This is a genomic window from Pedobacter sp. GW460-11-11-14-TSB4 (assembly GCF_059423705.1).
Genome location: NZ_JBWKYI010000004.1, coordinates 231,266 through 288,936, shown reverse-complemented (window position 1 = coordinate 288,936; position 57,671 = coordinate 231,266). Strand labels below are relative to the sequence as shown.

Genomic DNA, 57,671 nt, shown 5'->3' with positions numbered 1-57,671 from the left:
GCGCTCTCTGGAAATTATACCTCTTCCTCGTATTAGAATATTAATCTTTTGCCTGTGTAGGCACCTCCCTATGATTTCTAATCAAAATTCATCCCAAATTTATGCGCTTTTATAGCAGATGTGTGTTTGTTTACGCAATAATTAAATAAGAATTAAAATGCTAAAACATCTAACATGAAAAAAATCTATTACATTTTTGCCCTACTCATCATTTTTACGAGTGCGTGTAAAAAAGAAGGCTCAATTAAAGGAGAGCAGCCACAAGCTCCTGGAAAAACCATAACCTATCATTTAAAAAATGGTGGACAAGTAACCGTTGCAATTAACAATAAAGGGGAATATGTTGTTGGTGGTGATGTTATTTTATCAAAAGATCAGATTGCTTATTTGGAATATAATAAGATTGGGAATGGTAAAGAAACTACACCAAGAAGCACTTTTACAGCAGAATATCAAAAGTTATGGCCTGGTGGAATTATTTATTATGTGATTAATGATGCCACTCATAGCTCAGACATTTTAAGTGCGATTAACGCTTGGGAATCTAGCACACCAATTCGTTTTGTACAACGGACTAATCAAGCTAATTATATCAATTTTGCAGGGCTGCCAGAAAATGGAGCTGGAGATTCTAAATTAGGTATGATTGGGGGTGAGCAAGCTATTAGGTTAGCCGCCAGTGCCGATGAGTCTACCGTCATCCACGAAATAGGACATGCTGTGGGGCTGATGCACGAACAAACCAGGGCCGATCGTGATCAATATATTAATATTGATTTTTCAAATATCAATGCTGATTGGACAGATCAATATAAAACTTACGATGTGTTAGGAAGATCTGGTTTTCAAATCGGAACTTTTGATTTTAATTCGATAATGTTATATCGTTCTAATGTTGCCGAAGCCAGGGTAGGTTCAAATACATCACCACAAATGACTAGAAAAGACGGTACTACATGGGGAGACAGCGATCATCTTTCACAAGGTGATATTGATGGGGTGAATTATTTATATAGACCAATCTATGTTAAATTGGTTTCTGTTTATAACGAAGATGGCTCGTATTATAATAGTAGCATTACAAATGAAGATGCTAGGTTTGAATACTTTATATCCTTAGAGTTCTTTAGCGACGCAAATTTTAATACTCCAATTGATTTAGTTAACCCTGTTAGGATAAGGTATATTAATAGTTTCGGTAGTCTTCAAGGTAGTGGCGCAGATATAGGTGAACTAACGGCTCCAGTAGGAAGTCATTCTGTATATTTAGGGACGGCTTTAACCGAATATAGCTCAGAATATGGAAATTATAGATATTATAGTTCATCTTCATTTGCCCTTACATCTGGGATAGGTTATAGATATTAAATCCAACTTTGAAGTAGAGAAAAGTTATAATAAATATATAACTTGAGGATATGAAGCTAGTTTCATATTTGTATCAAATTTGCGATGAAGTATTTTCTAAATAGAGAACTAATTTGAAATTTTTAAATAGCTATAAATTTTATTCTGTGACGAGCGAATTGATGATTTAAGCCAAGAAGAATAAAAAAATCAGAAAATGAAACTCCGAACAAAACCAAAAGGCTGCTGAGATTTAATTCACTAGCCTTTTTGGTTTTGTATCTTATTCCTTATTGATAAACAAAAGTTCCTTTTTCGCTTTCGATGGTTACCTGTTTCTGTTCGCCTTTTTCTACGCGACCAATAATCTGCGCATCGATATTGAAACTTTTTGAAATTTCAATGATATCTTCAGCAATCTCCTGAGGCACATAAAGCTCCATGCGGTGCCCCATGTTAAATACTTTATACATTTCTTTCCAATCGGTACCCGATTGCTCCTGAATCAGTTTAAATAGGGTAGGGATTGGGAATAAGTTATTTTTGATGACATGGATATCATCGTTGATGAAATGCAATACCTTGGTTTGCGCACCACCACTGCAATGTACAATGCCATTAATCTGACTGCGGTAGTTTTCTAAAATCTTTTTAATTACAGGTGCATAAGTGCGGGTTGGCGATAACACCAGTTTTCCTACCGTCGTTTTGCAAAATCCTTCAATATCGATCTCTTCTGTTAATTGTTTCCTTCCAGAGAAAACCAGATCGAATGGAACAGCCGGATCGAAACTTTCAGGGTAATTGTTGGCTACTGCTTTATCAAAAACATCATGACGCGCAGAGGTTAATCCGTTCGAACCCATACCGCCATTGTATTCTGTTTCGTAAGTAGCTTGTCCGGAAGAGGCTAGCGCCACAATTACGTCGCCAGGTTTAATATTATCGTTGCTGATGATGTCTTCGCGCTTTAAGCGGCAAGTTACCGTAGAATCAACGATAATCGTTCTTACCAGGTCGCCAACATCGGCAGTTTCGCCACCGGTTGAATAGATCGAGATACCCTGTTCGCGTAAATCGGCTAAAATTTCTTCTGTTCCGTTAATTACAGCAGCAATTACTTCACCCGGGATGAGGTTTTTATTTCTGCCAATGGTTGATGATAAGAGAATATTATCGGTAGCACCCACGCAGATTAAATCGTCGATATTCATGATGATGGCATCTTGTGCAATCCCTTTCCAAACCGAGATATCTCCGGTTTCTTTCCAGTATACGTAAGCTAAAGAAGATTTGGTACCCGCGCCATCTGCATGCATGATATTACAGTATTCCTCATCGCCACCTAAAATATCGGGGATGATTTTGCAGAATGCTTTTGGGAAAATTCCTTTATCGATGTTTTTGATGGCATTGTGCACATCTTCTTTTGAGGCGGAAACGCCGCGTTGATTGTACCTGTTATCACTCATGTTGGCGCAAAGATAGCGATTAGAGGTAAAAGGTGGAAGGTAAAAGGTAAAAGGTTTTAAATTGTTGTGCTAAAGATAAGTTTGGCGTGTGGCGTTTGGCGTTTTGCGGTGGGCCACCAGCTTTTATCAAATACCGATAATCAATGATTAATAAGGGCTGTTTTAAAGTTTATCTTTCTCCGTGAGTTGTCATTCTGTTAGCAATGAAGTATCTTTTTAAATAGAAATATATGAAATAGATCTCTCCGTTCCGCTACGCTCCAGTCGAGATGACGCCCTGGCTAAGGTGGGAAATATTGGAAATGGATTTCTCCATTGCGTTACACCTCAATCGAAAGGACGACGGTGGTGAGGATGACGGTCTAGGGAGGTGCAAAGGAGGATCTTTTTAGCAGGGAAGACCCTGAAATAAATCCGATAGCTATCGGATAGGTTGACGACACGCTGGAATTACAGTTAACCAATGAACCGGTTAACCATTTGGCGGTACCAATAAACCAAATTAGCAGTTACTAATGAACGAATGGCAAATGAACTACTGAACTAAATAAAAAAAAGGGCGTAAAGTTAAACCTTACGCCCTATACTTAAACCTTACGGCTTAAAATCTATTTCATGAATAATAATTCTCTGAATTTTGGTAAAGGCCAAACGCTATCGTCAACAATTTGCTCTAATTTATCAGCGTGGTAACGGATGGTATCGAAGTAAGATTTAACTTTCTCATCGTAAGCAATCGCTTTCTCGCGGGTATCTTCGATTTTGTTGGTTAATTTACGTTCTTCTAACATCGCATCGATATTGGTTTTCACAATATCTAAGTGCTCTGATAATTTTTTAACGATATCTAATGATGATTTGCTGTCAACACCAAGTTCTTTTAATCCTTTAACATTTTCAATTAAAGAATTTTGGTAAGCAATTGCTGCAGGGATAATAGCCGTGTTTGCTACTTCGCCCATTACACGTGCTTCGATCTGTAGTTTTTTATAGAAGTTTTCTAACATGATTTCATGACGGGCATGAATCTCACGTGCACTATAAATACCAGTTGAAGCAAATAACTCAGCAGATTTTTCAGTTAAATAAGCATCTAGAGCTTTTGGTGTAGTTTTGATGTTTGATAAACCGCGTGTTGCAGCTTCATCTTCCCACTCCTGGCTATAACCATTTCCTTCGAAACGGATATTTTTAGATTCTTTGATGTATTTTTTGATCACAGTTAATAAAGCGATGTCTTTTTTATCACCTTTTTTGATCAGTTTATCAACCTCAACTTTAAATTTAACCAATTGCTCTGCCATAATTGCGTTTAAGATCGTCATTGGAGCAGAAGAGTTTGCTGATGATCCAACAGCTCTCAACTCAAATTTGTTACCTGTAAATGCGAAAGGAGAAGTACGGTTACGGTCGGTATTGTCTAATAAAATCTGAGGGATTTTAGGGATACCTAACCAAAGTGCGTTATCTTCTTTGATTTTTTTGCTGATACGTGAGTGCTCAATCTCGTCTAATACATCGTTCAGTTGAGAACCTAAGAAGATCGAGATAATTGCAGGTGGCGCTTCGTTAGCACCTAAACGGTGATCGTTGCTTACTGATGCAATACTTGCACGTAATAAATCGGCATGCTCGCTAACGGCTTTAATTGTGTTTACAAAGAAAGCAAGGAACATTAAGTTATTTTTAGGTGTTTTACCTGGTGCCAATAAGTTTTTACCAGTATCGGTAATTAACGACCAGTTGTTGTGTTTACCTGATCCGTTGATACCTGCATATGGTTTTTCGTGTAATAATACACGGAAGTGGTGACGACGGGCAACTTTCTCCATCAAATCCATCAATAACTGATTGTGATCGATCGCTAAGTTGATTTCTTCATAAATTGGCGCACACTCAAATTGAGAAGGTGCCACCTCATTGTGACGGGTTTTTAAAGGAATACCTAATTTTAAAGCTTCGTTTTCGAAATCTACCATGTAGCTGAATACGCGCTCAGGGATAGAACCGAAATAGTGATCTTCTAATTGCTGGCCTTTAGCAGACATGTGTCCGAATAAAGCACGGCCGGTTAATAATAAATCTGGACGGGCATTAAACAACGACTCGTCAACTAAGAAATATTCTTGCTCGATACCTAAAGATGCATTTACTTTAGTAATGCTTTTATCGAAATATTGACAAACATCAACAGCCGCTTTATCAAGCGAAGCTAATGCTTTTAATAATGGTGCTTTATAATCCAGGGCCTCACCGGTATAGGATACAAATACGGTAGGGATACAAAGTGTTTTACCTGCTTTGCTTTCCATAATAAATGCTGGAGAAGAAGGATCCCATGCTGTATAACCACGAGCCTCGAATGTGTTACGGATACCGCCGTTAGGGAAACTAGATGCATCTGGTTCTTGTTGAACTAAAGCGCTGCCGGCAAATTTTTCAATTGCACCTTCGCCGCTTGGCTCAAAAAATGAATCATGTTTTTCGGCAGTTGTGCCAGTTAATGGTTGGAACCAGTGTGTGTAGTGTGTTGCACCAGCTGCCATAGCCCAAGATTTCATTGCCGTCGCAATCTGATTAGCGTCTTCTGCGTTGATTAACTCACCCTGGTTGATGGATGATATTAATTTTTCATATACGTCCTTAGATAAGAAATCTCTCATTTTTCTCTTATCAAATACATTAGCGCCAAAAAAGTCAGAAATTTTTGCTGATGGTGATTTAACTTCTGGTGAAATTCTGTTTTGAGCCTCTTTTAATGCGATGGTTCTTAAGCTTTTCATTAATTTGTTATGTTTTTTGTCAAAAATAGTATATTTTATTAATTTTCGTAAAAGAATCGTATTATTTTTATGAATTTTATTGAAAATGAAATAAAAAAATGTTTTTCAGATGAAAAATTTCATTTTTTGTAAAGAAAATAGATTTTTCGAATGTTTTATGGAATTGAAGATTTAGCTGCATCATGCTATAAAAATAAAAGCTATGTTCAACTCTTCAATTAACGTATACAAAACCGAGTGGCTCGATCTTGTATTTGCAAACCGCAACAAAAATTATGGCGCTTATGATTTAAGATCTAAATCTTCGTCGATTATGACGAGGGCGCTTTTTGTATCCGGAAGCTTATTTATCCTCCTGTGTTTCTCTCCTTTAATTTATGCAAAGTTGTTTCCGAAGGAAGAGGTAACTGTAGAAATTGCAAGGCCTGTCGATTTAACAGATGTGATCCATCAGATGAAACCTAAAACCCCTGAACCAGAGAAAAAGATAGAACCTGCAAAAGCAGATCCGGTAAAGGTTAAAACGATAGCGCTTCCATCGCAGGTCGTAGTGGTTAATAAAGTAGATCTGCCTGATCCACCAACGATTAAAGAAATACAGGATGCAGTGATTAGTGATAAAACCCAGGATGGAGTAGTTGCGCCTAATGCAGTTTTAACCGATAATAAGGGGAATGGGGATGGTTCAGGTGTAGCAAAGGATGGTGCAGGAACCGGCGATCCGAATGCAGTTATAGATCTGGGTGGAGTTGATGAGTACCCTGAATTTAATGGTGGCGCCAAGGCCTGGTCTAAATATATGGAACGTAATTTAAGATATCCATATCAGGCCCAGGAAGAAAATGTTCAAGGGAAAGTATTTGTGAGTTTCGTGGTAGAGAAAGATGGTTCTGTTACCGATGTTAAGGTGTTAAGGGGGCTTGGTTTCGGCTGCGATGAAGAAGCCATTAAAGTGATTAAAAAATCGCCGCTATGGAAACCCGGTAAAAATAGAGGTGTACCAGTGCGGGTAAAGTATAATATGGCGATTAACTTTACCATTTCTAATTAAAATCTTCAAAAATGAAAAAGTCCTTTTTAATATTACTGTTTCTTTGCTTTGCAACGCTTCATTTAAATGCTAAAGTGATAAATCATGTAGATACTGCTAAAATATACAGCATTAAACTGGCCAATACCGATTTAAAGAACGGAAAAATTAAATTTCTAATCCGTGGAGGTATTGTATCTACATATGTTAAAGGACAGGAAATATTTGAAAAGAAGTATGGTGTAGATTATTATGATTTTGGGTGTGTAATGCCTTCAGGCCTTTCCATTGAAGATTATAATAAAGTAGTAGCTTCTTTTATGGATCGTAAATATGGAAGGGGGTGGCGCAAAGAGGTGAGGAAAGATGTGCAGGGGATTTGAAATGGAAGAGGGAGGTAAACCCGTCGCCCTGAAATTGTTTCAGTGGCTAACCCGAAGGAAGATGCTGAAACAAGTTCAGCATGACGACTAAATAACTTTTCTATTAATGCTCTTTTAGAAAAAAATGTGAGGTTGGGTAAATTGAAACGGTTTGGGCGAAAGCTCAGGCCGTTTTTGTTGTGTTAGCGGAATGTTACTCTTTCCCCACTTTTAATCAATAGCGGTACGGAAATCTATTTATAAAGCTGCTGCTACGGGTAAATATTTATTTTTTAATTTTGGAAAGCAAAAACAGCACCTTTTTGTCATTACCGTCCCGCGCTTTGTTTCAAATCCTCGCCCTCGTACCTCAGGCTGTGGGTTTTCCACTTCGGTCGGGTTTAGGTAGCAAGACTGGTGGTACGATGAAAGGTTTATTGCAAGCGCAGAAACAGGCCGTATGCTGAAGAGCAGGCTTTTGTTCAACAAACCCGACAGAGCGGTTAGCCCGCAGTGAAGCGCAGCGGAACGAGGACTATAAGCGATGGCGGGTGTACAGCAGCTATGGAAGGCGGAACGCTCATTTCATCATAAAAATTATTTAGAAGAATAGAATTAAACCGTCATTTCGACTGAAGCTTGCAGGTTTCACCGGTAGCGAAATGCCTGCCCGTACAGGCGGGGAGAAATTTATCTCGACAGATCTCTCGACTGCGTTGCATTTCGCTCGAGATGACGGCACGGTGTAGACATTTCGTTTGAGATAGAGGTCTGTAAACTAAAAATGGACGATGGTTTTAATTCCATCATCCATTTTACATCTTCCATCAGTTCCTTATCCTTTATTTTCAATCCACTTGCGTGCATTTACAAAGGCTTCCATCCAGGGCGAAACTTCATCTTTACGGCCTTGCGGGTAATTTGCCCAGTGCCATTGGAACAATGAACGTTCGATGTGCGGCATCATTACCAGGTGGCGACCACTTTCATCGCATAACATTGCGGTGTTGTAATCTGATCCATTCGGACTGGCCGGGTAAGTTTCGTAAGCATATTTCGCTACGATTTTATATTTATCTTCTGCATATGGTAATGAGAATCTGCCTTCACCGTGTGATACCCAAACGCCTAAAGTGCTTCCGGCCAGGGTAGATAACATCACCGAATTATTTTCCTGTAAGGTTAAGGAAGTGAAAATACTTTCGTGTTTACCGCTTTTGTTGTGCAGCATTTTTGGTTTTTCTTCGTGGTCTTTATTAATTAAGCCCAGCTCTACAAACAACTGGCAACCATTACAAACACCAACCGATAAAGTATCAGGACGGGCAAAGAATTTCTCTAAAGCTACCCTTGCTTTTTCGTTGTATAAAAATGCACCTGCCCAACCTTTGGCTGATCCTAAAACATCAGAGTTAGAGAAACCACCTACTGCACCGATAAACTGAATATCTTCTAAAGTTTCTCTTCCGGTAATTAAATCGGTCATGTGAACATCTTTCACATCAAAACCTGCCAGGTACATGGCATTGGCCAGTTCGCGTTCAGAGTTACTTCCTTTTTCGCGGATAATGGCTGCCTTTGGACGCGGTTTAGTTGCGTCAATTACAGGTTTCTTTCCATCAAATTGTAATGGGAAAGTGTAATTTAAAACATGGTTTTTATAATTATCGTAACGTTCTTTTGCCAGGCCATTACCGGTTTGTTTGTTATCTAACAGGTACGAAGTTTTAAACCAAACATCACGTAAGTGATCAATGTCGAAACTATAGTGATCTGCGGCGTTTTTAACGTCCAGTTTAGCTGAAGCATTTACTTCTCCAATTTTGTGGAAAGCAATGCCAGCCTGTGCAAAAGTATCTTCAACCGAAGCATCAGCCTGGAAAACGATACCAATGTTCTCTGCAAAGAATACTTTAATGCTATCAGCCTCTGCTAATGAAGACAAATCGATCGAAGCGCCTAAATCGCGGTCAGCAAAACACATTTCCAGTAAGGTGGTAATTAAACCACCACTGCCAATATCGTGACCGGCCTGGATTTTATCCGCTTTAATTAATTGTTGTAGTGTATTGAAAGCTGTTTTAAATTGATCAGCTTCTTTTACATCAGGGGTTTCCGTACCGATTTTGTTTAAAATCTGCGCGAAAGATGAACCGCCTAATTTATAAGTATCGTTTGATAGGTTAATGTAATAAATCGAACCGCCATTTTTTTGAAGGACAGGCTCAACTACTTTGGTAATATCATCGCAATTTGCTCCTGCAGAAATAATCACCGTTCCAGGTGCAATCACATCACCATCTTTGTATTTCTGTTTCATCGATAACGAATCCTTTCCGGTTGGGATATTGATTCCTAAATCGATGGCAAAATCAGAACAGGCTTTTACTGCTGCATATAAACGGGCATCTTCACCTTCGTTTTTACAAGCCCACATCCAGTTGGCAGAAAGTGAAACACTTTTTAAACCATCTTTTAAAGGAGCCCAAACAATATTCGATAGCGATTCGGCAATGGCATTGCGGCTACCAGCAGCAGGATCAATCAGCGCCGAAAGTGGTGCATGGCCAACTGAAGTGGCAATACCTTCTTTACCCTGAAAATCTAAAGCCATTACACCACAGTTATTTAATGGCAATTGTAACGGACCTGCACATTGCTGTTTGGCTACACGGCCACCCACACAACGATCTACTTTATTGGTTAACCAATCTTTCGATGCCACTGCTTCTAATTGAAGCACTTGCTCTAAATAGGTATTTAATTCAGCTTTATTATATTCAATAGCTTCGTATTTGCGATCGATGGTTTGATCGTCCATTACAATTTTTGGTGAGCTGCCAAACATGGCGGCCAACTCAAAATCCATTGGTTTTACACCTGTTGTTGCAGATTTAAAGGTAAAACGGTGATCGCCGGTTACTTTACCTACGGTATACATTGGTGAACGTTCGCGGTCGGCTATTTTTTGTAAGGTTTCGATATGATCGTTTCCGATTACCAATCCCATTCTTTCCTGCGATTCGTTACCGATAATTTCTTTGGCCGAAAGGGTAGGGTCGCCAACTGGCAGTTTATCTAAGTCGATTAAACCACCGGTTTCTTCAACCAGTTCTGATAAACAGTTTAAGTGTCCGCCTGCACCATGATCGTGGATCGAGATAATCGAATTGTGATCGCTTTCTACCATACCACGTACTGCATTGGCTGCACGTTTTTGCATTTCGGGATTTGATCGCTGAATCGCGTTTAATTCAATTCCGCTTCCGTGCTGACCGGTATCTGCAGACGAAACTGCTGCACCGCCCATCCCGATTCTATAATTTTCGCCACCGAGGATAACGATATTATCGCCTTCTTTTGGTTTAAGTTTTTGTGCCTGGCTGGCTTTACCGTAACCGATACCACCTGCAAGCATAATTACCTTATCGAAACCTAATTTTCTGCTGTCTTCTTCATGTTCGAATGTTAAAACCGAACCGGTAATCAGTGGTTGCCCGAATTTATTTCCAAAATCTGTAGCGCCATTTGATGCTTTGATCAGGATATCCATTGGGGTTTGGTATAACCATTGTCTTTCTTCTACACCTTTTTCCCATGGGCGGTTATCTTCCAAACGCGAAAGCGCAGTCATATAAACGGCAGTTCCGGCTAAAGGCAATGAACCTTGTCCGCCTGCTAAACGGTCTCTGATTTCACCTCCCGAACCTGTTGCTGCACCGTTAAAAGGTTCAACTGTGGTAGGGAAATTATGGGTTTCGGCTTTTAAGGAGATGACTGATTCGAAATCGCTTGTCGTGTAATAATCAGGTTCATCCGCACGTTTAGGTGCAAATTGCTGCACTTTAGGGCCTTTAATAAAAGCTACGTTATCTTTATAGGCCGAAACAATATCGTTAGGGTTTTCTTCTGATGTCTTGCGGATCAGCTTAAATAAAGAAGTAGGCTGTTCTACGCCATCGATTACAAATTTGCCATTAAAAATTTTATGACGGCAGTGTTCCGAATTTACCTGAGAGAAACCAAAAACTTCAGAGTCGGTTAAAGGTCTTTCTAATTTTTGCGCTAAAGTATTTAAATACTCCACTTCTTCATCACTTAAAGAAAGCCCTTCCTGTTTATTGTAAGCTGCAATATCGGTGATTTCTAAAATCGGCTCAGGCTTGATATTGATGGTATATACCTCTTGATCAAGCTTGTTGTATTTTTGAGAAAGCATCGGGTCAAAATCAGCAAAGTTTTCGTCAACCTGCTTAAATTCTTCAATCCTGATGATCCCCTGCATGTCCATGTTCTGGGTAATCTCTACGGCATTGGTACTCCATGGAGTAATCATTGCTGCTCTTGGTCCAACGAAAAAGCCTGTTAAAGCTGTTTCTTGCGAGATTTTGGCACCGCCAAATAACCATTCAAGTTTAGTAATATCAGTGGTAGAAAGCGCTTTGTCTGTTTGTAAAACAAAAATCGCCTGCGATTGACTAAGGAAGAAATGAATCATGCTTTTTTTTTGAAGTTGCAAAAATAGCGTTTAAAATTTAAAAAGCTTATTGAAGCGCACAATATAATTGCGCTTTTATTACTTTTGACGTTAATGTTGCTCGCCGATCGTCATTTCGGGCGGATTGCAAGGCAGTCGAGAAATCTGTCAAGGTAGATCTCTCCACTTCGCGATGCTTCGGTCGAGATGACGACTTTATTTAGATGAAATCTTATGGAATTGAAGCTGCAAATGTATTTCTTATTAAAATCAAATTTATGTTCAATAAAATTCATCATATCGCTATTATCTGTTCAGATTACGAAAAATCAAAAGATTTTTATGTGAATAAATTAGGTTTTACCGTTTTGGCAGAAGTTTACCGGGCTGAAAGAAAGTCGTATAAATTGGATCTTGCAGTAAATGGTGTATATCAGATCGAGCTTTTTTCTTTTGAAAATCCTCCTGCACGCCCCTCACGTCCGGAGGCGCAGGGTTTGCGTCATTTAGCTTTCGAAGTTGAGGATATAGAAAAAGAGATTTTGCGTTTAAATAATCAGGGCATCATTACCGAACCTATTCGTATTGATGAGTTTACCGATAAACGTTTTACCTTTTTTGCCGATCCTGATGGCCTACCTCTAGAACTCTACGAAAATTAGAATTTACATAATTAAAATTAACACTCAAAATGAAAAGAACGCTGTTGTGCTGTACATTAATTTATGTCTCGCTAAATCTTCATGCCCAATCTCAAATTAAGTACACAGGTAAAATCGAAACAGGGTATCACCTTTTTCTTGCAAGGCCGTTAAAGATAGATATTGGTGAAGGCTGGATGGGTTATCAGCTTGGGGGGACACCTAATGGTGTAGATTTAAGTTTGATCAACGGTGTAAGCTATAAAGAAAACCTTCGGTTAGGTTTAGGTATTTCCTATGTCAATTACAGAGGAATTAATGGTTATTCGGTTTTTGGTGACCTGGAGTATGTAACGGTAAAGGCAAGGATTGCTCCGGTATTTAATCTGAAGATAGGAAGTAGTCATATAAATAATCAATATGCTAATGGTTCTACCGGAACAGTTGTTGATTTTAGTGGGGGAGTTGAGCATAAGGTAGGAAAAAAGCTAAGTTTGCAATACAAAGCTGGATTCAGGTTTGTTCATCAATCAATTTTTTTACCAATAAGGATAGGGGTAAGGTTTTAACATTTATATGAGTATTTTCAAATTCAAACAATTTGAAGTCGACCAAAAGGGTTGTGCCATGAGGATTAATACCGATGGTGTTTTAATTGCCGCGATGGCCAATCAGGAAGAACCTAAAAACATCCTGGATATTGGAACAGGTACTGGTGTAATTGCATTGATGCTGGCTCAGCGTTTTCCAGACGCAAATATACATGCTGTAGAAATTGATGAACAGGCTGCAGGAACTGCTAAACGGAATTTCCAGTCGTCAGTTTTCAGTGACCGGTTAAGTATTAGCAACGTAGCTATCGAACAGTTTAGCCATTCAGCGAAATTTGATCTGATCGTTTCTAATCCGCCCTTTTTTGTGAATGATTTAAAAAGTGAAGAATCCAGGAAGGGGATAGCAAGGCATGCTGATGAAGATTTTTTTAGGTTATTAATTGAAAAATCAAACTCCCTTTTAGCTGACGGAGGATTGATCTGGCTTATTCTCCCAATAAAACAGGCAAATGAGGTTATTAGTAGCGCTGCTGACTATGGTTTGTTCCTTGCAGAGCGGATCCATATTCATTCTGATCAAAGCAAACCAACCTTTAGACAGGTAATTTGTTTGAAAAGGGGTGAAATTGTTTCAAAAGAAAGAGACTTTAATATTTATGAATCTTTAAAACAGCATACCATAGTTTATAAAGAATTGCTTAAAGATTTTTTCCTGGCATTCTAACCAGTTTCTAAAAGAAATTTGCTTGTTGAAGCTTGCGTGATGATGGTAATATTGTACAATCATAATTGTATCTTTTTTAGCATTCAGCCGCCGTTTCTTAAGTTTTTTTTAGGCCTTGAAGGATTTATTTTAGTGAAAAGCGATCTAAAGATTTTGCTAATCCTGTAAATTACGGGGCACAATTAAGTATACATAATGAAAAAAATAGGATTAATTTCTGATACCCATGGTTTTTTAGATGATGCGGTTTTTAAACACTTTGATGGTGTAGATGAAATTTGGCATGCCGGGGATTTTGGACCTCATGTGGCCGAGCCCCTGGCGGCGTTTAAGCCACTGCGTGGTGTGTTTGGAAATATTGATGATGCTGCAATTAGAGCGGAATTCCCAGAGCAAAATCGATTTAGCTGTGAGGGGGTTGATGTTTGGATGACCCATATTGGTGGATACCCGGGGAGGTACTCGTCTTCAATTAAGGCAGAAATATACACTAACCCTCCTAAATTATTTATTACCGGGCACTCGCATATTTTAAAAGTAATGTTCGACGAAAAAATAAAATGTTTGCATATAAACCCCGGAGCAGCTGGAAAACACGGTTGGCACAAAGTGAGAACCCTTATTAGATTTTGTATAACTGATGAAAATATTCATACCTTAGAGGTTATAGAGTTATCGGGTAGATAATGTAAAATATACACTAAGTATGGTTTGTGGCGTTAAAACATTAGGACAATTTATTATAGAAAAACAAGCAGATTTCCCATATGCTAAAGGAGAACTTTCGAGGTTGTTAAGGGATATTGGTATTGCCGCTAAAATTGTAAACCGCGAAATTAATAAAGCGGGTTTAGTTGATATTTTGGGCGATATGGGAACCACCAATATTCAGGGTGAGGAACAAAAAAAGTTAGATGTTTATGCAGATGAACAATTTATTGCTGCATTAACCAGTGGTGGCGAATGCTGTATTGTTGCTACCGAAGAAGAAGACGAAATCATCCACATCGAATCGCCGGTTTCGCAAAATGCTAAATATATTGTGTGTATTGATCCTTTAGATGGCTCTTCGAATACAGATGTAAACGTAGCTGTAGGGACTATTTTCTCTATTTATCGCAGAAAATCCGTTGATGGTAGGGCGAGCATAACTGATGTATTGCAAAAAGGCACTGAACAGGTGGCTGCCGGTTACATTATATATGGCTCATCTACCATGTTGGTTTATACCACAGGGAAGGGGGTTAACGGTTTTACATTAGATCCGTCAATTGGTGAGTTCTGTTTATCGCACCCCCAGATGAAAATACCCGAAACAGGTTATCTATACTCGGTAAACGAAGGTAATTATGTTCACTTCCCTGATGGCGTTAAAAAGTACATCAAATACTGCCAGGTAGAGGATGAAGCGACTAAACGCCCATACACTTCGCGTTATATTGGTTCGATGGTTGGCGATATCCACCGGAATTTAATTAAAGGCGGTATTTATATTTACCCAACTACTTCGCGCTCGCCTAACGGCAAGTTAAGGTTGTTATACGAATGTAATCCAATGGCTTTTATTATTGAGCAGGCTGGGGGCAAAGCCAGTACAGGTTTTGACCGTATACTCGAAATTGAGCCAACAGAACTGCATCAAAGGGTTCCGATTTTTATCGGATCAAAACATATGGTAGAAAAGGCCGAAGAAATGATGTTATTGTATACTGCAAAATCAATTTCAATTGAGCCAACAGTAGAAGCCAAACTGGAAAATTTAAATGTAATCGGTGGAATTGATTAACATTAACTAAATTTTGCTTCTTTCTACTTCAAAAAAAGTATCTACAGCCAGGTTTTGCTTGTCTTGCGAGGCAAAAACAGCTAAACGGTCGCAACGTTCATTTTCCGGGTGATCGTTGTGGCCTTTAATCCAGATAAATTTCACTTTGTGAAGTTTATACAGTTCCAGAAACCTTAACCATAGGTCTTTGTTTTTCTTATCCTTGAAATTTTTGGTTACCCAGCCGAAGACCCATTTCTTCTCCACCGCATCTACTACATATTTCGAATCAGAATAAACTGTTACCTGCTGATTTAAGCTTTTTAATGCTTCTAATCCTTTTATTACAGCCAATAGTTCCATGCGGTTATTTGTGGTCATCCTAAAGCCACCACTTAATTCTTTATAGTGTTGTCCTGCCCTTAAAATTGTTCCCCAACCACCTGGTCCCGGGTTTCCGCTAGCTGCTCCGTCTGTGTAAATTTCGATCATAAACGCCGTAAAGTTATGTTTTTAGGTTCAAAATAGCTTGTTTTATCTGCTTTTGAATTTTTTTTTCGATTTCAAATAATTGAATGTTAAGGAATTAAAAATTTGTTGTAAAAACTTTGAAAAAAATATTTGCATGGAATATTAAAAGTCGTACTTTTGTGACATCAAAAAACACGGTGGCTGTAGCTCAGTTGGTTAGAGTATTGGTTTGTGGTGCCGAGGGTCGTGGGTTCGAGCCCCATCAGCCACCCTTCACAGGGCAAAGGATTTTTAAAGATCTTTTGCCCTCTTTTTTTGCCTTCTAATCCCTTGTTTATCAGGTAAATACGATTAAACGTTTCCGTCATTTCAGCGGTTTGATGTTGTACATCCTGAAAAATGAATAATTGGTAGTGTTGAGAAATAAATAAGCCATTAGCAGAAATATAGCTAAGCAACTTGCAGAAATTTTATGCATGCCATTTTAATGTTAGTTTAGAGCTGTGTGTAGTGCTGCGAAATATTGAAGTGAAATTTATCTTCTGCATTGCTAATGCGTATCGCACCTGTCTTCAGATTTTAAATCCCGATTCTTTTTCGTGATATTGAGTGCCAGATATACCTTTCAGATGTGATACGCGGGAAGGTTTTTGCATTTGCCTAAACCTGCCATTGTTTTTGCTTCACAACTCTGTATTCCTAAGATGGTTTACCATTAGCTGAAATTAAAAAATGTACATATTTATGCTTTTAATATTTCCGGATCATTTTAGAACCCTCAAAAAATAACGTTCGAAAGGTTCTCAACCTGTTAAGCCGTTGAGCAATCATTTATCAATCAGTTTCTCAATCTCATCCAGCAACACATTAAGATCGAAAGGTTTGGGGACATAGGCGTCGGCTCCGCAGCTTTCAGCAATATTTTTGCCATCAGTGCTCGCAGAGTACATTAATACCGGAATTAAGGCAATTTTGCTGTTCTGTCTTAATGACCTCAGGATCTGGTCACCTGATATCTTAGGCATCCAAATGTCAAGAAGAATAAGATGCGGCGACTCCCGTTCGATTGTTTTAAGCGCATTAATACTGTTAGGCTCAATTAGCACCTGGTAGCCTTCATCTTCCAAAAACAGTTCCAGCATTTCCAGTATGCCTAAATCATCATCACAAATCAGAATCTTTTTATCTTTCATATTTTGATCGGACTGCTAATACATCGGTAAGGTAAAGTTGAAGGTAGATCCAACGTTTTTCTGGCTTTCGGCCCATATGGTGCCGCCATGGTTGGTAATAATCTGCTGGCAAAGATAAAGTCCAATTCCCATTCCCGGATAATGTTTGTGTACCTCTCCGACGCGGTAGAAGCGGTCAAAAACCTTAGCTAGTTCATCCTCATTAATGCCCATGCCTTCATCAATTACAGATACCTTGATAAAATCGCTAATGGATGAAACCTGGACCTGGATTTCCGTGTGATCAGCAGAATATTTGATCGCATTGCTCAACAAATTTGAAACAACCTGAATGAGATGGGATTCATCCCCGTTAAAATTTCTGCCAATTTTTCCCGTAAGGGAAATTTTTCTTGATGGCGTTGCTGCTCTCATACTCTCAACAGTATCAGCCACCATTTTATCAAAGTCGAAATCCTCACGGTGAAGGGTGATGTTGCCGGTCTGGATCCTGGATACATCCAGAAGTTCGGACAATAGTTGATTTAGGCGCTGGATATACTTTCCTGTTTTTTCTACCACAGCTTTAAACTTATCACTCGCATTATCAGGCATCAGCTTGTTCATAAGCTGCATATATCCAACAATGGTAGTTAGCGGTGTTTTAAGCTCGTGGCTGGCAATGGAAAGAAAATCATCCTTACGCTGCTGTAGTGCCCGCTGATCTGTAATATCCTCAATTGCAAGCAATATCCAATCCTTATATCTGCCTTCAAGCTCAATGCGGTGGGCATTAAGAAGCATCAGTTTTTTGCCGATATGCGGAAATTCATGTTCAACTTCATAGTCCAGTACCGGATTGTTGGTAGGAAGGATTTCTTCCATCATCTTTTTTAGCTCCGGAATATTCCATTGACCATTACCAAGATCGTAAAGCAACTTTCCCTTTGTTTCATTTATAGAAACCTTGAAAGTATTGAGGAAATGCTTGTTGGCGCTTAGCACCCTATAGTGTTTGTCCATCACAACAAGGCTCTCCCGAATGGTTTCAACGATGCTGCTTAAATATTCCTGGCTCTCCCGGTACATTCTGGTTCGTTCTTCAACTTTCCGTTCTGTCTCTTGTTGCACCAGTTCGAGTTCCTGTTGGGACCTCCGCCTGGAAGACACGTCATTCTGTATGCCAATAAAATGTGTGATGTTACCATTTTCTTCTTTAACTGGCGATATATACAGTTCATTATAGAACAATTTGCCCTTTTTGGTGTAATTTCTAATCTCAACCCTGCAACTCTCTCCGCTGGCAAGTGCAGTCGAAATTGCCTGGCGCTCAGGCTGCTGGCGATCCCTGCCCTGGAGGAACCTACAGTTATGGCCAATGATCTCGTTTCTTTTATATCCCGTAATTTCTTCGAAAGCAGGGTTGCAGTAGATTATCGGATTGTCTGGCAACAGATTATCGGTGATAACAATTCCGGTTACTGACGCATCCAAAACCTTGTAAAGAACTTCAAGATCTAAGGGTGCATTTATTTTTTTTGTATTGATGTGATTTTCCTTGCCCAAACTGATAAAATTTATTTTTGATAAACGGCAGAAGGCCCGATTTGGTTTTTAAAGATTTAAAGTTTTTGATAACTAAAGTGGCAGCTAGTTAGGGGGGCAGTTGTTTGATTTTTTTTTAAAAAAACTGCTTTGCCAATAATCTGGTTGAAATTAGCTTCATGACTGATGAATTATTTTTGTCATCGTATCAAGCTTCTAGCCATGTCACTTACTTCATTAACCATATGAAAAACCAGTCTTAATTGTAATACAAATTCATATTAATTTAATAAATGCTATTTTTTTAATACACCCAGAATGAATTATCAAACGTTTGTGCGATATAGATATCCGTTTGCAATTAACTAAACAATAAGGTATAAGGAATCTCTGTCTTTTGGAATCAAAATAGATTAAATAACCGTTCAATATATAATTTTAAAACAAACGTTTGCGCTCATTTAATTTTATAAGCTATAATTACTTGTTTGTAACTTAAGGTAGTTCGCATTTCAGTTAAATAGTGAGCTGAACTTTGGATAGTACAGAAGCAGGAAAAGGGGAGTGTTGAGGATTGTTTTGCAATCGGGTAATTGCCTGCGAACATCAGGTTAAATAGGGCACTAAAATTAATGGCAATATTTTTCAAACCTAAACTCAAAACATCTAATGCAAAAACAACCTACTTTTTGTATGTCTTGTTTCCGCCTGGCAGTGCAGCCATATTAAGTAAACCAGTATTTACCAATTCTCATAGATTATAATATCATGATTTTAACCAAATATTAATATAGCAATTATGAAAACCAATTTTCTTACTATCCTCCTTTGCTGCTTCATCTTAATGAGCTGCAAAAAGGACAACACACCCACCACTGCAAATAGTACTATTGCATTACCTTCCACAATGCTAAAGGCCAGCACCTCCGCGAGCTCAACGCTTAGTTTAAAAGTATTGCAGCTGAATGTGTGGCAGGAGGGGACAAAGGTATCAGGAGGTTTTAATGGTATCATTGATGCCATTGTACAATCCGGCGCAGATTTAATCACCTTAAGTGAAGTGCGCAATTATAATAATACGAATTTCAGCGCCAGGGTTCTAGCGGCATTAAGTGCGAAAAACTTAACCTTTTATTCTTTTAAAGACAATAATGTAGGAATCATATCCAGATATCCTATCGTATCATTTAAAACAGGGATATATGGAAATGCATTTGATAAGGCGGTTATCAATCTTGATCTCAATACCCAGGTTGCTATCTATTCAGCACATTTAGACTATTTAAATTATGCCTGTTACCTACCCAGGGGCTACGATGGCAATAGTTTTCAAAAAATGAGTCAGCCAGTTACCGACGTAAATGCTATTTTGGCCTCAAATCTGCAATCCAGTAGAGATGAAGAAATCGCAGCTTTTGTGAATGATGCAAAACTGGAAAGGGATAGTGGTAGGATTGTAATATTGGGTGGAGATTTTAACGAACCATCTCATCTGGATTGGGTGAACGAACAAAAGAATCTTTTTGACCACCGCGGAACTATTGTTCCCTGGCAGAACAGTGTTACTTTATATGCTAGAGGATTTAAGGACTCTTATAGGGTAAGGAATTCCAACCCGGTCACCGCACCCGGCTTTACCTGGGCCGCATTTAATACCAGTGCCAGCCTCTCCTCACTTGTCTGGGCGCCCGATGCAGATGAAAGGGACCGGATTGATTACATTTATTATGCCGATAATAGTAACAGGGTCAATGTAAGTGAATCTATTGTATTTGGGCCTTCAGGATCAATTGTGCGGGGACAAGGATATGAAGATCCAACCTATACCAATCCTTTCCTGATTCCAACAGGAACATGGCCATCCGATCATAAAGGATTAATTACCACTTTTTCGATTACAAGCATAAAGCCGACAATAAGTTTGAATAAAACAAATTACGCCAATGGCGAAACGATTACAGTAAATTTTGCAAATGGCTCAACTAATGCGAAAGCCTGGGTAGGGATTTATCAAAGTAACAAAGTACCCGGTACCAATTATGCTAATAGCTGGAAGTATACCAATGGAATGTCAAGTGGAAGTGTCGCACTGAGCCTGCCAGCCAATAGTCCTGCAGGAAGCTACTATGTTGCTTATTTTAAAGATGATGGCTATACAGAAATTGCAACAAGGGTTTCTTTTAATTATACTGGTGGCTAGGTAAGTGCCAAAAGTAACTGCATCAATTTATTATTTTCAGAACATATCGATAGAGCCTGATCATTTTTTATTAAATAATCAGGCTCTTTTTTAGCTTTTCCAACCAGTATCCACTCATTACCTTGCCAAAACAAGATTTTATCTTTAATATACCTCTAAAAACTGAAATTAACTTTGTAATTTATTCGGCATGATTTTCAATGGGTTGCAATTTATCGATTGTGATTGTTTTCATCTGCTATTATATTTGCCGGCATAACTTTTAATCGGGATGTAGCGTAGCCAGGTATCGCGCCAGCATGGGGTGCTGGAGGTCGGAAGTTCGAATCTTCTCATCCCGACAAAAAACAAATGTAATTACTCTCCCGGCTAATCTTATTTCACTTAGGATAAGATAATAGCTGTAATTTTTGCATTAGGGTGTAGCATCATAACCCGTTCACTTTTTGTCTGCCAGCCATTTTAATCCCTCTTCAGCATAAGTAAAAAAAACAATCTCAGCCTGTTTATCGTCGTTTTCGACGCTCTTTTTTGCAGAAAGCTGGCTAAAAGCACTTTCTGACAGTATCCATGCGAAAAATTTTAAGCCGGCCAGTTCCATTAGGGGCAACCAGATATTTGCAGCCCAATCTGAGGCTTCTGACCAGGTTCCGGGAACAAGCCTGTTGTCGTTAAACACTTTGCTCCGCTGATTTGCCCTTAAGTATTCGATCATTAAAGTGCCGCCGTGTTTGACAGAATGCATATCCTGGTGTCCTGTCCATTCTACGTGCATCGTATCACTGTCAGCTGGGCAGGATATGGTAATATGTTTATCCTTATAATGGCTCTTAGTGTGTATTTCCGGGCTTACCAGGTAGTTTGAGATCAATGGCAGCTTGAAAGAAAAAACAGATCCTTTACCCAAAGTACTTTCTATCCAGAAACTTCCGCCATGGCGTTTGATAATATCTGCAGAGATATACAGCCCCAGGCCAAGCCCATCAAATCGGGTTGAGGAATTATCTACGCGGTAATACCGTTCAAATAGCTGCTCTAAATCACTCGACTTGATACCAATTCCATAATCAGTTACTGAAACGATAATGTTCCCGTCAGCTATTTTTGCATTGATTTCTACTGTTTTTGAATCCGGGGAGTATTTGACGGCATTGGAAACAAAGTTATGGATTACCTGTTCGAGCCTGAATCGATCTCCATTGAAGGCAGTTTCATCCTGAATCGCTAATTTCAGTTCATGTTTAGGGTACATCTGCCGCATTTCTACTACCACTTCTTTGAGCATGCTGGAAAAATCAAACAGTTCTGAATTCAGAAGCATTTTGCCTGCATTTATTTTGCTCACATCCAGCAGATCGCCTATGAGTTTTTCCAATCTGTTGAGTTGTCCTGATGAACGCTCGAGATAACTTTTTACCTTGCCCTCTTCAGCTATTCTCAAAAGGAGCTGATGAAACCCTTTAATGGTGGTTAATGGGGTTTTGAGTTCATGGCTCGCGATAGAAATAAATTCATCCTTTCTGGCCTCATTCATTTTTTGGGTGTGGATATTGGTATTGGTTCCCACCCAGATATCGGGTTTCCCTTTCTGTTTCACCAGTCTTGCGATAACAAGGTGCCAGTAGTAAAGGCCGTCGGAGAAAAGTAACCTAAATTCGTTTGTATATTCTTTTCCGCTCTCTAGTGATGCCTTCCAGCGCTGAATACTTGAAAGCAGGTCATCCTGATGTACAAAGGAGGTCCAGCCCTGCGCTAAGATTGTTTTTGGACTATGGCCAAAATCCCTGCAAATAACATCGTTTACATAATTGATTTCTCCAGCGCTATTCGCTGTCCATACCTGCTGGGGAATGGCGTTGAGCAGTAATGCAGATGATGGCTCTTCCAGGTCAATATCTTTTTCCTCATTAAGGTCTTTCTCAAAATCATCATTAATACCAAGGCTGCTTTCTGAAATCATGTTCAAATCTATAAAATTGATAAAGAAACTTCGCTCTTAATTTATGCTCAAGTTGTAAACTGATTATATCTTAGCTTTATGCGAATATCAAGTTTCTAAAAACGCTTTTTTTTAAAATATTAAGTATTCAGTTTTAGCCTGCAGTATTAAGAGGAGAAAACCTTCAATAGGTAATGAACAGGAGATGGCCTGAAAGGTTTTCTTGTTTTAAATTTATAGCGTATTGAATTCAACCCTCGAACCAATTGATTTTCAAGTTGAGGATTTCAGCAATCCTCATTCCTACAAAACCAATATTGGATTTTATCCCTTTAAAAGAATTTTTGAAAATCGGCCTAGTTCGATTAATTCATCCACAAATTGATTTTTATTAAGAACTGCGATTGGACCCTTCACAGAGCAAAGGATTTTTAAAGATCTTTTGCCCTTTTTTTTACTCCCTATTTTTTTTGTTTATCAGGTAAATACGATTAAACGTTTCCGTCATTTCAGCGGTTCGATGAAAACTGAATTTTTCCTTGAACAACCATAAATATCCTTTGGCACCGCAATCTGTTGGTTCAGATATTAAAGACAAGTTGCCCAAACTGCTTAAAAACCGTTCAAAGATCGGAAGGTTTGGCGGAGCGGTTATAAATGCGCTGATAAAGGATGCTTCTTTGACACATGAGCAGATAGCTGAGCAATTGATGCTGCCGGTTAATACAGTAATACGGACGCGTGAAAACCTAGGGATATAATACTTTAAAATATCATCATGGTTATATAAATCAACATTAGAGGCTAGAGCTCCGTTAGTTTTCGGTAATTACAAGGCCCAAAATTTCCAGAAAATTAACTGCTCGAGTTTTTTGTGCAACGGCATTTTGTAAATCATCAAGTTTTTGGCTGGTATTTAAGCAACCCAAAAATACATGCGCGGTTCCAACATCAGCTTAAGGAACGTTTATGATAAAGAATTTTAGGACGAAGCCAATGACAGCTTTGCGTTACTTGGAATATACCTATCTCTTAATTTAAGAATCGGGTATTCTATTAACTTACTAATTACAATTCCTCCAATAAATATGCCTGCAAATCGAATGATAACGAACATAAGGCCATAGTTATGGATAAAAGGATACTTTACGCTTAAGAAAAATATATGAAACAAGTAGATGGAGTAGGAGTATTTTCCAATATATGCCATAGGTTTTAACAAACTAAGTATCCAGCTATTTTTCATGGTGATTAGATTGACCAGAATGAAAGCAAAGCAGATAGGATTTGTTGTAAAACATAATGTAGAAACTATTATATCCTCATCTAAGTTCCAAATGAAATTAATAAGCAGAAAAGCTACAGATAACAACAGTAATGCTGAATTTAAAATTCTATTATCAATTACTGCAGCAATTGCATTGGGTTTATAAATATTAAAATATGCTAAAGCTGCACCTGCAAAAAGCCCATGTATTCGCAAATGAGTTGGTATGTAATCCCTATAAAAATCATAGTTTTGAAATTCAATGTAATTAAACATCCGGATGCAGAATCCCAGGAGCAATGTGAAAACATAAATCTTCAGGATAATTTTAGGATGAAAAGCTTTATGCGTTTGGAAGAAATAGGCAAACATGCAAATGATCAGATAAAAATGTTCCTCAACACATATCGACCAAAGAAATAGATTATTTAATGCTGTATAATTAGCGATGAAAGTTGCTTCATAAAGAAGATTTATGGAAGACTGAGGCTTTCCAAGGTAAGCGCTGTAACAAAATTGGAAGACCAGAAAAAAGTAGAATAAAGGATATATTTTTATGCCTCTCCGGATCAAAAATTTTTTAACGTCAAATTTGCCAGATGCTTTATATTCGTTCAGGACCAGTGAGGTAATTAAAAATCCACTTAAAACGAAAAACAAATCTACTCCAATCCATCCTCCACGCGCTATAGTATTGTAAATCTGGTTTATTATATTGGAATTTGTAAAACCACCTGAATGAAGCATGATAACGAGTGTTATGGCCAAAAACCTTAGGAAATCAATTTGAATATTTCGAAGCATCAACATAAAATAAATGTAATGTTAATAAAAAAGCCTCATTTACATAATGCTCATTCGTGATTTATTTAAAAAAGCTCTAAAATATCTAGGGCGAAAATGATTCTCTTAATATGCTAATCCAGCTGATTAATTGGCCTATGGTGCAGAATAATGAAATGAAATAAGGCGCTAAATTTAGTTATTACTAACCAAAATAATAACCTTATGAGAACTTTTAAACCAGTAATTCTGGCGCTTGCCTGCGCCACCGTATTGCAGTATGGCTGCAAAAAACAATCAACAGCCGAAACGCCGGGAGAAAAAATTGGCAAAGCTGAACAGCAGCAAAACACTACATCAGGAGGGGTACAGATCATGTCTGTGCTCTTTAATGGTGATGCCTCCAACGGATCGGCTAACGTATGGAAAGACATTAATATTGAAGGTACAGGAACGGTAACTACCGTAAATGATGAAACGGGTACCCTAACCTGGAAATTTCTGAAGCCAGCATCAAGCCACAGGACAGAGGGCCATGGTGCCAAAAATTACGAAGCCCAGGATGGAGATGAAATATATATAGGATGGACCAGTAAGATTTACATGCCAACTACATTAAAAACAGAGGCCATATTCCAATGGAAATCCTATCCAACTGCCGGGTCACTACAAAATCATCCCCTGATGCTCAGAACCAAATCGGGGAACCTTGAATTACAGCATTTCGACGACAACCATGTAGCCACGGTTCCATGGTCTACCACACTGGCGGTAAACACCTGGCTTAAATTCGTTATCCGGATGAAAGTATCCAGAGATCCTGCAGTGGGCTATATTGAATTCTGGTATAATGGCGTTAAACAGACACTGGCAAATGGTAGTCAGCGCTTGTATTGCAGAACTTTAGATGTCGATTACTGTGATCCGAAGTGGGGCGTATATGGAGGTGATTCTTCACAGGCAACCCATTTTGTTAAAAAAATAAGAATTGGTACATCTTATGCCGATGTAGCACAATAAAATCAACATCAGAAAAGACAAACCGAACAGTTTGTCTTTTCATATTTATTTTATCTCATTCAATCCTGTCAGTTTTTCGGTAATGATTTCTCCTGTAGGTATCTGGCCCGATAGGATTGAAGTATTTCGGATAATCCCTGTCCGTTCATCCTCTAGGGTTAGGAAATAAGTTTTACTTATTGTGTGGCTAAGCCCTGGACTGATGGATATTCCTTCCTTTTGTGGCTCTTCACCTTCTTTATTGATACAGATATTAGTAATGATGGAATCACTAATATTTTCGATTCGGAAATCATATCTTAGCTGATCTCCCTTTTTGAGCTTTCGGCCACTTGGCATGGTAGTAAAACTAGTAACACGGATTAAATTCAGCATTTTAGTCATTATTGATAATCTATTAATGAATAGTGGTTTGGCTTGCGTGGGCTTCTATGAGAAGGTTTAAAAAAAGCAATCGGTTTATAAATGGTTCATACAAATTAATCTTAAATAGAATTCCATTTGTCAATCATATTTGCAGAATACTAAACATAATTGGCCTGCTTTAAGCGTAAGCTTGCTGATTGATGTCAATTTTGTTGACTAAATGGATAATTCGGAAGAGTAAAACCTAATGTATTATTACGTAGTTGCAGATTAAATATAAAAGCGGTTTATTTTAAATTTATAATCAGGATTAACAGACCAGGGTATTCTGTTTAAAATCATGGTTTAGCAGATGCCAGCTTTTGTTAAGCTTCGGCAAAATAAACCTACTATAACCAAATATTTATGATATCTCATATGAAGACTCTTAGTCAGAAAAGAATTGTTTTAATCTTTCAGTTAATCATATGTTTTATAGGTCTTGATACTGCAAAGGTTAATGCTCAAAAAACAACTGCCAGGCCCCTAAAGTTGTGGTACGTTCAGCCTGCCAGGGTTTGGGAGGAGGCACTGCCCTTAGGTAATGGGAAAATGGGTGCCATGGTATTCGGCAACGTGCATCGGGAAAGGTTACAGTTAAATGAAAGCACCTTATGGTCTGGTTATCCAGCCCCGGGGAACAATCCGGAAGGACCAAACCTGCTTCCACAAGTTAGGAAAGCATTGTTTGAAGGAGATTACCTGAAAGGAACAGCGCTCTGGAGTAAAATGCAGGGGCCATATTCGGCAAGGTACCTTCCAATGGGCGATTTATTTCTGGAATTTGACCATAAAAATGCCACTTTTACGAACTACCATCGCGAACTTAATCTTGCTAATGCAGTCTCTCTGCTAAGGTATACCGTAGATGGAATAAAATATACCAGACAAAGCTATATGAGCTACCCCGATCAGGTTTTGGTATTGAAACTAACGGCTAGCAAAGCAAATTCGATCAGTTTCAAGCTTGATTTAACAAGCAAATTAAAATATGTGGTGGCAAGCTCAGGTCAGCAACAACTGATTTTGAATGGTAAAGCACCAAAGTATGTGGCCGCAAGGGAGTATGATCCTCAACAGGTGGTCTACGATGAAAAAGAGGGAATGAATTTTCAGATCAGGGTGAAAGTGGCCAATGTTGGCGGAACCGTAAAAAATACCTCTTCAAATTTAACGGTAAGCAAGGCAACAGAAGTTGTCATCTACTTAACAGCTGCAACAAGTTTCAATGGTTTTAATAAGTCGGCAGGTTTAGCAGGTAAAAATCCTTCGGTACAGACCATGACTTACATGAAAAAGGTCATTAGAAAAGGCAATTCGCAGATCTTTAAGGATCATTTGAGCGATTACCAAAAGCTTTTTAATCGGGTAAATTTTGAACTTGGGGATCAGGATTTTAAATTGGATCAACTGCCAACCAATGAACGGTTGTTGCGTTTTAAGAACAATGAGGTTCCTGATCAAAATCTGATGGCACTCTATTATCAGTATGGAAGATACCTGCTGATATCAAGTTCCAGAAAAGGAGGTCAGGCTACAAATCTTCAAGGACTTTGGAATGATCTGGTGCAGCCACCCTGGGGCAGTAACTATACGACCAATATAAATACACAGATGAATTACTGGCTGGCAGAAAATACCAATCTTACCGAGTGTAATGCGCCATTATTTAACCTGATCAAAAACCTTTCAGTTAACGGGGCAGTAACAGCCAGGGTGAATTATAATATCAATAAAGGATGGGTTGCCCATCACAATTCGGATATCTGGGCCAAAACCTCACCGGTAGGTGCTTTTGATAAGGATGAGCGGGAAATGCCCAGAAAAACCGCCTGGCCAATGGCTGGAGCCTGGCTGAGTACACACCTTTTTGAACATTACCTGTATACCAATGATACCTTGTTTTTGAAGAAAACGGGATACCCCTTAATGAAAGGTGCGGCTGAATTTATGTTGGAATGGCTAATAGAGGATCCTAAAAGCGGTTACCTGGTTACCAATCCCTCCACCTCTCCCGAAAATACAGTCAAAATAAAAGGCAAAGAATATCAATTGAGCATTGCCTCTACGATGGATATGTCAATTATCAGAGAACTTTTCGAACAGTGCATACTGGCGTCGAAAGTTTTGAAGACCGACAGCACATTTACAAAAAGACTCGAACAGGCCAAAGCCAGGCTATATCCTTATCAGATCGGGCAATATGGACAGCTACAGGAATGGTTTCAGGATTGGGATGACCCTAAAGATCAGCATAGGCACATTTCTCAACTCTATGGACTTTACCCTGCAAATCAGATCAATGTTTACGGGAACCCCGAACTTTCATCGGCAGCCAGACAGTCTTTATTTCACCGTGGTGATGTTAGTACAGGTTGGTCTATGGCCTGGAAAACGAACTGGTGGGCGAGGTTGCAGGATGGAAATCATGCGTATCAGGTGTTGCGCTCGGCATTAAATTATATTGACCCACTTTCACCAAAAGGACAGATGAGCGGTGGTGGAGCATATCCAAATCTTTTTGATGCACATCCTCCGTTTCAGATCGATGGTAATTTCGGGGCTACCGCCGGGATGACAGAGATGTTGCTGCAGAGCCATTATGATGAACTGGTTTTGCTCCCTGCACTGCCGGATGCATGGCCGTCGGGTAAAATCGAAGGGATTAAAGCAAGGGGAGGTTATAACATCGGGATACAATGGGCGAATGGGGAGCTTAAATCGGCATCCCTTAAAGCAAATAGAACCGGAAAATGCAGCATCAGGACGTTTACCAAAATTAAGATCAAGCATTTGAATGCAGGCTTACGGATGGGTGATCTTAAACATATGGAGGAAACAAAATACCTTAACCATAGCCAAACAGCGCTGCAGCCGCTTAACTTAAAGCAAACTTATCTTTATGAACTTGGCGTTCGGAAAGGTGAGACTTATCTGATTACGTCTGATGATCATTAAAATTCTTGATTAGGATATTGAATCGGGCTATAGTTTTTTTGTTTTTTAATTTTTAAGCTGATTGCTTATGCTAAGAAATAACATCTGCGCAGAGACCTTATGCCTATAACTGCTGAATTGTATTCTGTCAAATGGTTGATTATTATGCTATTAAATTGCGTAGCATGCTATTATTGATACCGGGTCCGTTTAAAAGCTATTTTGACATCATTATCGTAAACAGATTTTAAATTTTTATTCCCATTCCCAGCTCTATTGCTTTTCTAAACATAGGTGTCGGGTAATAATTATAGGCATTTCGATCAGAAAGCTATTTTCAAAATGTAGAGGAGCTATTGCCAAAATAGTTGATTAGTTCGCCAATTCTTGCATCAACTATTTCTTGTTTTATCCTTTAATTGCATTAACCAAATATAAAACTAAATCGTATGAGTAACAGAAATTACCCAGGGTTTGAGAACCATTGGCGTTACATCAATAACTTGTTGTGCGCCACCCATCGGGCCAATCAGCCCGTCTATCCAGTCGACTTTCTACTAACTTTTAATTCAGGGATATGAAAGGAAGATTTACACGATTTTTTCCCGCTGATCTGACTTTGCTGAAGGTAGCGGTATTTGCATGTATGCTAACTTTGACGAGTATTTTTAATGTTTCTGCTCAGGGGCAAACAAAAGTATCTGGAACTGTTAAAGACCGTAGCGGGGCAGGCCTCCCGGGCGTAACGGTAAGGGTGAAAGACCAGACTGGCGGAGTATCTACTGATAACGACGGTAAATTTACCATTTCAGTAGCCCCAAATGCCATTCTGCAATTTAACATGATCGGTTATAACACTGTTGAAAGGAAAGTTGGCGGCGGAGCAATCAATATTGTACTGGAAGATGCTTCAAATGCGCTAGATGAGGTGGTTGTAATCGGTTTTGGCGGCAAGGTTAAAAGAAGCGACCTTAGTTCAGCAGTTTCTTCTGTTTCCGCCAAAGATATACAGGAGCGCCAACCTGTAGACTTATTGAATGCCTTACAGGGGAAAGCCTCAGGCGTAACTGTAACCACCGATGGTGGTCCTGGAGGCGAAGGAACCGTTCAGATTAGAGGGGTAACTACCTTAAACGGTGGCGCAGGTCCGCTTTATGTGGTTGATGGCGTAATTACAGACAATGGTAGAAACATCAATCCATTGGATATTGCAGGCATTGAAATCCTGAAGGATGCAGCTTCTGCGTCTATTTATGGTGCACAAGCCGCTAATGGTGTGATTTTGATTACGACAAAAAAAGGGATTGAGGGCAAGCCCAGGGTAGATGTACAGTATACACACCTGTTTGGCAAACTGGCACATAAACTCCCGCAGAGTAATTCTGAGGAGGTTAGGGCTTTTAGAAGGTTACAGAACGGAGGATTGATCACGGCAGGCTCGAATACAGATTCATTGAACGTTTCTTTTAATTCAGATAATGATCTTCAGGATTTGTTGCTGGGTAATACCGGTCAGCGAAACCAGGTCAATGCAAGTTTGGCAGGAGCCTCAAAAACTTTTAACTATTATTCGAGCGTAAATTATATCGACGATAAATCTATTGTGATCAACAGTTTTGCGAAATCACTTCAAACCAGATTGAACATCTCTTACCAGGCATTGCCTAAGCTTAAATACACCTCGAATTTTTCGCTTTACTATCAGACCAAAAATGAAATACCCATTGCAAGAACGGTAAATGTTATTTTCGACAGGCCTGCAAACTCGCTGATCTATTATCCGGATGGGGCATTAACGAGTTATATCGCTTCGAAGCGGAATCCTGTGGCCAATGCGATGTATGAGATCAATAAAACCGAAACCTATTCGGCACAGATCAATAACCAATTGGATTTTGATCTCACCAAGCATATCAAATGGACCACACTTTTTAACCTGGCCTATGAGAATCCACAGTATACTTTTTTTGCACCACGGTATGTGAGTCCAAACCGGAATACAAACAATGGTATAAATGAACTGACCAAAAATTTCAGGTATGAAGCGCAGACCTATTTTAACTATAACCAAAAATTTAAAGACCATACCTTAAGCGCAACATTGGGGGCAAATGCCATCCGGAGAACGCAGAGTGTATTTCATTTGGAGTACCTGAATTCAGCAAGTGAGGAAATTATAGTTACCCTTCCTGCTTACCTGACGGGCTCCAAAACTTATACCACTGGTACAGCCAACACCAATCAGGCTATTTTTGCCAGGGTAAACTATGATTATAAAAGCCGGTATTTTGCCAGTGCAGTATACCGCAATGATGGTTCGTCGCGTTTTGGCCCCGAGAACAAACGCGGATCCTTTTATTCGGGATCAATGGCCTGGCGTTTTTCTGCAGAAAAGTTTATGGATTGGTCCAAGTCATTTCTTGATGATGCCAAAATCCGCGCAAGTTATGGAAGGGTTGGTAACGATCAGATCGAGGATTATGGTGCCATTACCAAAGTACAGTTTGAGGGAAATTACAATGGGATAGGTGGGGCAGCCTATAATACCACGATAGGCAACAGCCTGATTAAATGGGAAACCGGCATCCAGAAAAACCTGGGATTGGATCTTACCTTTTTGAAAGGAAGATTGAACTTCACCGGCGAACTTTATGAGAAGGAATCAAAGGACTTGTTATATCAGCGCCAGCTGGTTAAAGAAACAGGTTTTTCAACAGTTATTGTTAACCTTGGTTCTATTGTTAATAAAGGTATTGAATTCACCGTTTCCGGTACGCCAATATCCAAAAAGAATTTTTCATGGAACATAGATGCGAACATTTATTTCGAAAGGGGTACCATTAAGGAACTTGCAGGCGGCGTTCCGTTTATTGCAGGCAACAAATGGTATGTTCAGGAAGGTGGAAAAATTGGAGACTTTTATGGATGGAAAAACTTAGGGGTTTACCAATGGAACGAATCTAATGCCTATAACGATAGCTGGGATAAACTGACGGTGGTATTGGGCGCTGATAACAAACCTTTGTATGTGAACGGAAAACCACAGTACACTTTCAACGGACAGCCTTATAACGGAACCGTTCATAACCTATACGATCCTTCCGGTAAACTTGTTGGAGGAGATACCGAATGGGCAAATATCAAAAGGGATAGCCTGATTGATGATGGTGACCGTCATGTGATCGGCAATGCCCAACCCAAGTTCAATATTGGTTTTGGCAACACATTTAACTATAAGAGATTTTCACTGAATGTATTGTTCAATGCATCTATAGGTGGAGACATTTATAATACCTTGTTGTATAATGCAAACAATCCATCTAATACAGGTCCTGGTAACCCGGATGTGCTGTACAATTCCTGGCAAAAACCTGGAGATATCGCAAAGTACCCTTATTATCCAAACAGACCTTCCAGGGGGAATTTAAAAGCTAATGGCAATAGTGCCTACCTGGAAAGCCGTTCTTTTATCAGGCTTGCCAGTATGAGGTTTGCCTATAGTATGGATCCGGCCCTTGCAAAACGGTTGTATCTCAAAGGAGTAACAGCATTTATATATGGCACGAATTTATTAACGTGGACCAACTATAAGGGTTATGATCCTGAATTTAGCACTTCTAACCCCTTAACCCCCGGCGATGATACAGGGAAATATCCCAAAAGAAGAGAACTTGGATTTGGTTTAAACATCAGTTTATAATAAGCAACATGAAAACAATAAAATATACCTGTATTTTTATGCTATTGCTCACTATGGGCAGTTGCAAAAAGTTTCTTACAGAAGCTCCTGTTTCGCAGGTGTCGAGCGATAAATTCTACAAATCAAAATATGATATTGATGCCGCAATGGCGGGCATGTATTCTGCTTTTCAGCTCACTATGGTGGGCGAATCGCAGTTTAACGACCGCTACCACTATTGGGGCGAATTCAGGTCAGATAATTTCGACCGTTTTCTTTCTTATACCACTACCTACACAACAGAGATTGCACTTAATGCCCTTACCACAGATAATCCCTATGCCGATTGGTCAAGGCTTTATACCGTGATTGCCAGGGCAAACAGCAACATTAAATATATACCAGGGGTGCCAGCTTTAGATAATAATGTTACCCAGGCAATTGTTAATGCAAACCTGGCGCAGTCTTATGCCATTAGGGCAATTTCTTATTTTTACCTGGTGAGGGTTTGGGGCGATGCGCCAGTTTGGTTAGAACCCTACGAGGATAGTCAGGTTGCAGCCGAGCGGGAACGGACTAAGGCAGCGCAGATTTTAGACGAAGTGATCATCAAGGATTTAAAAACAGCATACGATCTCACCGTTAAAAATCAGAATGCATCGGTCTACTATATGAATGAAGGTGCTATTTGTGCAGCCCTGGCAGATGCGTATATGTGGAAAAAAGATTATACCAATGCTATCCTCTGGATCAATAACCTGTTTAAAGCCAGAAACCCTAAAGGCGCACTTTACACGGGTACATCTGATGCCAACCTGGAGCCAACAGCCAGCTGGAAAAGTATATTTACGGCCCCTGCAGCGAGCGTAGAAACCATATGGTCTATCCACTGGGATTTTGCCACAAACAGTTGTGCCTGCATGCAGATATCTTTTTCTCCTAATAACAGACAGATGCAACTTGATCCGCTTTTATACGCAAGTTACTTTTTGCCTCAAACCCAGCCTGTTCATACCAACGATATCAGGCCTAAACAAACATTAGATGTGTATGCAGTTGCAAATCCTAGCCTTAACAACCGTGATCGTTTCCTGAAATTCTATCCAAGTCCTTCAAACCCGGTTGGTGCAATACCCACTACAGAATTAAACCTGTATTACAATCAGAATACAGCTGTTTACCTGCCAATGTACAGGTTATCTGATATTTATCTGCTCTACGCAGAAGCACTTAACGGAAACAATGATCTGCCAAATGCACTTAAATATTTAAATTTTGTGCGGAAAAGGGCCAATGTAGATCAGTATCTGGCAACCGATGTTAAGGTAAATGCTAAAGCTGCAATGGAAAATACAATTTTGGAGGAGCGTCAATATGAGCTCATCGGCGAAGGCAAACGCTGGTTTGATCTGGTAAGAACAAACAAAGTGAAAGAAATTATGGATCCCGTGTTAAAAGACCGTCAGCTTCGAAATGGTAATACTGACATAGTCGGTTTTACAGATGTGCGACGTTCTTACTGGCCATTAAGCAGGGCTGTAATGAATTCCAATAAAAAACTGGTGCAGAACCCTGGTTACGGTGAGTAATGATTAATTTTTTAAAATTACGCCTGACTAACGTTGCAGGCTTTTAATGATATGAAAATGAAAGTTTTTAAAAATAGAATATTGCCATCAATCTTATTGATTTTGATGGCGATTAGCCAAAGCGGCTGCGGAAAAATGTTTGGTTTGGACCGTCAGAAGGATTATGATTACGTGAAGAAAACGCTTGATCCCAACATCGGGGTATCGGCCCGTAAGTTTTTGGAAGACAGGGCAACTGGTACTGGTATGGCAACCGATGCAAATGATACCGTTTTTAAGTATATGAAACTCGGCCTGGAATATGCAGGCATAGACCTTGCAGAATATGAAAAAAGTGATCGTACCTTCCTTTTCTTGCATAACCTTGGGGTAAGGGTATTACCTACAAAAGTAACCAATGGCGTAACAGTAACAACCAGTAACATACCAACAGCAGGTTTATGGTTCGATTTTCCTATTGTTACCGGCATTAATCCTACTACAGGCCTGCCAATAACGAAACCAGCTACCAAATGGAGTGATTACCCCAAAGAAGATGTCAAAAATTATTTCTTATACCTGATTGGACAGGGCAAGTATAATTTCGATAATCTCAATGCCAATAATGTGCCTGTAAAATCAATTCTGCCGGCAAATGCGGTATTATCCAAATCATCCATGTTGGGTTATGCCAACAACGGTAAGGGCTTTGACGAAAACGGGATCTTTTATCTAAAAATATTGAATAACAGCGACCAGGCGCCAATTGTGCATAACAACAGGACTAATGATCGAAGTGCAGGTTATGTAACCACCAATGGTATTGTCCACGTTTTTGGCGCATCGCTGGCCCCCTCATTGTAATTTTATCTAACAAACCGGGTATATATCAACTATGCCGGTTTGTTGTATTTTTACCTTAATCTTTAAAAGAATGTAGCCCCAGTTGAGTTCTAATTATTTGTATTTGCCCACAAAATCCTTATGAAATTATTCAGATTGCCATTTTTTGCCTTGCTTCTTCTTCACCTGCATTTTGGTTTGAAAGCCCAGGAAATAGCTTGGACGCAAATAGAGCCCGGAGTGTGGAAAGGCGTATTTGGTGCTCCGGAAGCTTATGATCTTTTAAAAGTTTCGGGCGCTAAACCCAATCACGAATCATTAAGCAAATTAGGTCAGGCAACATTTCCTTTCTCTGAGCAGGCAATCAAAGCCCAGCTTAATGATGGCAAAACCTATTTAAGAATCCCGCTTGATAAAACTGAGCAGTTATATGGTTTTGGATTGAATTTTCAAACCATACATCAGCGGGGGAAGATTTTGGAACTGCACGTAGATCATTACGGTGGAAAGGATAATGGCAGAACACATGCCCCGGTTCCTTTTTATGTTTCATCTAAGGGGTATGGTGTCTTTATCAATTCGGCAAGGTACCTTAAAGTATGGGCCGGAACAGGTATGAGGAAAGACAGTAAAGATTTTCCGGTACCAAAAGATAGAAATGCTGACAAAAGCTGGTCATCCCGCAACAATGGAGATGAAGTGGAGATTTTAGTTCCAGCGGCAGGCGTAGAAATTTACGTCTTTGCAGGGCCTAAACCGTTGGATGCCGTTAAAAGATACAATTTATTTAACGGCGGTGGTTATTTGCCGCCACGGTGGGGCCTTGGTTTTACACAAAGGGTAATGACACGTTCAACTGCTGCGGATGTAGAAAAAGAAGTCAATAGCTTTGAAGAAAAGGGATATCCATTAGATTTTGTAGGCCTTGAACCTGGCTGGCAAAGTAAAGCTTACCCAGGAACTTTTTCGTGGGATAAAAATAGGTTCGCCGAACCTGCTGGTTTTGTAAAAAACATGCTGGACAAAGGGATCAGGTTAAATCTTTGGATTAACCCTTACGTTTCGCCAGATGCACCGTTTTATAAAGAAATCAGGCCCTTAACCGCTTCACATACCGTTTGGTTGGGTGCTGTGCCAGATTTTAACTTGCCAAAAGCACGACAGCTTTTCTTTGGTCAATTGCAAAAAGACCAGGTAGCGATTGGAGTAAGTGGATATAAAATTGATGAGGTCGACGGATATGATTATTATTTATGGCCAGATGTTGCCACTTTTCCTTCGGGTATCAGTGCTGAGCAAATGCGCCAAACTTACGGGCTGCTAATGCAGCGCTACTCTGCTGATATCTTCAAAAACAGTAACAAACGCACCTATGGTTTGGTTAGGGCATCTAACGGCGGTGGAACTTCTTTTCCTTATGTAATTTATAACGATTATTATAACCATGAAGACTTTGTTACCGCCATTATTAATAGTGGTTATGCCGGCGTACTGTGGACACCGGAGGTGAGGGCTTCTAAAACAGGAGAGGAGTGGTTGAGGAGGTTTCAATCCAATGTTTTCTCGCCTATGGCTATGATCAACGCCTGGGCAAGTGGTACCAAACCCTGGACTTATCCTGATGTAGAAAAACAGGTGAAGGAGTATGCTTTATTAAGGATGAGGATGATGCCTTATTGGTATAGCGAATCTGCAAAATACCATTTTGAAGGTATACCGCCTTTTAGGGGAATGAATTTAGAAGAAGGTTTTACACAGGAAGCAAAAATGGAAAAAAAAGCGAATGTTGATTTAGAAGAAAACCCCTATGCAGAAGCTACTTCCAGGGAGATTAAGGATCAGTACATGGCAGGTGAATATTTACTTGTTGCACCAATGTTTACAGGTCAGACTGAGCGAAAAGTAATTTTACCAAAAGGCAGGTGGTATGATTTTTATACTGGTGTTTTTGTCGGCGATGGACAGGTTATCACCGTAACCCCAGGTTTAGATAAAATACCTGTTTATGTCAAAGATGGTGGAATAATCCCATTGATGCCGGCCTTACTCCACTCACCCAAATTAGGCGCGAAAGTAGATCTCGAAATTCGCCACTACGGCCAAAAAGCCAGTGAATATCATTTATATGATGATGATGGAGAAACTTTTGAATTTGAAAGAGGCGCGTTTACCTGGAGGAAAATTAAGGTAGAGCGACTTAAAAACGGCCAGTTAAAAGGAAGTATCTCTATGGCAGAGAAAGGAAAGCCAAATACCATTGGTAAAGTAAGTTTCACCTTTATGACCAGGTAATATGAAATTGATAATCGAAATTTTCATTGCTTCCGGATCATATTTTAAAAGCGGGTTGATGAAACTCCCGGAAGTTCAATTAATCCCTATAAACCCATGATGATGATCAAAATTAGATACCTTATTCCAGCAATTATTTTATTGTTCCTGCAAACCGCTGCTTTTGCGCAGGATATAAATGTTAAAAAAGCCTTTCAACAGGCTGCTGTCCAAACCCAATTGATGTTGCTGGAAATAAAAAAATCGAACGACCCAACTAAACCGGAACTAATTTCTCCACGAACATTAGATCATGGGGTACTTAAACTCGTTGCCAGCAGAGATTGGACAAGCGGGTTTTTTCCGGGTGTATTATGGTATCTGGATGAATATTATAAAACCGATCAATGGAAAACCCAAGCAAGAGCGTTTACTACACCTATAGAAAACGAAAAGAATAACGCTACTACCCACGATATGGGTTTTAAAGTTTTTTGTAGCGTAGGCAATGCATTCCGTTTAACGGGAAATGCACACGATAAAGAGGTTATTATTGCAGCGGCAAAGACCTTGTCAACCCGATTTAACAATAAAACAGGGGTGATCCTATCCTGGGACCATAGCCGGGATAAATGGGTAAACCCGGTAATTATCGATAACATGATGAACCTGGAACTGTTATTCGAAGCCACTAAATTAACAGGCGATTCATCCTTCCATAAAATTGCAGTAAGCCATGCCAATACTACCATGAAAAATCATTTTCGTGAAGATTTTAGCTCCTATCACGTGGTCGATTATGATCCTAAAACTGGCGGCGTAATTAAGAAAACTACTCATCAGGGCTATCGTAATTCATCTGCCTGGGCCCGCGGGCAGGCATGGGGCTTGTACGGTTATACCTTATGTTACCGGTACACTAAAAATCCCGCTTATCTAAAACAGGCAGAAAATATTGCAAAGTTTATCTTCACTCATCCGAATATGCCAAAAGATCTGGTGCCTTATTGGGATTTTGACGCGCCCCACATTCCAAATGAACCAAGAGACGCATCAGCTGCAGCTGTTATTGCTTCCGGTTTGTATGAATTAAGCAGGTACAGCAAGAACAAAACGGATTATTATCAAAAGGCAAACCAGATTTTGAAAAGTTTAAGTACAACTTATGCTGCGCCAGCAGGAACTGCTAAAGGCTTTATTTTATTGCATAGTACAGGTTCAAAACCATCAGATAGTGAGGTTGATGTACCACTGAGTTATGCCGATTATTATTATTTAGAGGCGCTGCTGCGGTATAAAAACTATAAAAAGCAGTAGGACGCTGATTTACAGCATATAAATAACCAAATATATGAGACTGAATTTTTATTTAACAGGAATCCTGATAGTTTGTTCGATCTATGGATCTGCAAAAGATTATAAAATAAGCGCTGCAGCTGAGTTGACTGCTTTAAACCTGTTGCCAGGAGATAACGTCATTCTTAAAAATGGCGAATGGAAAAATCAACAACTGGTATTTAAAGGTAATGGTACACGCTCAAAGCCCATCACTTTTGTAGCAGAGACGGGCGGAAACGTGGTCTTTACAGGGACAGCTTCACTAAGAATTGAGGGAACCTGGTTAATTGCAGATGGAATGTCGTTTAAGGATGGTTTTACAAAAGGTGAAGATGTGATCACATTTTCCGAAAAATCTGCTAATTGCCGTTTAACAAATTCGTCGGTTATAGGTTATAATCCGCCTGATCAGGCTACGGAATATACATTTACCTCACTCTATGGCGATCACAACAGGGTAGATCATTGTTATTTTGAAGGTAAAACCAATCAGGCGCCCACCTTAGTCGTATGGCTTTCAGACCAGCCTAACTACCATCAGATAGACCATAATTATTTTGGTCCACGACCAGATATCGGCGGAAATGGGGGCGAAACCATCCGGATTGGCACAAGCACCTGGTCTATGTATGATTCATTCACAAAAGTTGATGCGAACATTTTCGCGCACTGCAATGGTGAGACTGAGATTGTTTCTGTTAAATCATGCAGGAATACCATATCTAATAATTTATTTTTCGAAAGCGTGGGTACTTTGACCTTGCGCCATGGCAATTACAATGAAGTGTCCGGGAATATTTTCATCGGAAACAAAATTGAAAATACTGGTGGTATCCGCGTAATCGGCGAACATCACAAAGTATACAATAATTATCTGCAAGGTTTAACCGGTACCGGTTTGCGAGCTGCAATATCGGTAATGGATGGACTGCCGAATCCGATTTTGGTAAGCCATTGGCAGGTGAAATATGCAGATATTACGTCCAATACAATTGTAGACTGCAAAGAGGCTTTTTCACTTGGTGCAGGCAAAAATGCTGACCGGATATTGCCTCCACAGAAAGTGGTGGTTACCAATAATCTGGTAAAAGCAGATACTCATCCGGTAAGCTGGGTTGATAAAAATGCTGATGTGATTTTTAACGGAAATGTGTTGGTTGCCACTTCAACTCCACTAAATCTTGATAAAGGTTTTAGTGTTAGCGATGCAAAATTCGAAAAACAGGAAGGTGTCTGGAACATAAAACAGCAAAAAGCCGGAGCAAGGGTAAATCATGACCAGCTTTCAATACTAAAGGCAAAAAATATTGGCCCTAATTGGTTTAAACCAATACAAACAATGGTAGTTAAATAAACTAAATAATAATCAATTTTGGTGATCGTATGCTTAAAAAACAAAGGGTTATAATTTCAATTTCTTAATAAAATAATATGATGAAGAAACTTAGTTGTCTGCTTTTGATATTTACTTTTTCAGTTGCTATTGTAAAATCTCAACAGCAGGTATCGCAAAACGACAAAATGGAATGGTGGCGGGAAGCCCGTTTTGGTATGTTCATCCATTTTGGGGTATATGCCCAGCTGGCAGGCGAATATAACGGACACCAACAGGCCAGAGGTGGTGCAGAATGGATTATGAACAGGATGAAAGTACCGGTAGCAGAATATAAAGCAATAGCAGAAAAATTTAATCCTGTAAAATTCGATGCCGATTTATGGGTTAAAATGGCCAAAGATGCTGGAATGAAGTATCTGATCATTACGGCCAAACACCACGATGGCTTTGCGCTGTTTGATTCGAAAGCAAGCGATTGGGACATTGTTGATGCCACACCCTACAAAAAGGATTTGTTAAAACCTCTTGCCGCTGCCTGTAAAAAATATGGCATCAGATTAGGTTTTTATTACTCTCAGGCACAAGACTGGGGTAATGCTGGCGGTTCGGTAGCCAGAAAGTTAATGGCCGAAGGCTGGCCGAATCCCGATAGCACTAAAATTAACCGTTATACCCAGGAACATAAAGGACACTGGGATCCGGCGCAGGAAACATCGTCTTTTGCGCAATATATCGATCGGGTTGCTGTGCCTCAGGTAAAAGAGCTGATGACCAATTATGGTGATATTGCGGTATTGTGGTGGGATACCCCAACCAACATGACAGATGAGGCTGCCTTAAAGTTACAGGAGCAGTTAAAATTACAGCCCAACATCATTACAAACGATAGGTTAAAACGACCAAACTTCCCGGGAGATACCAAAACACCTGAACAGAAAATCCCAAATTTAAGCGAGCTGGACGGTAAAGACTGGGAAACCTGTATGACCATGAACGGTACATGGGGATTCAGGAATTCGGATACCAACTGGAAATCATCGGCTACTTTGATTCGTAATTTGGTAGATATTGCTTCAAAAGGCGGGAACTATCTATTAAATGTCGGGCCAAAACCAGATGGGTCTTTCCCAGAGGCAAGTGTAGAACGGTTAAAAGACCTGGGCGCCTGGATGAAGATATACAGTGAGGCAATATATGCTACACAAGCCAGTCCTATCCAGTCGCAAACCTGGGGTAGGGTAACCAGAAAGGATCTGGCTAACGGAAATACCACCTTGTATTTTTCTGTTTTCGAGTGGCCGGCAAACGGAGAACTGATGGTGAAAGGTATATCACGCGAGTTGATATCAGCCCGGTTACTGAACAATGGAGGTAAAGTAACCTGGAAAAAAGAAGCAGATCAGGTAACGCTAAAATTACCACCCGGTGCACCCAATCAGGTAGCCAGTGTGATCAAAGTAGAAGTAAAAGGCAAAATGCAGACCTGGCTTGAAGGATCTGGCAAGGAGAAAATGAAAACAGGAGCCATAGATTAGGCAGGCTTTATAAGTCGTTTAGATTGGTTTACTAATCAAATTGAACATGCATATGAAAAAAAATATTATCGTAATCCTGGGATTATTATTTGCTTTTCCCACCATCAGTTTACCGCAGTCAGCAGATTTAAAAAAATGGCCTAAAGGTGTTTCACCAGAAGAAGTAGGTAGTAGAGTTGCGGTCAGGTTTGTAGCTACTCCGCATACCAATTTTAATAAACCAACCCCACCCAGGGTAATTACTTACGCAGAAAGCTGTGCCTGGTACGGTGCACTAAAATTTGCCAAAGCATCGGCAAACAGTAGCCTGAAAAATGAGCTGATCAAAAGATTTGAACCCATGTTCGCTCAGGAAGCCAGTATGATTCCCCCGGTAACAAATGTAGATTATGCCGTTTTTGGAGCTGTGCCCCTTCAGCTCTTTATACAAACAGGTGATAAAAAATATCAGGAAATGGGGCAAGCTATTGCCGATAAACAATGGGCAGCACCAGATTCAGGTGTGAAGGTTAACCCGGACCAGCTGGCCGCTTTTAAAAGTGGCTATACATGGCATACACGGATGTGGATAGACGATATGTTTATGATAACCGCTTTACAGGCCCAGGCCTATAGGGTGACCAAAGATGACAAATATATCAATAGGGCAGCAAAGGAAATGGTATTGTACCTGGATTCACTTCAGCGGCCAAACGGCCTGTTTTATCATGCACCAGATGTTCCTTTCTTTTGGGCAAGAGGCAATGGATGGATGGCAGCCGGCATGGCCGAAATATTAACCTCCCTGCCCGCTAACAACCCCGATCGATCACGGATTTTGAAAGGTTATCAAATAATGATGGCTTCTTTGTTAAAATACCAGGCACCTTCTGGTTTGTGGCGGCAATTGATAGATGAACCCCTATCCTGGGAGGAAAGTTCATCAACAGGTATGTTTGCCTATGCCATGGTGGTAGGAGTGAAAAAAGGTTGGTTGGCTAAAGAAAAATATGCTCCGGCGGCAAGAAAAGCCTGGATAGGGCTGGTATCTTATCTCGATGAAAATGCCAATGTGAAAGAAGTATGTGAGGGTACTAATAAGAAAAACGATAAACAATATTACCTGGACAGAAAAAGGGTAACCGGTGATCTGCATGGACAGGCACCCATTTTATGGACAGCTGCAGCATTAATAGAACCATAGTTTTTAATTTTAACCATTCAGTTATCGCCAGTGCAAATTGGTCAATTTGTACCTTGTGAAATAAATTCTCGCTGATAGCTTAGTGGGCTTTTTCCTGTAGTAATTTTGAAATATTTATGGAAACTGGCCATGTTGTTAAATCCGCTTTCATAACACAATTGTTTGATATTGAGTTTGTTCTCTATCAATAGCCGGCAGGCATGGCCAACCTTTATTTCGGTTAAAAACCGTGAATATGTTTTGCCCGTTTTAGATTTAAAGTACCTGCAAAATGAATTTGGACTGATGACGGCTACACTTGCAATTTCTTCCAGATGTATTTTCCGCCTGAAATTTTCTAGCGTGAAATTGTATATCGCATTAATTTTTATATTGGAGGTTTCATCATAATCCTGCTTAAAACCGATGGAAGAAAGTTTAACAGTTTGATTGCAGTTGGCAATCAGGTTGAGCGCTTCCATTAATAATATGATGCGGGAAGCCCCGTCTGATTCCAGCATCCTTTCAAGCAGGCCGGCTACTTTTACCTTGATTTTACCATTCACTTGCAAGCCCCTTCTGCTGTTTTCCAATAAAGACTTAATGGCCTTGTTTTCGGGCAGGTTCAGGAATTGATCTCCCCAAAAGTTTTCGCTAAAATGTGCCACCCTAACATCAGCCTGTACGTTAGATTGATCTTTGAAATAACAATCATCAAATCTCCAGTAATGGGCAAGATGAGGGCCAACCAGTACAATATCCCCTGATCTAAAGCTTTTGATATTGTCGCCAATAAATTGTGTACCTACGCCTTTTTTTAGATGGATGAGTTCAATCTCCGGATGATAATGCCATTTGTTGTTCATGTAAGGAACCAGGTCTCTCCTCACGCTAAAAGACTGCGTAGGTGTAGTTGAAACTTTTAGTAATTGCGGTTTCATATCTGATTAGGTCTATATTCGGTCTATTAATATACCACAGAATTAGATATCGTTTTGTGGTTATGCCAATATTGTTGAGTCATTGGGTAATATTTTCCTGTTAGAAGATCTTATTCTTTTCGTTGTAAGAATAAAGGACTCAATCTCATCAGGAAATCACATTTATCCATTATGGCCCATTAAATAATTTTTCGGCCAGATAGGGGCTGAAATCCTTAATTCTGCTCGTTTCCATATCCTGTCGCGGCCATACTTTTATGCCGCTAACCGTTCCCTTTTGTGCCCAAACCAATAGCGGGCAGGCTGCAGATAGTATGTAAAATAATAAACCAATTAGCTGCTTTTTCATAATGGAATGATGTTAAAACACAAACATTTAGGGCAATGCTAATCAAAAAAAGAATAAATAAAATAAGGAAAAATAACACAATCGATTGCGGCATACGGAACAATCGATTGTGCTATTTTTAGGGCCTTCCAGGCCATATTCCGCTTAGCTTTTTACTATTTATTTTATTTAGTTTCGGTCTTTTTGAAATTGAAAACCGAATAATTTTATGCGAAAATTTACCTGTTTACTTTTATTTTTAGTCCCTTTAAATCTTTTGGCGCAGCCGTTTAAGTCGGTACAGGAGCTGATCAAGCGGCGTACACCATGGTTGACAAACCAAGTGGTTTTTAAACAGCTGCAAAGTGGTCAGAAAGATGTGTTTGAGTTGAAGAGTATCGGGAAGAAACTAATGATTAGTGCTTCCGGCGCCAATGCTGCCGCAGTTGGATTGAACTGGTATCTAAAATACTATTGTAATCGCTCCATGTCGCACATGGGTGATAACCTTTCGGCAGTATATCCAATTCCACAGGTACAGAAGAAAGTTCGCGTTGAAGCTCCTGCCAAATACCGTTATGCTTTAAACTATTGTACGTATAACTATACCATGAGCTTTTACGACTGGAAAGATTGGGAGCATGAGCTGGACTGGATGGCTTTAAATGGCGTTAACCTGATGCTCACCGTAAATGGCATGGAAGCCGTATGGCAGAATACACTGAAGCAGATCGGCTATTCTGATCAGGAGATTAACGATTTTTTAGTTGGACCGGCTTATACCGCCTGGTGGCTGATGGGAAACATTCAGGGGTGGGGAGGCCCGATGCCTCAAAGTCAGATCGATGGTCGTAAAGCTTTACAGCAAAAAATGATGGCCAGGATGAAAGAACTGGGCATAGCGCCAGTATTACAAGGGTTTTATGGAATGGTTCCTGCATCTTTGAAAGATAAGGGTAAAGCGCAAATTATTGACCAAAAAACCTGGGGTGCATTTAAACGACCAGATATTTTAGTTCCTGATCGGGCTGACTTCACCAGAATAGCAGGTATATATTATGCTGAACTTCGGAAAGCATATGGAAAAGACATCCGCTTTTTTGCAGGTGATCCTTTTCATGAAGGTGGAATCACCGAGGGCATAGACTTGAAGGCAGCAGGCAAATCTATTCAAATGGAGATGCAAAAGAGTTTTCCCGGATCAATATGGGTTCTTCAAGGCTGGCAGGATAATCCCAAACAGCAAATGCTTGATGGCCTTGATAAGTCACATGTGCTGGTACAGGAGCTGTTTGGCGAATTCACCAACAACTGGGAGAAAAGGAAGGGTTACGACGCTACGCCATTTATTTGGAGTGTGGTAAACAATTTTGGCGAAAGACCAGGGCTGTACGGGAAACTGCAACGCTTTGCAGACGAAGTAGACAGGATCAGAAAAGGCCCGTACAAGGATGTTTTAAGCGGAGTAGGGATTATGCCGGAGGGGCTCAATAATAATCCGCCGGTATACGACCTGATGTTGGAGCTGGGCTGGAGAAATGACCATGTGGAGGTTAAAGACTGGTTGAGCAGTTATACTAAATACCGCTATGGAAACTCAAACCCTCATATTGATAAAGCCTGGCAGGGTTTTCTCGAAACCATTTATCAAAGCATTCCGGGTTATCAGGAAGGGGCTAGTGAATCGGTTTTTTGCATCCGTCCGGCACTTGATACGAAGGCTGTTTCTCATTGGGGCACCCGGGTGAGAACCTATGATCTTATAAAATTTAAAGAGGCGGCGCTGGAATTCGCAAAAGCAGCACCAGAATTTAAAAATTCTGATACTTACCAGATTGATCTGATCAATATTTTAAGACAGGTATTGGCCAATGATGGTGAGCAGGTTTTTCAGGCGATGATTAAGGCTTACCAGGAGAAAAACACGGAGCAGTTTACCAAAGTATCCGCTCAGTTTCTTGACATGATCCGTTTAACCGACGATCTGTTATCTGCACACCCTTATTACCGGTTGAATACTTACAAAACCCAGGCTTTAAGTTTGGGAAAAACAAAGGAAGAGAAAAAGCTGAACCTCCAAAACGCGATGATGCTGATCACTTATTGGGGCGAAAACAACCCGGCAGAAGATAACCTGCATGATTATGCCTATAAGGAATGGGGAGGCTTAATGAAGGATTATTACCTGGTTAGGTGGAAGATGTATATCGAATATTTACAGCAAGAGCTCCAGGGCAAGAACATGCAAGCTCCCAAATTTTTTGATTGGGAGCGTGCATGGGTAACGCAAAATATGGAACTCAAAGCAGAGAGGAAGGTTAAGCCTCTATCTGAGGTAGTTGCTGAAGTTCTAAAATTGAAAACAGTTGCTCAATAACCTGATGAGGCTGATCACTAATGATATTCCTGTTGTCTAAAATAACAACAGGAATATTGTACCTTTTTAACTGTTCAATCTGCTTTAAAGGTGTTCTGGGTTTGCTCAGGGCAATCAGAATACCGTCAACCCTCACATTCATCATGTTTTCGAGGATTTGTCTTTCCTGCTCGGGTTTTTTAAATGACTGACCAAATATCACATTGTAATTTTTGTTATGGGAAAAGCGCTCAATTTTACTCAGGATAGAACAGTAAAAAGGTTCAGCAATATCCGGAAGCACAACACCTACGGTAAAGGTTTTTCCCTGTTTCAGGAATATGGCATTCTGATTAGGATGATAGTTTAACTCCTCGGCAATTTTATTGACCCTCATAGTAGTAACAAGTCCGATGCTTGGATGCCCTCTGAGGGCTCTGGATACTGTTGAAGGATTTATCTTTAGCCTTCTGGCTATATCTTTGATGGTAGGGATCTTTTCCATTTTTTTAATAGGTTAGCGTAAAACTTTGAACTGACGATTTTTAAGGTAGAATTGGCATCCTGACCGCTTGATTTTTTCCAGACCTGGAAATCTGTGATTGGACTACCATTGGTACTGTTCCAGATCCATTGCGATTTTTCCATGCTAAAATAGCGGTTATGGTCAATGAGGTTATCACTTCCGCTTGAGGTATACTTATGCACAAGAACATCTGCAGGTCCTGCATAAACACGGTTGTATTTGATCACATTACTATCGCAGTGTTCTGTCAGTCTGATTTCTCCTTCTATTTCTCCGAATGCACCTAACACGCGGTTGTTCTGAAATAGAGAATTGTTCATTATGCTGCAGTTTTTGGTGCCCGAGATGGTGTAATTTAAATAATCACCCAGATAAATACCGGCACGGTAACAGTTGTAAACCAGGTTGTTCCTTACGGTAGTGGTCCTTGTCGGATAGATATTGCTTTCGCTAACCAGGCCGATTCCTCTATCACTTTCGTAAACAATGTTCCTTTCAATCAGGGTATTGGCGCCTCCGCAAACATAGATGGAGATGGCACCATATCGATCAGCTCCCCATGTTTCAGGGGTTTTAGTCATGCTGTTGTGGTGAAAAATATTGTCGCTGATGACCCCGTTTCGGGCATAATTGGTGGCTATAGCTCCCTTCGGATTGAGGCCGTCGCCACCGGCAACAATAACACCAATGTTCTCGGTATCATACACTTTATTATTCCTGAAAATGAAGCCATCTATATTTCCTGCGAGGGTTACATTTTCGCTGGTTCCGGTTTGCGTATCATGAACGGTGCAACCGGTAATCGACAGGTTTGAAATGGGGGTATCACTGCTCCCAATCACGAGTATGGCATGTCCACTTCTGCCCTGAGCAAGGGTAGTGGTATTTTTAATGTTGTAAATGTTGCAGTTTTTAACAGCAATATGCTGCCCGCTGCCGTAAATGGCAATGCCCTGGGGATCTGTATTAACCATAGCACTATGCAGGTTGCAAATGTCAAAACCATCAATGCTTACCCAGCTCATGTTGCTAAGCGTAACTAACGCCTGCCATCCGGTAACTTCGATTTTGCTGCCATCAATCACAGGTTTTTCTTTCGGGTAATTTTGAAGGCTGATGGTTTTGCCTGGCTTGCCTGATTTGGGGAATTTTACCTGCTGATGGTAAGTTCCACCCCGCACCACTACCTGATCTCCTGGCTCAGCTTTACGTAGTGCTGCATTAATGGTTTGAAATGGCGCGCTGATGCTTCCTACATTCGTATCCGAGCCGTTAACGGATACGTAATATTTGTGCGCGTTATTTTTAATTTGAAATGTAGCCGCAAATGTTTTACCAGCACAGACCAGGGCCTGTGCTAGTAAAAATAGGTCTAAAAAACAGTAAAATTTCATGTATTATTGAAATTAGGACTTGATTAAATTATTCTGAAACGATCTTTCTGATCCTGTTGTTGTTTTTGTCGATTACATAGACCGTCCCGTTTTTGTCTACAGCAACTCCGCCAGGTGCACTGAAGGAAGCCTGTTGTCCAAATCCGTCTGTGGAGCCTGCCACGTTGCTTCCTGCAAATGTGCTCACCTGGTAGGTATTTGCCTGGATTAAGCGGATACTTTGATCAGGATTGCTGGTGCTTCCACCACCGGTTCCGTTACCTGCCACATAAATATTATCGTTGCTATCTATGGCAATGCCCCATGGGTAAGCAAATTGCGCCGATTTGCCATCGCCGTTTAAATAACCTACTTTGTCTTGCTGCCCCGCAACAATGCTTCCCTGCCAGCTACCGGCATTAAATTTTCTAATCACCTGATCGCCATGCGCAGATACGAATAAATTACCTGCATGGTCAAATTTAATTCCGGCAGGATAATTAAGGCCCGAAATGGTTTCCTTGGTGCTACCCTGGGCATCGATCTGATAAACGCTTCCCGGGCTCGAACAGCTCGCATAGTAGACTTTGCCACTGCTTTTGTCAAAAGCAACGCTCCATGGTGCCTGACTGCCAAAACCCCATGTCTTGGCCTGTCCATCAGGGGTGATCATTCTGATGTCCCAGTTGCCAGGGTCTACACAATATAGGTTGCCACTGCCATCAATCGCAAGGTCATAAGGCAAAGAAAAATTTGCAGCAGTGCCTTTACCATCTGCATAACCAGCAACTGCAGGATTACCTGCCAGGGTACTCACGTTTCCTTCGGGATCGATTTTACGGATACAATGGTTACCTGGATCTGCTACATAGATATTGAGTTGATCGTCTACCACAATGCCGGAACTTCTGTACCAATTTTGCCCTGAAAAGTTGAAAGAGGCATCTGTTCCTTTGCCATTGGCAAATCCTGCGTTACCAGAACCTGCAAGGGTTGTAACTGTTCGTGTATATTCATAATTAAAAATGGCCACACTTGAAGTTTCTTTATTTTCTATCTTCACTTTTATCGGACCTGATTTCGATTTTTTCGGCACCACTACCATGATCTGCGTCGCGCTGGCCCCAATTACTTTAAGCGACAGGTCATTTAAAGTCACAGCGATTTTGGAGAGATCAGAAGTGAAGTTAGTTCCGGTAATGAGTACCTCTGTGCCACCGCCACCTTTTTTGGGAATAAAATCTGAAATAGCGATTGGAGAAGACGGATTATAACCGTCGGTTTTATCTTTTTTGCAGCCTGCAATAAGGAGCAGGAAGCAGATCGTATAGCTTAACAAGCGCGAACGCTCTGCCGTTATATTGATGAATCTTTTCATGTAATTCTGATTTAAATACATTATGATGCTTTAATTACCAACCTGGGTTTTGTACCAGCGCCCTGTCACGGTCGAGCTGGTATTGAGAAATAGGGAAGAGGTACATCTTGTTCTCCCAGGCTCTTTTTTGGAATAACGTGCGCTTGTAAAAACCGGTAAAACCAAATCCCAGTCCCCCGTCATCTTCATTCACATTCATGGTATAGATATTTTGATTTTCGGGAGCACCCAATTGTAGTCTTCTGATCAGCGTATAATACCTGTCGCCTTCGAAGCATAATTCTACCTGTCTTTCTTTAAGAATGTACTTTCTCATGAGTTCCTTATTTCCAACAGCATTAGGATATACAGTTTCAATTCCCGGGAGGCCAGCCCTGGTTCTAACCAGGTTTAGCGTTTGCACAATCTCAGGATTCGAAGGATCATACTCATTTAAAGCTTCGGCATAATTGAGCAGAATCTCCGCATAGCGCATAATGATGAAGGGCCTGTAGTTGGTAGCATCCTGCCTGATGTTATCAGCCGGGCTGATGTTTTTTAGAAAATTATAACCCGTGATGTTATTGGTAATTCCGGTGGCTTTGGCGCCAGCTTTACCCGAATAATAAAATTCTACGCGACCGGTACCATCTACATTGCCGGCTGAAGAATAATAATTTTTGTCATCAACAGTAGGCGCAGGCAATACCGGACGGCCATTGTATTGGATATATGCATAAAAACGGGCTTCCCTGTTGGCATACATATTCCACTGTCCTTTTTTATGCCCCCAGCTCTGATCGCTGTTGTTTTCTGCAAAGCCGGTTTCGGTATATTGCGATAAAGGATCATCAATAGCGCGTCCATTGTTCATGTAAAAGGCATCCACTACATTTTGAGTGGCATTGTACAGATTGATTCCCCCCGGATTAGGTGAAGATGCTTTGGTGTATCCCCAATAGTTCCATGAATTTCTGGAGAACAGGATCTCGCTGTTCCAATTGGTGAGGAAAAGATCCCTTACTGAAAAATAAGGATCAAACCTGGTACCACCGTTATCCAGATTGGTGAATAATTTAAAAGCATTGAGGTTTATCACGGCTTTCGCAGCATCTGCGGCAATTTTCCATTTATTTGGATCAAATGATGTGGGAGCAAGTGCCTTTCCATCCTGATTTTTTAGCGAGCTGAATGCCGGGTTTCCGTTCCATAGTGGACTGGCTGCCCAAAGTGCAAGTTGTGATTTTACTGCCAGGCAGGTTCCCTTTGAAGGTCGGCCATAGTTACTGGAAGAAGCCCAGTTTACCGGCAGATCAACGGCTGCTTCATCCATTAATTGATTTACGTAGTCTTTGCATTCATCAAAAGTATTCCTGGGATATTTGTTGAAATCCTCATCAAGGGCAAGGGAACCCGTTAATTTTACCACCGGTCCGTATTGTTTGATCAATTGCCAGTAAAACCAGCCCCTTAAGAATTTTGATTCTGCTTTGTATTGCGTTTTTAAAGCTGAACTCAGCTGCGACTCAGGTACTCTTCCTACATTGGCTTCAAAAATAAAAGTTGACCGGATGCCGGTGTAATAAAGGTCCCAATGGTCATAATAGGCGTTTACAGGGCTCCAGTTCCCGGCAACCATTTGCCTGATATTTGTACCCGGGATAGAAACAGATGCTTCATCGCTAATGCCGATATGTGCAAAGTCGATTTCGAGCACGGCACCATAAATGTTATAGAGGTAGGATTCTGCATTTGCCCGGTTGCTCCAAAGGATATCTGAAGTAAGAAGGTTATCTGGCTTTTCGTCCAGGTGTTTACAGGCCGATAGGATACTTGTTAAAAACAATGTCCCTGCTGCTATCATGATTAAATATTTACTTTTCATCAGAATATTTTTTAATGCTTATAATTGATCAATATGTCTTTTAAAGGGATGCTTTCAGTCCCAGCGCAAATGTTCTCAAAGGCGGATAGCCTGCCGCGTTGGCGCCAAGTTCCGGATCCCATAATTTAAATTTTGAGAAAGTGAGTAGGTTCTGACCCGAGAGATATAGATACACTGACTTGATTGATATCCTGGTTAGAAAAGCATCCGAAAATTTATAACCTAAAGTGGCTTGTTTTAAGCGTACGAAGCTGCCATCTTTAGACCACCAGGTGCTAGGCTGATAATTATTGCTGTTCTGATTCGAAATCCCCAGTCTGGGATAATAGGCATCTTGCCTTGGATTTTCAACAGTCCACCTGTTTTCCAGAATAGCCAGCATACCAGAAGGGTACTGACCCATGCCTGTAAAAGGCACTATACCTGCTCCACTTGCTCCATCACCAGTTACTGCAGCACCATTGGCCATAAATGATACATCAGAAATACCCTGGAAGAAAAGAGAAAGGTCTACACCTTTATAGCCTACAGTAAATCCTGCTCCATAAAGTTTGGTTGGAACGTCTGATTTTCCGGTATACACCCTGTCGAAACTGTTGATCACCCCATCACCGTTCATGTCTTTGTACTTGATGTCTCCTGGTTTTAAATTTGTACCAAACTGGGTCGGACTTGCGGCAATCTGTTCGGCAGAAGTGAATAATCCCTCAGCAATGTACATCAGGTTGTCTCCTAATTTCTGCCCGGTTGCCTGCTGATAGGCATATAGCTGCCTGGGTTCATCCCTTTCGACGATCTTATTGTTGTTATAGGTGAAATTACCATAAAGGCGAAGCGATACCTTTCCAATCTGCTCGTTGTATTCCAAGTTGGCATCTACCCCTTGATTATTCATCTCTCCTAAATTGGCGAATACGGTTCCGGTTACCCCCAGGATTCCCGAGAGTGAGCTGCGGGCAATGAGGATATTTTTTCTTCTTTCTTTATACAGGTCTACTGTGATATTCAGTTTATTGAATAAACCAATTTCTGTACCGATATTGTCTTTGATCGCTTTTTCCCAGGTTAGGTTTTCTACACCGAACACACTTTCTGTAACACCATTTACGATAGCGCCATTAAAACCTAAACCTATAGAGCGACCTGGGCCATATTGACTCAGATAAGGAAACCTCTTCAATCCATTATAAATTCCAATCTGATCATTTCCTACAATTCCATGCGATCCTCTAATTTTTAGCAGGTTCACAGCAGCCGATAGATTTTTGAAAAAGGGTTCTTTTGAAATCACCCAGCCCGCCGAAACAGAAGGGAAAAATCCAAATCTTTTACCGGGTTCAAAGTTTTCCGAACCGGTATAACCTGCGTCAAATTCAAGCAAATAACGGTCTGCATAATCGTAAGTAGCCCTTACCGCCATGCCTTGGTTTTTGTAGGGGATTGAAGAAATCACATCTCCTGCGGAGCTAACCACCCTGGTGCGCATATTGTATAAAAATAAACCACCAAAATGATGATTGCCAAACCTGCGGTCGTAAGTGACATTGGTTTCCAGGTACATCTTTTTCTCCGCACTTGATGATTGTGAATAACCCAAAAACTGTTCTCCAATCCGCGATTGGTTAAGGATCAGGTTACCATCCGCATCTCTTGCACTGGCCAGGAAAAGGTTGTTCCTTCCAGTTCGCCTGTTGTCGTTTTCACTGTAAGAATCAAAGGAGAACCTGGCCATTGCGCTCAAGCCGGGTATAAAACGGTCTAATTTCTGATTGATGGAGAAAATGGATTGTATGGTGGGACGAAACTCTGTTGCGTAACCCGAATTTTGGATTTCATTGAGCGGATTACTGCCTCCATTGTTAAACGGCCCGGCCCATGAGCCGTCCGGGTACTGGATCGGGAAAGCAATAGGCGGGGTTAAATAGGCGTTATACCAGATTCTGCCAGCTGATAAACCTGGGTACCTGCTGCTCACCAGCATGGCGTCCAGATTCATTGACAAAAGCGTTGTCGGGCTGAGGTCGATGTCGAGATTGGTCCTGAAATCATATCTTTTAAAATTTAAATTTGGGTTATAACCATTTTGTTCGGTCACTTTATAACTGCCATCCTGATTATAAAAAGAGGCAGAAACATAGTACCTCACGCTTGGAGAACCACCGCTTACATTTAAATTGGTGTTGAAACCAGGAGCCCAGTCCTTATAGGTTGATTTGATCCAGTTTACATTAGGATAGAGATAAGGATCCAAGCCACTTGCAGTTTTCTGGATAATTTCTTCTGAATATACGGGTTGATTGCCATCGTTAATATTGGCTTCATTATAGAGTCTCATCCACGAAACACCATCCAGCATATTTGGTGTTTTAGTAAGGCCAGACATGGAGGCTTCAGTTTTTATTGAAATGAGCGGTTTACCGGCAGTACCCCGTTTGGTGTTGATGATTAAAACACCATTGGCACCTCTGGCGCCATATACGGCAGTGGCTGACGCATCTTTAAGTAAGGAAATGCTTTGTATGTCTTCCGGGTCGATGTTGTTGTAAGAGCCTCCGAAAGAGCTGTTTACATCATCCCGTTGTACACCGTCAATAATAATCAGTGGTTCTGTATTGCCGGTAAAAGTTCCTATGCCCCTGATGGTAAAGGAGGCATTGTCGTATCCTGGTTCACCACTTCTTTGCATGGAGATAATACCAGCTACTTTACCGGCCAACGAATTTGAAAGAGAACGGTTAGGAGTCTGCATATCCGACATATTGATGGTGCTAACGGCACCGGTAATGGTCACCTTCTTTTGTTTTCCATAACCTACAACGACTACATCCTCAAGGGATTTGTCTTCTTCTGTCAGGTTGATGCTGATTTCAGTCTGTTCGCCCAGAAGTATTTCTTTGGTGATGAAACCCACGATCTGAATCACCAGTGTTTCATTTTTATCTGCCTGGATTTTAAAGTTTCCATAAGCATCTGTAGAAGTTGCTTTTTTAGTGCCTTTGACGGACACCGTTGCCCCCGGAATAGGATTTCCTTTTAAATCGGTTACTTTACCCCGTATTTCCTGACTACTGAACATGCTGCTCAGTTTGTCAACAGCCTTGTCCAGAAGTGAAGTTTCTTTTGCTTTGATCAGAATGGTATTTCCATCAATTACGTAGGTTAAGGGGAGGTTACCCAGAATTTTTTTTACTGCAGTTTCCAATTCTTCATTTTCGATAGAAATGGTAATGGGGGTGATCCCGTTGATGACTTTTCTATCGAACAGAAAATTATATCCACTTTGATTATGGATCTTTTCTAATGCATTTTTTAATGATATCCGACGTTCATTAAGGGTAATGCGTTGCCCGAAGCTTGCCGCACTTACCTGCATTAGCGTTAAAAGAAGTATGATGGTGGTTAGGCGCATAATCATCCATATTTTACGGACATAACGGTTCGTTATACCCGATTTGCTGGCATAAAATCTATACATTTTGTTATATTTGGTTGTGCAGTGGCCGATCAGGTCAATTTGTTGGCAACTGCAGGTTTCGGTTGATAATTTTTATTAACTGGATGCCAGTAATTATCGGGGGTGTTTCCAGCACCCCTGGTGATTTGGCATAGTGGAGAAGTACTTATTTCATCACGGTTACCCTCCTTCCTTCTATTTTGAAACGGACTTCACCAACAGTTTCTATCCATTTCAGTACTTCCGACAACTTACTTTTTCTCGACACTAATCCATCCAGAATAGGTGTTGAATTAGCTTTTACATCAGGTTCATAAACGACATCAATATTGTACCATCTGGCGATTTTCCGCATGGCCGAATTCAAATCCTCTCCATCGAAGATGAAGTTGTCATTTTTCCAGCCTAATGTTTCTGCAGTATTTACCATTCGTAAGCTAATTGCTCCTACAGCATCAATAGAAGCTTGCTGACTAGGTTTTAACAGAATGGGGTTTTTATCCTGAGCATTTTTTAAACTTCGAACTTGCATACTTCCTTCTACCAGTGTAGTCTTGCTGAGTGGTTCATCGGCATAGTTATTAATGTTAAAGGAAGTTCCAAGGTCTTCGGCGAGCTGGCCAGCACTCATTACACGGAACGGCTGCTTCGCATCATGATTTACCTGGAAATAAGCTTCTCCGGTTAATTCTACCCGACGCTCTTTCTGCCCGGCGAAGCTGGAAAGGAATTTTAATGATGAGGCCGCATTTAACCATACTTTGGTTCCATCAGAGAGTGTGATTTGGTACTGGCCGCCCTTAGGGGTAGATAATACCAGTTGCTGTGCTGCTCCTTTGGCTGAGCCGATTTCGCTGATAGCTGTTCCGTCGTTATATTCCAGTCCGGATTTGTCAACCACTACTCCGCCTTCTAAATTCTTTAAATCAAACCTTTGTCCGTTTGCCAGGGTAACCGTTGCTTTATTACCACCAGGTTGAATATCGTGTAGCGCTAAATTATAATCAATGCGCTGGTTATGCAGGTAAAAATAAAGGCCGATGCTCATAATCACCAGCAGTGATGCTGCAATCGCAAGGCTTCGGCTTGATATTTTGAAATGTCTTTCTGCAGGTAGCGTACTGGTCATCTTCTTGATTATGAGCAGGTCTTCAAATAGTTCTTCTTCGGTTAAACCCAGGGGAAGATCTTTATTCCATTGTGCATACCAGCTCTCTAAAAAGGCGATTTCTTCAGGTGTACAGTTACCAGCCTGTTTTTTTTGTAAAAGCTTGCTAATTTCCTCTTTTTGCATGATTCTTATCGAGGGAAGGAGCGTACCTTCCGCATTCAGAAGTTAAAGACGAAGCAAAGTAGCCTTGGGGGTAAAGAAATTTTAAAAAAAATCAGAGCGACAGGAACATCATTGATCCAAGCCTGGTACGTAACACCCTTAATGCATTGTTTATTGTAGTTTTTACAGTTTGTTCGGAAAGGTTAAGCACTTTGGCGATTTCCTGATGACTGAGGAAATTCTTTCTGCTTAGTTCAAATATTTGACGGGTTCGCGTAGGGAGGTTGGCAATTTCCTGATCTATAATGGCTTTTAGCTGGTTTTGTCTGACCAGGTAATCGGTAGTGACGAAACCGGTTTCTGCAAAATCCTGAATGGACTGAGTGTATGATTTTTTTAACTTCTGCTTTGCCAGCAGATCGAATATTTTGTTTCTAACTGAAGTATAAAGATACCCGGAAAGGGTCGTTTTAAAAGTAATTTCCTCACGTTTAATCCATAAGGTGGTAAAGAGTTCATGCACCAGATCCCTGCATTCTTCTCTTAATTGAAGCCGTTTAAATGCGTGAATGTATAAAGCAGCATGATAGCGGTGATAAATTTCAGCGTAGGCCAGCTGGTCGCCTGACTTGAGTAAGTCTGCTAGTTCCTGGTCATTATGGTGTTTATAGGGCATTCTGTTTGGGATGCACTAACATACATAATTAATGCATATAGTCAAAAACTTAATGCTGTCCGTTTTTGCAGAGAAATGAGCTTACACTAGTTCTGCAATTCTTAGCTATCAAATGCTGACCTTTACAACAGGTATGCGTTAGTTATTTTTTGCTATGTTCCTTCCAACATTTATTCTTTTGATGTGTTTTGTTTATTTTTACTTTCAAATCAACCCTAATTATGAAAAAAATCTATCTATCGCTGCTATGCATGATAATTGCGCTCAGCAGTTTTTCGCAGTCCGCTGTTTCACAGCGGGTTGATGTGATCAAAAAGAGTAATGGTGAAGAACTAAAAGGAAAGATTATCAAAGTCACCGATGCTGAGGTTTCTTTTGTTTATTCCGGAGAAACCGCTGAATACATTATTAAAAAATCGGATATCTCCCAGATTACCCACTCCAGTGGCAGAGTAGAGATCATCTCGCAACAGGTATCTCCTTCAGAGACTAGAGGTAAGGATCCGGTTGCGATGACTGCGACTCCGGTTGACCATCACAATAAAATTGCAATCATCCCTTTTACCTTTTTGATGGATAACCAACCTGGTGCTGATGTTATTGGAATGAAGGCCCAGCAGGACGCTTTTGCTTTGCTTAGCCAGCATTCGGCCGGATATACGATATTGGATCCACGCTCAACCAATGCCGCCTTGATCCAGGCAGGTGCTACGCAGGATAAGCTGATCGGGTTTACGATGAAAAACCTATGCGATATCCTGGGCGTTGAATATATTATTCAGGGAACTGTTACCCAGAATAAGGGATATCAGACCAGTTTTAGCTCATCGAGTGATGATACCAAAATAAAACGGGGTGATGGTGACAAGGTAAAAG

At 40.3% G+C, this 57,671-nt stretch carries 40 protein-coding genes and 2 tRNA genes (1 of these 42 cut by a window edge); 24 read left to right on the top strand and 18 right to left on the bottom strand.

Going from position 1 to position 57,671, the window contains the following annotated elements; genetic code table 11:
- The first annotated feature begins 174 nt into the window (after positions 1-174).
- Positions 175-1,368, top strand: a complete 1,194-nt coding sequence (locus tag AC07YT_RS06710; RefSeq protein ID WP_086545552.1) for a M12 family metallopeptidase — start codon at positions 175-177, stop codon at positions 1,366-1,368.
- Positions 1,369-1,637: 269 nt separating this feature from the next.
- On the opposite strand, the gene AC07YT_RS06705 is transcribed toward AC07YT_RS06710, so the two are convergent.
- The gene (locus tag AC07YT_RS06705) at positions 1,638-2,819 is read right to left on the bottom strand and encodes an AIR synthase related protein (RefSeq protein ID WP_086545553.1); all 1,182 of its coding nucleotides are present in this window, start codon (positions 2,817-2,819) and stop codon (positions 1,638-1,640) included.
- Positions 2,820-3,427: 608 nt separating this feature from the next.
- Positions 3,428-5,602, bottom strand: a complete 2,175-nt coding sequence (locus AC07YT_RS06700; RefSeq protein ID WP_086545554.1) for a glutamine synthetase III family protein — start codon at positions 5,600-5,602, stop codon at positions 3,428-3,430.
- A gap of 202 nt (positions 5,603-5,804) precedes the next feature.
- Between AC07YT_RS06700 and AC07YT_RS06695 the strand changes: the two genes are divergently transcribed.
- Both AC07YT_RS06695 and AC07YT_RS06690 read left to right on the top strand, forming a co-directional pair.
- Positions 5,805-6,653, top strand: a complete 849-nt coding sequence (locus AC07YT_RS06695) for an energy transducer TonB (protein ID WP_086545555.1) — start codon at positions 5,805-5,807, stop codon at positions 6,651-6,653.
- Between the two features lie 11 nt (positions 6,654-6,664).
- Positions 6,665-7,015 carry an FEKKY domain-containing protein gene (locus AC07YT_RS06690; protein WP_086545556.1) on the top strand — a complete coding sequence of 117 codons (351 nt, stop codon included), beginning with the start codon at positions 6,665-6,667 and terminating at the stop codon, positions 7,013-7,015.
- Positions 7,016-7,829: 814 nt separating this feature from the next.
- On the opposite strand, the gene purL is transcribed toward AC07YT_RS06690, so the two are convergent.
- A complete protein-coding gene (gene purL / locus AC07YT_RS06685) occupies positions 7,830-11,492 on the bottom strand; it encodes a phosphoribosylformylglycinamidine synthase (RefSeq protein ID WP_086545557.1) in 3,663 nt (1,220 codons plus the stop codon).
- A 257-nt stretch (positions 11,493-11,749) separates the two neighbouring features.
- Between purL and gloA2 the strand changes: the two genes are divergently transcribed.
- The 5 genes from gloA2 (at position 11,750) to fbp (ending at position 15,176) form a co-directional block, all read left to right on the top strand.
- Positions 11,750-12,133 carry an SMU1112c/YaeR family gloxylase I-like metalloprotein gene (gene gloA2 / locus AC07YT_RS06680; protein ID WP_086549271.1) on the top strand — a complete coding sequence of 128 codons (384 nt, stop codon included), beginning with the start codon at positions 11,750-11,752 and terminating at the stop codon, positions 12,131-12,133.
- A 29-nt stretch (positions 12,134-12,162) separates the two neighbouring features.
- Positions 12,163-12,681 carry a hypothetical protein gene (locus tag AC07YT_RS06675; RefSeq protein ID WP_086545558.1) on the top strand — a complete coding sequence of 173 codons (519 nt, stop codon included), beginning with the start codon at positions 12,163-12,165 and terminating at the stop codon, positions 12,679-12,681.
- Between the two features lie 7 nt (positions 12,682-12,688).
- The gene (locus AC07YT_RS06670; protein ID WP_086545559.1) at positions 12,689-13,390 is read left to right on the top strand and encodes a tRNA1(Val) (adenine(37)-N6)-methyltransferase; all 702 of its coding nucleotides are present in this window, start codon (positions 12,689-12,691) and stop codon (positions 13,388-13,390) included.
- A gap of 195 nt (positions 13,391-13,585) precedes the next feature.
- Positions 13,586-14,077, top strand: coding sequence for a metallophosphoesterase family protein (locus AC07YT_RS06665; protein ID WP_086545560.1), 492 nt, complete (start codon positions 13,586-13,588; stop codon positions 14,075-14,077).
- Between the two features lie 19 nt (positions 14,078-14,096).
- On the top strand, positions 14,097-15,176 hold the full coding sequence (gene fbp, locus AC07YT_RS06660; protein WP_086545561.1) for a class 1 fructose-bisphosphatase: 1,080 nt from the start codon (positions 14,097-14,099) through the stop codon (positions 15,174-15,176).
- Positions 15,177-15,182: 6 nt separating this feature from the next.
- Here fbp and rnhA read toward each other — a convergent pair whose 3' ends face one another.
- A complete protein-coding gene (rnhA, locus tag AC07YT_RS06655) occupies positions 15,183-15,647 on the bottom strand; it encodes a ribonuclease HI (RefSeq protein WP_086545562.1) in 465 nt (154 codons plus the stop codon).
- Positions 15,648-15,823: 176 nt separating this feature from the next.
- Here rnhA and AC07YT_RS06650 point away from each other — a divergent pair.
- Positions 15,824-15,897, top strand: a tRNA-His gene (locus AC07YT_RS06650).
- Positions 15,898-16,453: 556 nt separating this feature from the next.
- On the opposite strand, the gene AC07YT_RS06645 is transcribed toward AC07YT_RS06650, so the two are convergent.
- Entirely contained in the window at positions 16,454-16,819 is a 366-nt protein-coding gene (locus AC07YT_RS06645; RefSeq protein ID WP_086545563.1) for a response regulator, read from the bottom strand.
- Between the two features lie 15 nt (positions 16,820-16,834).
- Complete coding sequence (locus AC07YT_RS06640; protein WP_494945241.1) at positions 16,835-18,364, bottom strand: sensor histidine kinase; 1,530 nt, start codon at positions 18,362-18,364, stop codon at positions 16,835-16,837.
- Positions 18,365-19,142: 778 nt separating this feature from the next.
- On the opposite strand from AC07YT_RS06640, the gene AC07YT_RS06635 reads away from it, so the two are divergent.
- Positions 19,143-20,543 carry an endonuclease/exonuclease/phosphatase family protein gene (locus tag AC07YT_RS06635; RefSeq protein WP_086545564.1) on the top strand — a complete coding sequence of 467 codons (1,401 nt, stop codon included), beginning with the start codon at positions 19,143-19,145 and terminating at the stop codon, positions 20,541-20,543.
- 267 nt (positions 20,544-20,810) lie between these two features.
- Positions 20,811-20,884: transfer RNA gene (locus tag AC07YT_RS06630), tRNA-Pro, on the top strand.
- 98 nt (positions 20,885-20,982) lie between these two features.
- On the opposite strand, the gene AC07YT_RS06625 is transcribed toward AC07YT_RS06630, so the two are convergent.
- Positions 20,983-22,503: a sensor histidine kinase gene (locus AC07YT_RS06625; protein ID WP_086545565.1), complete on the bottom strand. Its 1,521-nt coding sequence runs from the start codon at positions 22,501-22,503 to the stop codon at positions 20,983-20,985.
- 539 nt (positions 22,504-23,042) lie between these two features.
- Here AC07YT_RS06625 and AC07YT_RS06620 point away from each other — a divergent pair.
- On the top strand, positions 23,043-23,243 hold the full coding sequence (locus AC07YT_RS06620; RefSeq protein WP_494945240.1) for a hypothetical protein: 201 nt from the start codon (positions 23,043-23,045) through the stop codon (positions 23,241-23,243).
- Between the two features lie 221 nt (positions 23,244-23,464).
- Here AC07YT_RS06620 and AC07YT_RS06615 read toward each other — a convergent pair whose 3' ends face one another.
- Positions 23,465-24,553, bottom strand: a complete 1,089-nt coding sequence (locus AC07YT_RS06615; protein WP_494945239.1) for an acyltransferase family protein — start codon at positions 24,551-24,553, stop codon at positions 23,465-23,467.
- Between the two features lie 204 nt (positions 24,554-24,757).
- On the opposite strand from AC07YT_RS06615, the gene AC07YT_RS06610 reads away from it, so the two are divergent.
- Positions 24,758-25,552, top strand: coding sequence for a heparin lyase I family protein (locus AC07YT_RS06610; RefSeq protein ID WP_086545568.1), 795 nt, complete (start codon positions 24,758-24,760; stop codon positions 25,550-25,552).
- A 45-nt stretch (positions 25,553-25,597) separates the two neighbouring features.
- On the opposite strand, the gene AC07YT_RS06605 is transcribed toward AC07YT_RS06610, so the two are convergent.
- Positions 25,598-25,936 (bottom strand): DUF7507 domain-containing protein, encoded by a 339-nt coding sequence (locus AC07YT_RS06605; RefSeq protein WP_145954211.1) that lies wholly within the window; start codon positions 25,934-25,936, stop codon positions 25,598-25,600.
- Positions 25,937-26,335: 399 nt separating this feature from the next.
- Here AC07YT_RS06605 and AC07YT_RS06600 point away from each other — a divergent pair, with 399 nt between their 5' ends.
- The 9 genes from AC07YT_RS06600 to AC07YT_RS06560 all read left to right on the top strand — a co-directional run bounded on the left by AC07YT_RS06600 (position 26,336) and on the right by AC07YT_RS06560 (position 42,647).
- Positions 26,336-28,915, top strand: a complete 2,580-nt coding sequence (locus tag AC07YT_RS06600) for a glycoside hydrolase family 95 protein (protein ID WP_086545570.1) — start codon at positions 26,336-26,338, stop codon at positions 28,913-28,915.
- Positions 28,916-29,471: 556 nt separating this feature from the next.
- Positions 29,472-32,594, top strand: coding sequence for a SusC/RagA family TonB-linked outer membrane protein (locus AC07YT_RS06595; RefSeq protein ID WP_086545571.1), 3,123 nt, complete (start codon positions 29,472-29,474; stop codon positions 32,592-32,594).
- An 8-nt stretch (positions 32,595-32,602) separates the two neighbouring features.
- Complete coding sequence (locus tag AC07YT_RS06590; protein WP_086545572.1) at positions 32,603-34,162, top strand: RagB/SusD family nutrient uptake outer membrane protein; 1,560 nt, start codon at positions 32,603-32,605, stop codon at positions 34,160-34,162.
- Positions 34,163-34,219: 57 nt separating this feature from the next.
- Positions 34,220-35,005, top strand: a complete 786-nt coding sequence (locus AC07YT_RS06585) for a hypothetical protein (RefSeq protein ID WP_145954212.1) — start codon at positions 34,220-34,222, stop codon at positions 35,003-35,005.
- Between the two features lie 120 nt (positions 35,006-35,125).
- Entirely contained in the window at positions 35,126-37,276 is a 2,151-nt protein-coding gene (locus AC07YT_RS06580; RefSeq protein ID WP_086545574.1) for a glycoside hydrolase family 31 protein, read from the top strand.
- A gap of 99 nt (positions 37,277-37,375) precedes the next feature.
- On the top strand, positions 37,376-38,572 hold the full coding sequence (locus AC07YT_RS06575) for a glycoside hydrolase family 88 protein (RefSeq protein WP_494945245.1): 1,197 nt from the start codon (positions 37,376-37,378) through the stop codon (positions 38,570-38,572).
- A gap of 34 nt (positions 38,573-38,606) precedes the next feature.
- Positions 38,607-39,947, top strand: coding sequence for a polysaccharide lyase 6 family protein (locus AC07YT_RS06570; protein WP_086545575.1), 1,341 nt, complete (start codon positions 38,607-38,609; stop codon positions 39,945-39,947).
- A gap of 80 nt (positions 39,948-40,027) precedes the next feature.
- Positions 40,028-41,464, top strand: coding sequence for an alpha-L-fucosidase (locus tag AC07YT_RS06565; protein WP_086545576.1), 1,437 nt, complete (start codon positions 40,028-40,030; stop codon positions 41,462-41,464).
- A 52-nt stretch (positions 41,465-41,516) separates the two neighbouring features.
- Positions 41,517-42,647 carry a glycoside hydrolase family 88 protein gene (locus AC07YT_RS06560; RefSeq protein WP_086545577.1) on the top strand — a complete coding sequence of 377 codons (1,131 nt, stop codon included), beginning with the start codon at positions 41,517-41,519 and terminating at the stop codon, positions 42,645-42,647.
- A 41-nt stretch (positions 42,648-42,688) separates the two neighbouring features.
- On the opposite strand, the gene AC07YT_RS06555 is transcribed toward AC07YT_RS06560, so the two are convergent.
- The gene (locus AC07YT_RS06555; protein ID WP_086545578.1) at positions 42,689-43,567 is read right to left on the bottom strand and encodes an AraC family transcriptional regulator; all 879 of its coding nucleotides are present in this window, start codon (positions 43,565-43,567) and stop codon (positions 42,689-42,691) included.
- A gap of 169 nt (positions 43,568-43,736) precedes the next feature.
- Positions 43,737-43,916, bottom strand: a complete 180-nt coding sequence (locus tag AC07YT_RS06550) for a hypothetical protein (RefSeq protein WP_086545579.1) — start codon at positions 43,914-43,916, stop codon at positions 43,737-43,739.
- 208 nt (positions 43,917-44,124) lie between these two features.
- On the opposite strand from AC07YT_RS06550, the gene AC07YT_RS06545 reads away from it, so the two are divergent.
- Complete coding sequence (locus AC07YT_RS06545; protein WP_086545580.1) at positions 44,125-46,272, top strand: alpha-N-acetylglucosaminidase; 2,148 nt, start codon at positions 44,125-44,127, stop codon at positions 46,270-46,272.
- Here the strand turns inward: AC07YT_RS06545 and AC07YT_RS06540 are convergent.
- The 7 genes from AC07YT_RS06540 to AC07YT_RS06510 form a co-directional block, all read right to left on the bottom strand.
- Positions 46,214-46,756, bottom strand: a complete 543-nt coding sequence (locus tag AC07YT_RS06540) for a LacI family DNA-binding transcriptional regulator (protein WP_086545581.1) — start codon at positions 46,754-46,756, stop codon at positions 46,214-46,216. The two genes, AC07YT_RS06545 and AC07YT_RS06540, sit on opposite strands and share 59 nt — an antisense overlap.
- Positions 46,726-48,171 (bottom strand): right-handed parallel beta-helix repeat-containing protein, encoded by a 1,446-nt coding sequence (locus tag AC07YT_RS06535; RefSeq protein ID WP_086545582.1) that lies wholly within the window; start codon positions 48,169-48,171, stop codon positions 46,726-46,728. Before AC07YT_RS06535 ends, AC07YT_RS06540 begins: the two co-directional genes overlap by 31 nt.
- 28 nt (positions 48,172-48,199) lie before the next feature.
- On the bottom strand, positions 48,200-49,528 hold the full coding sequence (locus tag AC07YT_RS06530) for an IPT/TIG domain-containing protein (protein WP_086545583.1): 1,329 nt from the start codon (positions 49,526-49,528) through the stop codon (positions 48,200-48,202).
- A 34-nt stretch (positions 49,529-49,562) separates the two neighbouring features.
- The gene (locus AC07YT_RS06525) at positions 49,563-51,392 is read right to left on the bottom strand and encodes a RagB/SusD family nutrient uptake outer membrane protein (protein WP_086545584.1); all 1,830 of its coding nucleotides are present in this window, start codon (positions 51,390-51,392) and stop codon (positions 49,563-49,565) included.
- A gap of 40 nt (positions 51,393-51,432) precedes the next feature.
- Positions 51,433-54,867 carry a TonB-dependent receptor gene (locus tag AC07YT_RS06520; protein ID WP_086545585.1) on the bottom strand — a complete coding sequence of 1,145 codons (3,435 nt, stop codon included), beginning with the start codon at positions 54,865-54,867 and terminating at the stop codon, positions 51,433-51,435.
- 145 nt (positions 54,868-55,012) lie between these two features.
- Positions 55,013-56,140, bottom strand: a complete 1,128-nt coding sequence (locus AC07YT_RS06515) for a FecR family protein (protein WP_086545586.1) — start codon at positions 56,138-56,140, stop codon at positions 55,013-55,015.
- 91 nt (positions 56,141-56,231) lie between these two features.
- Entirely contained in the window at positions 56,232-56,795 is a 564-nt protein-coding gene (locus AC07YT_RS06510) for an RNA polymerase sigma factor (protein ID WP_086545587.1), read from the bottom strand.
- Between the two features lie 221 nt (positions 56,796-57,016).
- Between AC07YT_RS06510 and AC07YT_RS06505 the strand changes: the two genes are divergently transcribed.
- On the top strand, positions 57,017-57,671 hold the 5' portion of the coding sequence (locus AC07YT_RS06505; RefSeq protein WP_086545588.1) for a hypothetical protein. Its footprint extends 194 nt past the window's final position; the window shows 655 of its 849 coding nt (coding positions 1-655); it begins with the start codon at positions 57,017-57,019; its stop codon lies beyond the right edge, outside the window.

What these genes read in the sequence shown, in the direction of transcription:
- AC07YT_RS06520 (WP_086545585.1), bottom strand. Translation starts at nt 54,867, where the DNA reads ATGTATAGATTTTATGCCAGCAAATCGGGTATAACGAACCGTTATGTC.
- AC07YT_RS06665 (WP_086545560.1), top strand. Translation starts at nt 13,586, where the DNA reads ATGAAAAAAATAGGATTAATTTCTGATACCCATGGTTTTTTAGATGAT.
- AC07YT_RS06525 (WP_086545584.1), bottom strand. Translation starts at nt 51,392, where the DNA reads ATGAAAAGTAAATATTTAATCATGATAGCAGCAGGGACATTGTTTTTA.
- AC07YT_RS06515 (WP_086545586.1), bottom strand. Translation starts at nt 56,140, where the DNA reads ATGCAAAAAGAGGAAATTAGCAAGCTTTTACAAAAAAAACAGGCTGGT.
- AC07YT_RS06615 (WP_494945239.1), bottom strand. Translation starts at nt 24,553, where the DNA reads ATGCTTCGAAATATTCAAATTGATTTCCTAAGGTTTTTGGCCATAACA.
- AC07YT_RS06545 (WP_086545580.1), top strand. Translation starts at nt 44,125, where the DNA reads ATGCGAAAATTTACCTGTTTACTTTTATTTTTAGTCCCTTTAAATCTT.
- rnhA (WP_086545562.1), bottom strand. Translation starts at nt 15,647, where the DNA reads ATGATCGAAATTTACACAGACGGAGCAGCTAGCGGAAACCCGGGACCA.
- AC07YT_RS06540 (WP_086545581.1), bottom strand. Translation starts at nt 46,756, where the DNA reads ATGGAAAAGATCCCTACCATCAAAGATATAGCCAGAAGGCTAAAGATA.
- AC07YT_RS06530 (WP_086545583.1), bottom strand. Translation starts at nt 49,528, where the DNA reads ATGAAAAGATTCATCAATATAACGGCAGAGCGTTCGCGCTTGTTAAGC.
- AC07YT_RS06580 (WP_086545574.1), top strand. Translation starts at nt 35,126, where the DNA reads ATGAAATTATTCAGATTGCCATTTTTTGCCTTGCTTCTTCTTCACCTG.
- AC07YT_RS06555 (WP_086545578.1), bottom strand. Translation starts at nt 43,567, where the DNA reads ATGAAACCGCAATTACTAAAAGTTTCAACTACACCTACGCAGTCTTTT.
- AC07YT_RS06625 (WP_086545565.1), bottom strand. Translation starts at nt 22,503, where the DNA reads ATGATTTCAGAAAGCAGCCTTGGTATTAATGATGATTTTGAGAAAGAC.
- AC07YT_RS06610 (WP_086545568.1), top strand. Translation starts at nt 24,758, where the DNA reads ATGAGAACTTTTAAACCAGTAATTCTGGCGCTTGCCTGCGCCACCGTA.
- AC07YT_RS06710 (WP_086545552.1), top strand. Translation starts at nt 175, where the DNA reads ATGAAAAAAATCTATTACATTTTTGCCCTACTCATCATTTTTACGAGT.
- AC07YT_RS06605 (WP_145954211.1), bottom strand. Translation starts at nt 25,936, where the DNA reads ATGACTAAAATGCTGAATTTAATCCGTGTTACTAGTTTTACTACCATG.
- AC07YT_RS06645 (WP_086545563.1), bottom strand. Translation starts at nt 16,819, where the DNA reads ATGAAAGATAAAAAGATTCTGATTTGTGATGATGATTTAGGCATACTG.
- AC07YT_RS06575 (WP_494945245.1), top strand. Translation starts at nt 37,376, where the DNA reads ATGATGATCAAAATTAGATACCTTATTCCAGCAATTATTTTATTGTTC.
- AC07YT_RS06535 (WP_086545582.1), bottom strand. Translation starts at nt 48,171, where the DNA reads ATGAAATTTTACTGTTTTTTAGACCTATTTTTACTAGCACAGGCCCTG.
- AC07YT_RS06550 (WP_086545579.1), bottom strand. Translation starts at nt 43,916, where the DNA reads ATGAAAAAGCAGCTAATTGGTTTATTATTTTACATACTATCTGCAGCC.
- purL (WP_086545557.1), bottom strand. Translation starts at nt 11,492, where the DNA reads ATGATTCATTTCTTCCTTAGTCAATCGCAGGCGATTTTTGTTTTACAA.
- AC07YT_RS06670 (WP_086545559.1), top strand. Translation starts at nt 12,689, where the DNA reads ATGAGTATTTTCAAATTCAAACAATTTGAAGTCGACCAAAAGGGTTGT.
- gloA2 (WP_086549271.1), top strand. Translation starts at nt 11,750, where the DNA reads ATGTTCAATAAAATTCATCATATCGCTATTATCTGTTCAGATTACGAA.
- AC07YT_RS06565 (WP_086545576.1), top strand. Translation starts at nt 40,028, where the DNA reads ATGAAGAAACTTAGTTGTCTGCTTTTGATATTTACTTTTTCAGTTGCT.
- AC07YT_RS06560 (WP_086545577.1), top strand. Translation starts at nt 41,517, where the DNA reads ATGAAAAAAAATATTATCGTAATCCTGGGATTATTATTTGCTTTTCCC.
- AC07YT_RS06510 (WP_086545587.1), bottom strand. Translation starts at nt 56,795, where the DNA reads ATGCCCTATAAACACCATAATGACCAGGAACTAGCAGACTTACTCAAG.
- AC07YT_RS06595 (WP_086545571.1), top strand. Translation starts at nt 29,472, where the DNA reads ATGAAAGGAAGATTTACACGATTTTTTCCCGCTGATCTGACTTTGCTG.
- AC07YT_RS06675 (WP_086545558.1), top strand. Translation starts at nt 12,163, where the DNA reads ATGAAAAGAACGCTGTTGTGCTGTACATTAATTTATGTCTCGCTAAAT.
- AC07YT_RS06635 (WP_086545564.1), top strand. Translation starts at nt 19,143, where the DNA reads ATGAAAACCAATTTTCTTACTATCCTCCTTTGCTGCTTCATCTTAATG.
- AC07YT_RS06705 (WP_086545553.1), bottom strand. Translation starts at nt 2,819, where the DNA reads ATGAGTGATAACAGGTACAATCAACGCGGCGTTTCCGCCTCAAAAGAA.
- AC07YT_RS06570 (WP_086545575.1), top strand. Translation starts at nt 38,607, where the DNA reads ATGAGACTGAATTTTTATTTAACAGGAATCCTGATAGTTTGTTCGATC.
- fbp (WP_086545561.1), top strand. Translation starts at nt 14,097, where the DNA reads ATGGTTTGTGGCGTTAAAACATTAGGACAATTTATTATAGAAAAACAA.
- AC07YT_RS06695 (WP_086545555.1), top strand. Translation starts at nt 5,805, where the DNA reads ATGTTCAACTCTTCAATTAACGTATACAAAACCGAGTGGCTCGATCTT.
- AC07YT_RS06590 (WP_086545572.1), top strand. Translation starts at nt 32,603, where the DNA reads ATGAAAACAATAAAATATACCTGTATTTTTATGCTATTGCTCACTATG.
- AC07YT_RS06600 (WP_086545570.1), top strand. Translation starts at nt 26,336, where the DNA reads ATGAAGACTCTTAGTCAGAAAAGAATTGTTTTAATCTTTCAGTTAATC.
- AC07YT_RS06690 (WP_086545556.1), top strand. Translation starts at nt 6,665, where the DNA reads ATGAAAAAGTCCTTTTTAATATTACTGTTTCTTTGCTTTGCAACGCTT.
- AC07YT_RS06700 (WP_086545554.1), bottom strand. Translation starts at nt 5,602, where the DNA reads ATGAAAAGCTTAAGAACCATCGCATTAAAAGAGGCTCAAAACAGAATT.
- AC07YT_RS06585 (WP_145954212.1), top strand. Translation starts at nt 34,220, where the DNA reads ATGAAAGTTTTTAAAAATAGAATATTGCCATCAATCTTATTGATTTTG.